Genomic DNA, 57,671 nt, shown 5'->3' on the forward strand with positions numbered 1-57,671 from the left:
GACGTCGTCGCGCACGCGATCGTGCGGCGGACCGCGGCGACGGGGTCGGACCACGTGTGGCTCGACGCGCGGCACCTGGGTGGTGACTTCTTCGCGCGGCGCTTCCCGACGATCCACGAGCGCCTCGCCGAGCACGGCATCGACCCCGCCACGGACCTGGTCCCGGTGGCACCGGCGCAGCACTACCACTCGGGCGGCGTCGTGACGGACCTCGACGGGCGGTCGTCGCTCACGGGCCTGTACGCGGTGGGCGAGGTCGCGTGCACGGGTGTGCACGGCGCCAACCGCCTGGCGTCGAACTCGCTGCTCGAGGGGCTCGTGTTCGCGCACCGCGCGGCGCGCGACGTCGCCGCGCGCGTCGAGGGCGGGTTCCTGCCGCGCGTCGACCCCGTCCCCCGCCCGGGGCCCGAGGCGCTGGTGGCCGCGGCGTCGCGCGCGCGCGTGCAGCGCGTGGCGACGGACGGGCCGGGCGTGCTGCGCTCCGGCGACGGGCTGCGCCGGGCGCTGACGTCGCTCGCGGCGATCCCGACCGACGCCCAGCAGCGGCGGGACGACGGCCGGCCGCTGGGTGTGCCGCAGCTCGCCGAGTGGGAGACGACCAACGTGCACCAGGTGGCCACGGTGCTCACGCTGGCGGCGCTGGTGCGCGAGGAGTCGCGCGGCGGGCACGCGCGGAGCGACTTCCCGCTCACGGAGGAGGAGTGGCGTGTGCGCGTCGGGGTGAAATCGGGAACGGACGGATCGGTCGAGATCGGGCCTCGCCCGGTCGGATAGTCCGGTGAGCACGTTCCCAAGGGTCGAAACTTTCTCCAGACGTCGGATGACTTGGCTGCATCTGAACGGGTGACCAGGTCTGCCGCTTTCCCTCGCTGCTCCGTAGGTTGAGCGGTCCGGCCCCGGAAGCGGGGGGTGCTGTGCTGCGCAAGGGAGCGACGATGCACGTCAAGAGGCGCCGAAAGGTGCACGAAAGTATCGGTGTGGCGGCCGCTGTCGTGGCCCTGGTCGCAGCCCCGATGGTCGGGACGACGCTGTCGTCGGCGACCGCGGCGGCGCCCGAGGTCGTGGTGTCCGCGAGCTTCGACGACGGCACGCTGGGTGACCTGTCGGTGAGCGGGGACGGTGTGGGGCCGGTCCTCGCTCATGTCGTCGAGGGCGACGGCAAGGCGCTGAGCGTCACGCAGCGCGGGGCCACGTGGCACACCGTGCAGTCGGGCACCGGGATCTTCGCCTCGGGCGTGGAGTACACGTTCAGCGCGCGGGTCAAGCTGCTCGCGCCGGACCCGGGCGCGGTCGGTCGCTTCACGATGTACGACGGTGCGTACACGCCCGTCGGCCCGCAGACGCTGACCGCCGGTGAGTGGACGACCATCGGCGGCACGTACACGCTGCCGGCCGGTGCGGACGCGAGCACGGTGAAGTTCGCCGTGGAGGCCGGCACCTGGGGCAGCTCGGAGGTCGCCGCGACGTTCCCCGACTTCCTCGTCGACGACGTCCTGGTCACCCGTCCGGCGACGGCGACCCCGCCGACGACGACCGTCGTGGTGTCGGCGGACTTCGACGACGGCACGCTGGGTGACCTGTCGGTGAGCGGGGACGGTGTGGGGCCGGTCCTCGCTCATGTCGTCGAGGGCGACGGCAAGGCGCTGAGCGTCACGCAGCGCGGGGCCACGTGGCACACCGTGCAGTCGGGCACCGGGATCTTCGCCTCGGGCGTGGAGTACACGTTCAGCGCGCGGGTCAAGCTGCTCGCGCCGGACCCGGGCGCGGTCGGTCGCTTCACGATGTACGACGGTGCGTACACGCCCGTCGGCCCGCAGACGCTGACCGCCGGTGAGTGGACGACCATCGGCGGCACGTACACGCTGCCGGCCGGTGCGGACGCGAGCACGGTGAAGTTCGCCGTGGAGGCCGGCACCTGGGGCAGCTCGGAGGTCGCCGCGACGTTCCCCGACTTCCTCGTCGACGACGTCCTGGTCACCCGCGCGACGGGTGCCGCCGACCCCGTGGACCCCGTGGACCCCGGGGCCCCCGTGACCGTCCTGGCGTCGGACTTCGAGTCCGCGCTGACGCCGTGGGTCGCCCGCAACGCCACCGTCACGCGCACGACGACGGACGCGCACACCGGCACGGGTGCGATGCTCGTCGCGGGTCGCACCGACGGCTGGCACGGCGCGCAGACACCGATCAACCCGATCTTCGCCACCGGTGGCACCTACACCGTCTCGGCGTGGGTCAGGCTGGCGCCGGGCGAGACGGCGACGACCATGAAGATGACGGTGGCCGAGACGCCCGTGACCGACACCTCCTACGTGGAGGCGGCACCGGCGGTCACCGTCACGGACGGCGCCTGGGTGCAGCTCACCGGCTCCTACACGCGCGGCCCCGGCGTCACCGGTGGTGACCTCTACTTCGAGGCCGCCGGCCTCACGACGAGCTTCCTCGTCGACGACGTCACCATCCTCGGTCCGCCGGTCGCCACCGGCCCCGGCGACGGCTGGGTCCCGGACCTCGAGGGCTTCGTCCCCGGCGGTGCGGTCGACCCGACGACCACGCCCGTCACCACGGCCCGCACGGTCGAGGGCGCGACGAACACCGCCGCGCTGACGTTCGACGACGGCCCCAACGGTGCCGACACGGCCGGGCTGCTGGACTTCCTGGCGGCGAACGACCTGGTCGCCACCTTCTGCGTCATCGGCCAGAACGTCACGGCATCCGGTGGTGCCGCGACGCTGCAGCGGATCGTGTCGGAGGGGCACACGCTGTGCAACCACGGCACGTCGTACGCGGACATGGGCGGCATGACCAAGGCGCAGGTCGAGGCCGACCTCAAGGCGAACCTCACGATCATCCGCAACGCGCTCGGTGACCCGAACGCCCCGGTGCCGTACTTCCGTGCCCCCAACGGCAGCTGGGGCCAGACGGCCGCCGTCGCCGTCGCGCTCGGCATGCAGCCGCTCGGCGTGACCAACACGATCTCCGACTGGGAGCCCCTGGACGAGGCGACGCTGACTACGAACCTGCGGGCAGCCATGCAGAACGGCCAGATCGTGCTCGTGCACGACGGCGGCGGCAACCGTGCCGCGTCCGTCGCCGCGACGCGGACGGTCGTCACCGAGAAGATCGCCGCCGGCTGGGCGTTCACGCTGCCCACGGGCGGTGCGGACGGCTCGTACGTCCCGTCCGGCAGCATCGACGCCGACTTCGAGGACAACACCCTGCAGGGGTGGACGGGCCGCGACGTCGGCAACGGCCCGCCCACGGTCGACGTCGTCGAGCCTGGTCACGCGTCGAGGTACGCGGCACGCATCTCGAACCGCGACGGCCACGGCGAGGGTCTGATCGCCGACGTCACGGGCATCTTCGAGGGCGGCGCCACGTACGACTTCTCGGCGTGGATCAAGTTCGAGGGCGCGCCCGGTGACGTCTCCCTGACGGCTGACGTGGACAACACGTACCCGAACCTGGTGCATCTGACGGGCATGGCGAACGACTGGGTGCAGGTCTCCGGGACGTTCGCGATGCCGCCGTACACGACCAGTGCGCGGCTGTACTTCGAGACCCACTACGCCGGCGGCAACACGTCGACCTTCCTGGTCGACGACATCACCTTCACCCAGCGGCCGGACCCGAAGATCCAGAAGGACCTGCCGGCGCTGTTCGACTCGGTCGACGTGCCGCTCGGTGTGGCCATCGACGCCCGGGAGACCCAGCGGTCGGCGGCGGAGCTGCTCAACCAGCACTTCGAGCAGGTCACGGCCGAGAACTCGATGAAGCCGGAGAACTGGTACAACGGCCGCACGTTCGCACCGAACGCGCAGACCAAGGCCATCATGGACTACGCCGTCGCCAACGACCTGCGGGTGTACGGGCACGTGCTCGTGTGGCACGCGCAGACGCCGGCCTGGTTCTTCCAGGACGACGCGGGCGCGGCCCTGCCGGTCAACGACGCGAGCGCGGTGATCGTCCGCCAGCGGATGGAGGACCACATCGAGAACGTGGCCCGCTGGATCGCCGAGGAGTACGGCGACTTCGGCTCGCCGACCAACCCGGTCGTCGGCTGGGACGTCGTCAACGAGGTCATCTCCGACCAGGACCCTGACGACGGCATGCGTGCCAGCGACTGGTACAAGTACCTCGGCGAGGAGTTCGTCGACAGCGCGTTCGAGTACGCCGACACGTACGTCAACGGCGTGTACCTCGCGCCCGGGGCGGACCGGATCCCGCTCTTCATCAACGACTACAACTCCGAGCTGAAGAGCAAGCAGGACCGGTACTACGCGCTGGTCGAGCGGCTCCTCGAGCGTGACGTCCCGATCGACGGCGTGGGCCACCAGTTCCACGTCTCGCTGTCGGTGCCGGTCTCGTTCCTCGAGGGTGCGCTGGAGCGGTTCTCCGGTCTGGGCCTGCTGCAGGCGGTCACGGAGTTCGACGTCACCACGGGCGCCCCGGCGACGGAGGCCCTGTTCATCGAGCAGGGCTACTACTACCGGGACGCGTTCGAGGCCTTCCACCGGTACGAGGACCAGATGTTCTCGATCACCGTGTGGGGCCTGTACGACACCCGGTCGTGGCGGAACTCCAGCGGTGGGCCGCTCGTCTTCGACGAGGGCATGCAGGCGAAGCCGGCCTACCACGGCATCGTCGGCGGCGACCTGCCGGCGCGGATCCGCACCGCCAGCTCGTTCGCCGGGGACGTGGCGCTCGACGCCGACGCCGCCGCCGACGTCGCGTGGCAGCAGCTCCCGCTGCACGACGTGGAGGGGGAGGTCGGTTTCCAGACCCGCTGGGCGCCGGACCACCTGACGGTGTACGCCGCCGTGCAGGACGCCTACGACACCCTCGAGGTGCAGGTCGGCGACGAGACCTACGCGTTCTCGCGCACCGGCTCCGGTGACGTCGACGGCGTCGTGTCCGACACCGCCGACGGGTGGGCCGCCGTGGTCCACGTGCCGGTGGCTGCCGAGCTGGGCGACGTCCTGCAGTTCGACGTCCGGGTCGTCGACGGCGACACGGTGGTCGGCTGGAACACGCCCGGTCACCTGGGCGAGCTCTCGCTGGTCGACCCGCTGTCCACGGTCGAGGTCGTCAGGACGGCGGCCGAGCCGACCGTCGACGGGGAGGTGGACACGCAGTGGCAGGACGCGGCCACGGTCTCCACGGGCAAGCAGGTCGACGGCGCGCCCGGTGCGACCGCCACCGTCCGGACCCTGTGGAAGGGCAGGACGCTGTTCGTCCTGGCCGACGTCGTGGACGCCACACCGGACACCTCCGCCACGGCGGCCCACGAGAAGGACTCGTTCGAGATCTTCCTCGACGCCGGGAACTTCAAGAACCCGACCTTCCGGTACGACGACCTGCACGTGCGGGTCGACGCGGCGGGCGGGGTCACCATCGGTCAGGGTGACCAGGGGTTCCACATGGCCCGGATCCAGGCCGAGGTCGTCACGACGGCCACCGGGTACCGCGTGGAGGCGGCCGTCGACATGCTCGACCAGTACGTCGGCCTCGGCACGTTCCACGGCCTGGACTTCCAGGTGAACGACGCGACCGACGGCGAGCGCACCTCGGTGCGCACGTGGGCGGACCCGACCGGTCTGGGCTTCCAGTCGCCGCAGCGCTGGGGCGTGGCACAGCTCGTGTCCGCTCTGACGCCGCCCGTCGACGGCGTCGAGCCGGAGCTGTCCCTGTCGACGCCGGACGTCAAGGCCGGCGGCGCTGTGGCGGTCACCCTGACCGGGTTCACGCCCGGTGACACCGTGACGATCGGTCTGGTGGGCCCTGCGGGTACCACCGCGCTGGGGTCGGTCCTCGTGGCCGGCGACGGCACGGCGTCGCTCACGGTGACGATCCCGGCCGGGACGGCGGCGGGCGCGTACCGCATCGCCGCCGCGGTCGACGGCGACGTCCTCGCGGAGGGCGCGCTGACCGTCCTCGCGGCGGACGCGGCAGCGGGCGCGGGTGGCACGGCGGCGACGCCGACGACCCGCGGCGGCAGCCTCGCCACCACGGGTGCCGGTCTGGGCCTCGGTCTGCTGGGCCTCCTGGTCCTGCTGACCGGCGCGGTCCTGCTGGTCGTCCGCCGACGCGGCCGCCTGGCCGCCGAGCTTGGTGGCACGCTGCGCCGCTGACGGACCCGACGGAGCCCCACCGGCAGGTATCCCCCTGCTCGCCGGTGGGGCTTCGTCGTGCCGGCCGCACCCTTCCGGGTGACACCACAGAAAGTTTCGGGTCCTGATGAGGTGGTCATCCGCAGATTGCGACCGCTTCCCCCTGGTCGGATGACCAACTGTGTGCGTACCGTGGGTCCGAATCGGACTTTCCGTGCGCAAGGGAGCGTCAATGAGTCGGACCCGGCACCACCGAGTGCTCGAAACTGTCGGATTCGGCGCGGTGGCAGCTGCCCTCGTCGCCGCCCCGCTCGTGGCGATCGGCCCCGCGGCCGCCGCCGCCGAGTCCGAGGTCGTCCTCGGTCTGGACTTCGACGACGAGACGACCGGCGACTGGACGCGCAGCGGCGAGCCCGTCCTCGGGTACGTCGACGCCGACGGGGGCAAGGCTCTCGAGGTCGCCGACCGCACGACGGACTACGACGGCATCTCCTCGCCCGAGGTCGCCTACGAGGCGGGTGTCGCCTACTCGTTCACGATGCGCGCCCGGCTGCCCGAGGGCACCGAGGGCACGGCAGGCATCCGCTTCGTCGTGGCCGAGGACTACACGTGGGTCGGCAGCACCACGATCAGCGACGACGCGTGGACGACCGTCTCCGGGACGTACACGCCCGCCGAGGACGTGACGCGTGCGGTCTACCTCGGTACGGGTGACCTGTCCGGCACCGAGGCCGGCACGCCGTACACCTACCTCGTCGACGACATCGAGATCACGCGCGAGGGCGAGGGCGCCGAGCCCGAGGTCGTCCTGGCCAGCGACTTCGAGGCGGACGTCGCGCCGTGGGTCGGCCGGGGCGCCGCCACGATCGCGCGCACGACGGACGACGCGCACGCCGGCGAGGCGAGCATGCTCGTGTCCGGCCGGACGGCCGACTGGCACGGCGCGGCGACGCCCATCGCGTCGCTGTTCGCCGCGGGGTCGACGTACGACATCTCGGCGTGGGTCAAGCTCGCGCCGGGCGAGGCGGCCACGACCGTCAAGGCGACCGTCGCCGAGACCCCCGAGGCGTACACGCAGGCCGCCCCCGCGGTCGACGTGACGGACCAGGAGTGGGTCGAGCTCACCGGCACGTACACGCGCGGCGCGGCCGTCACCGGCGGTGACCTGTACCTTGAGGCCGCCGGCGCGACGACGAGCTTCCTCGTCGACGACGTCGTCATCACCGGCCAGACCGTCACCGACGACTGGGAGCCGGACCTCGAGGGCTTCGTCCTCGGCGGCGCGGTCAACCCGACCAGCACGCCCGTGGGCGCTGCGCGCGGCACGGGGAACGTCGCCGCCCTGACGTTCGACGACGGCCCCAACGGCGACGACACCGCCGAGCTCCTCGACTTCCTCGCGGAGAACGACCTGCCGGCGACGTTCTGCGTCATCGGCTCGCAGATCACCGCGCCCGGCGGTGCCGACCTGCTGCGCCGGATCGTGTCCGAGGGCCACACGCTGTGCAACCACAGCAGCGGCTGGGCCGACATGGGCGGGTACACCAAGGCGCAGGTCGAGGCGGACCTCAAGGCCAACCTGCAGATCATCCGTGACGCGCTCGGTGACCCCGAGGCGAAGGTCCCGTACTTCCGCGCCCCCAACGGCTCGTGGGGCCAGACCATCCCCGTGGCGGTCGCGCTCGGCATGCAGCCGCTCGCGGTGTCCAACACCATCAACGACTGGGCCACGCAGGACGAGGCCGAGCTGACGGCCAACCTGCGTACCGCCATGCAGCCGGGCCGCATCGTGCTCGTGCACGACGGCGGGGGAGACCGGGCGGCCTCGATCGCGGCGACCAAGACGGTCGTGACCGAGCGCCTGGCCGACGGCTGGACGTTCACGCTGCCCCAGGGCGGCGCGGACGGTGCGGGCTCCGGTGTGGAGCTGTCCTTCGACTTCGAGGACGGCACGCTGCAGGGCTGGGCGCCGCGCGCCACCGAGGACGGCGCCGCGACGGTCGCCGTGGCCGAGGGCGGGCACGACTCGGCGCACGCCGCGCAGGTGTCCGACCGCGTCCACCAGGGCCAGGGCATCCAGTACGACGTCACCGGGCTGCTGGCCGCGGGCACGACGTACGAGTTCGAGGCGTGGCTCCGGTTCGACGGCACGCCGGGCGACATGACGCTCAGCGCCCGCACCGAGACCGGGGGCACGAGCACCTACGGCAACCTCCTGTCGATCACCGGCGTCACCGAGGAGTGGACCCGCGTCACCGGCAAGTTCTCGCTGCCGGCGTACGAGACGGCCGCCGAGGTCTACTTCGAGACCGCGTGGGACAGCGGCAACCCCGGCAACACGTCGACCTTCCTGGTCGACGACATCACGTTCCGCACGCCGCCGCCGGCGACCATCGAGGACATCACGCCCCTCAAGGAGACCGTCCCGTTCCCGATGGGTGTCGCGATCGACAGCCGTGAGACCCAGGGCGACCCGGGCACCCTCACGCAGCGGCACTTCAACCAGATCACGGCCGAGAACCACATGAAGCCCGAGGCCTGGTACGACGCCGAGGGCGCCTTCCGGATCCACCCCGAGGCGACGGTCCTGATGGACTCGGCCGCGGCGAACGACATGCGGGTCTACGGCCACGTGCTCGTGTGGCACAGCCAGACGCCCGCGTGGTTCTTCCAGGACGAGGCCGGTCAGCCGCTGACGGCGGACGACGCGGGCCAGGCGGTGCTGCGTGAGCGCCTGCGCACGCACATCTTCGACATCGCCGGGAACCTGGCGGGCACCTACGGTGCGTTCGGGTCGGACACCAACCCGCTCGTGGCGTGGGACGTCGTCAACGAGGTCGTGTCCGACGGGGCGGAGAACCCCGACGGGCTGCGCCGCTCCGAGTGGTTCCGGATCCTCGGCGAGGACTTCATCGACCTCGCGTTCCAGTACGCCGACGAGGCCTTCAACGAGGAGTACGCGGCGCCGGGCACCGACCGCCCGGTCGCGCTGTTCATCAACGACTACAACACCGAGCAGTCCGGCAAGCAGGACCGCTACTTCGCGCTGGTCGAGCGGCTGCTCGACCGCGGGGTGCCGGTCGACGGCGTGGGCCACCAGTTCCACGTCAGCCTGTCGCTGCCGGTCTCGGCGCTCGAGGCAGCGATCGAGCGGTTCGAGGCGCTCGACGTGGTCCAGGCCGTCACCGAGCTCGACGTCGCCACCGGCCTGCCGGTGACCGACGCCAAGCTCATCGACCAGGGCTACTTCTACCGCGACGCGTTCGACATCTTCCGGTCGCACGCCGACTCGCTGTTCTCGGTGACCGTGTGGGGCCTCAACGACGGCCGCAGCTGGGTCAACGACAACGGCGCACCGCTGCTGTTCAACGACGACCTGCAGGCCAAGCCCGCGTACTACGGTGCGGCCGGGCAGGACCTGCCGGACCGCATCCGCACGGCAACGGTGTTCGGCGGTCAGGTCGCGCTCGACGAGGACGCGACGTCCGCGGTCGAGTGGCAGCAGCTGCGGCTGCTGGACATCGGCGAGGCGGGCGCGTTCCAGCTCCGCTGGACCGCGGACACCCTCACGGTGCTCGCCGACGTCGACGGCGACGCCGACGCCCTCGAGGTGCAGGTGGGCGACACCACGTACACCTACGCCCGCGACGGCTCGGGGGATGTCGACGGTGTCGACGCCGACCGGACCGGCGGCTGGCGTGCCGTCGTGCACGTGCCGCTCGACGCCGCGGCGGTGGGGACCATCCTGTCGTTCGACGTGCGGGTGGTCGACGGCGACGACGTCACCGGGTGGGCGAACGCCGGCGCGACCGGCACGCTGAGCCTCGTCGAGGAGCTCTCCTTCCACGAGGCCCCGCAGGCCTCGACGGCGCCGGTGGTCGACGGCGACGTCGACGGCGTCTGGGCGGACGCGGAGCCCGTCACGACCTCCAAGCAGGTGTCGGGCACGGGCACGGCTGTCGCCGAGGTCCGGACGATGTGGTCGGACGACACGCTGTACGTGCTCGCCGAGGTCACCGACCCCGACATCGACGTGACGGGTTCCGACCCGTGGATCCAGGACTCGGTCGAGATCTACGTCGACGCCGGCAACTACAAGAACGGCGCGTACCGCCCGCAGGACATGCAGATCCGCGTCTCTGCGGACAACGTCGTCTCGTTCGGCACCGGTGACGAGGCCGCGCAGCGGGCGCGCGTGCAGACCGCGACGTCGCGCACCGACGAGGGCTACCTCGTCGAGCTCGCCGTCGACCTGCTCGACGAGGGCGGCCTCGACACCTTCCACGGCGTGGACTACCAGGTCAACGACGCCAGCGCCGGAGCGCGCCTCGGCATCACCAACTGGGCCGACCCGACCGGTGCCGGCTACCAGTCGAACGCCCGGTGGGGCGTCGTCCGGCTCGTCGCCGCGGAGCCCGCACCGGGCCCCGCGACGGGCGTGCCCGCCAAGCCGCTGCTGTCGCACGACAACTGGGACGGTGACGGCTCCTTCACGGTGACGTCGACGGTGTGGTGGGGGCAGAACGCCCACACGCTGACCCTCCTGGAGAACGGCGCACCGATCGCCACGCAGCGCGTCGTCGACGCGACGCCGAAGGCCCAGACCGCGACCTTCGAGGTCACGGGCAGGGCCAACGGCTCGTACTCCTACGAGGTCGTCGCGACCAACCAGCACGGCTCGACCACGAGCCGCGCCCTCGTCGTGCGGGTCGTCGCCGCGAACCCCGGGATCCCGGTGGTCGTGCACGACAACTGGGACGGCAACGGCAGCTACACGGTGTCGATGCACATGTGGTGGGGCACCAACGCCGACACGTACCGGCTCTACGAGAACGGTGTGCTGGTCGACACCCAGACGCTGACGCCGAACGGCCGCAACCCGCAGCACGCGGGGACGCGGGTCACGGGCCGCGCCAAGGGGATCTACAAGTACACCGTGGAGCTGTCCAACGCGGCGGGGACCACCCGCAGCATGCTCTCGATCCCCGTGGTCGTCTGGCGCTGACCCTCCCGACCCGGCCGGGGTGAGGGCACGACCTCACCCCGGCCCTCCCCGGAGCCCCTCCGGCTGTCCCCCCCGACAGCCGGCGGGGCTCCGTCATTTCGGGACGAACCACCGTGTCCCGTCACCCGAACGGACTATTCTCGAAAGTTGTCGATCTCGATTTTGCAACCATCCGCACAACGGTTCGGGCGCCCCCTGGTCTTTGCGCAGTTCGCCGCATACGGTGGCCCAGCGAATGAGACTTACTGCACGCAAGGGAGCGTCAATTGAGTCAGACCCGGCACCGCAAGGTGCTCGAAACTATCGGCGTCGGGGTGGCAGCCGCGGCTCTCGTCGCTGCGCCGCTCGTGACGATCGGCTCCGCTGCCGTCGCCGCGCCCACCGAGGTGCTGAGCAGCACCTTCGAGACGAGCGTCTCGCCGTGGGTGGGGCGCGGTGACGCGACCGCGGTACGCACGGAGGCGGACGCCCGCACGGGCGCCGGCAGCATGCTCGTCTCCGGCCGGACCTCGAACTGGCACGGCGCGGCGACGTCCATCGCCCCGATCTTCGTGAGCGGCGGGACGTACGAGCTGTCGGCCTGGGTGAAGCTGGCCCCGGGCGAGGCGGACACGACGATCAAGGCCACGGTGGCCGAGATGCCCGAGGCGTACCGGGGCGTCACTACCGACGTCGCGGTGACCGACGACGCGTGGGTCGAGCTCACGGGCACCTACACGCGGGCCGCGACCGTGACCGGCGGTGACCTGTACTTCGAGGCCGCCGGTGCCACGACGAGCTTCCTCGTCGACGACGTGGTCATCGTCGGCGAGGCGCCCGTGGTGACGCCCCCGACTGAGACCGTCGACAAGACGTTCGACTTCGAGGACGGCACCCTGCAGGGCTGGGCCCCGCGCGCGACGGCCGAGGGGCCCGCGACCGTCGAGGTCGTGGACTCGGGCGCCCACGGCGGCACCCACGCGGTCCGCGTCAGCGACCGCGTGAGCCAGGGCCAGGGCCTGCTGCTCGACGTCACCGACGTCCTCACAGCCCACCAGCAGTACGAGTACGAGGCGTGGGTCCGGTTCGACGACGAGCCGGGCGACATCGTGCTCAGCGTGCACACCGTGACCGACGGCGAGAGCACCTTCAGCAACATCGCCACGTCGACCGTGACGACCGACTGGACCCGGATCTCGGGCACCTTCACGATGCCGAGCTTCGGCACCGCGGCCGAGGTGTACTTCGAGACGCCGTACGCCAGCGGCGCTGCGGGCGACACGTCGACGTTCCTGGTCGACGACATCCGGATCACGAGCCCCGAGCTGGAGGTCCAGGACCTCACGCCGCTGCACGAGACCGTGCCCTTCCCGATGGGCGTCGCGATCGACGACCGCGAGACGGTCGGTTCGCCGGGCCAGCTCGCGGCGCGGCACTTCGACCAGATCACGGCCGAGAACCACATGAAGCCGTATGCCTGGTACGCCGCGGACCGCTCGTTCCGCATGGACCCGGTCGCCCGGACCCTCCTGGACACGGCCGTCGAGGAGGACCTGCGGGTCTACGGGCACGTGCTCGTGTGGCACGGCCAGAACCCGGGCCAGGTCGACGCCAACGACGACGGCATCCCGACCACCCCGGGCTGGATGTTCTACGGGGACGACGGCGAGCTGCTCACGTCGAGCGAGGAGGACCAGGCGACCCTGAGCGCGCGCATGCGCACGCACATCTTCTCGGTCGCCGAGGCGATCTCCGACGAGTACGGCCTGTTCGGCTCCGACACCAACCCGCTGGTCGCGTGGGACGTCGTCAACGAGGTCATCGCCGACGGCGGCGAGAACCCCGACGGCCTGCGTCGCTCGCAGTGGTTCAACGTCCTGGGCGAGAACTTCATCGACCTGGCGTTCCAGTACGCGGACGAGGCGTTCAACGAGGAGTACGCGGCCGAGGGCACGGACCGCCCGGTCACGCTGTTCATCAACGACTACAGCACCGAGGCCGTCGCCAAGCAGGACCGGTACTTCGCGCTCGTCGAGCGGCTGCTGTCGCGTGGCGTGCCGCTGGACGGGGTCGGCCACCAGTTCCACGTCAGCCTGACCACCCCGGTCGCCGCGCTCGAGGCCGCGCTCACGCGGTTCGAGGCGCTGCCGGTCACGCAGGCCGTCACCGAGCTCGACGTCGCCACGGGTACGCCCGTGACCGAGGCCAAGCTCGTCGAGCAGGGCTACTACTACCGCGACGCGTTCGACCTGTTCCGCGCCAAGGCAGACTCGCTGTTCTCGGTCACGGTGTGGGGTCTCTACGACTTCCGCAGCTGGGTCGTGAACAACGGCGCGCCGCTGCTGTTCGACGACAACCTCCGGGCGAAGCCCGCGTACTACGGCGCGGCCGGGCTCGACCTGCCGGGTCGGATCGCGTCCGCCGAGTCCTTCGGCGGCGAGGTCGCCGTCGACGAGGCAGCGGTGGACGCACCCGAGTGGGAGCAGCTGCCGTTCGAGCCGATCGGCGAGGAGGGTGTCGCCGGGGGTCTGCAGACCCGCTGGACGGCGGACGCGCTGACCGTGCTGGCCGAGGTCCCGGCGACCACGGACGCCCTGCGCGTCACGCTCGGCGAGGCGACGTACGACGTCCCGCGCAGCGGCGAGGGTGACCTGCCGAGCGTCTGGGCGGAGCACGGCGACGGCCTGCGGGTCGTGCTGCAGGCGCCGCTCGACGGCGCCGACGTCGGCGACGTGCTCGCGTTCAACCTGGGCGTCGTCCAGGGCGAGCAGGTCACGACCTGGTCCGGGGGCGCCGGCTCGCTGTCGCTCATCGAGCCGCTGTCGTACCTCGAGGTCCCGGCCGCGTCCGCGGGCGTCCCCGAGATCGACGGCACGGTCGACGACGCCTGGGAGGGCATCCCTGCCGTCACGACGTCCAAGCAGGTCAACGGTGCAGGGACGGCCACGGCCGCTGTCCGCACGGTCTGGGACGAGGACACGCTGTACGTGCTCGCCGAGGTCACCGACCCCGACGTCGACGTGACGGGTTCCGACCCGTGGATCCAGGACTCGGTGGAGGTCTACCTCGACGCCGGGAACGCCAAGAACGGCGCGTACCGCCCGCAGGACACGCAGATCCGCATCTCGGCGGACAACGCCGTGTCCTTCGGCACCGGTGACCTGGCCGAGCAGGAGGCTCGCGTGCAGACCGCGACGTCGCGCACCGACGAGGGCTACCTCGTCGAGCTCGCCGTCGACCTGCTCGGGTTCGGTGGCGCCAACACCGTCCACGGCGTCGACTTCCAGGTCAACGACGCCACTGGCGGTGGCCGCATCGGCATCACCAACTGGGCCGACCCGACGAGCCAGGGCTACCAGTCGACCGCCCGCTGGGGCGTCGCCAAGCTCATCGCCGGTGAGGTCGAGCCGGTCGAGCCGAGCATCACGCTGAGCCCCGGCCAGGTGCGCGCGGGTGAGCAGGTGCAGGTCACGCTCGCCGGCTTCGAGCCGGGCGCCGAGGTCGCGATCGCGCTCGGTGCGGGCGTCACCGCGACCGGTGCGCTCGGTGGTCCGGGTGCCGCGGTGGCCCCGGAGGGCACGACGCTCCTGGGCACCGTCGTGATCGGCGAGGGCGGCACTGCCGTCACCACCGTGACCGTGCCGGCCTCGACGGCGGCCGGCACCTACCTGGTGAGCGGTTCGGTCGGCGGCACCGTCCTGGCGGACGCCGTGCTCAGCGTCCTCGCGGCGGCACCGGGGGCCGGGTCCGGCACGGGTGCAGGCGCAGGCGCAGGCGCAGGTGCCGGGACGGCGGCCGGGGGCAACCTCGCCGTCACCGGTGCGGGCCTCGGCCTGGCCGGCCTGGCGCTCCTCGTCATCCTCGCCGGCGTCGCGCTGGTCGTGGCACGCCGCCGCGGGATGACCCTCGAGGGGGTGCGCGCGACCCTGCTGCGGCACTGACCCGCACCAGCGGGCCGGGGTGACACGTCACCCCGGCCCACACGGAGCCCCGCCGGCTGACCCCCCCCGACAGCCGGCGGGGCTCTGCCACGCCCCCGTCCGTCCGCGGTCGCCGCCCGGCACCGGGAGCCCCGAGGGAGAGTGCCGCTACCGTGTGGCCCGTGACCGATGCGCAGCTGCCCGCGGACGATACCGACACCGATCGGCGGCCCGACGGCCCCTTGCTCCCCGGCGACCTCGGCCCCGAGCCGCTCGCGATCACGCGCCTCGTCGCGGTCGCCCTCGACGAGGACCTGGGCCCCGCGCCCGGGCGTGACGTCACGACGCAGGCCACCGTCGCCGCCGACGCCCGCGGCCGCGCCGACGTCGTGGCGCGCGAGGCCGGTGCGATCGCCGGGCTCGTCGTCGTCCCCGAGGTGCTCGACCAGGTCGCCGACCGGCTCGACCTGCCGCGCGCCACGGTGACGTGGCACGTCCACGACGGTGCGGTCGTCGAGGCCGGCACGGTCCTGGCCACGCTGGACGGGCCCACGCAGGTGCTCCTCGTCGCCGAGCGCACGCTGCTCAACCTGGTCTCGCGCGCGTCGGGCGTCGCGACACACACGCACCGCTGGACGCAGGCCCTGAGCGGCACCGGGGCGCGCGTGCTCGACACGCGCAAGACGACGCCCGGGCTGCGCGCGCTCGAGAAGTACGCCGTGCGCTGCGGCGGCGGCACCAACAAGCGCATGGGCCTGTTCGACGTCGCGATGGTCAAGGACAACCACGTCGTCGCCGCCGGGTCGGTCGCCGCGGCCGTGCGGGCCGTCCGCGAGCGGTTCCCCGACGTCGCCGTGCAGGTCGAGGTCGACCGGCCCGAGCAGGCCGACGAGGCCCTCGACGCGGGGGCCGACTTCCTGCTGCTCGACAACATGGGGACCGCGACGCTCAGGGCGACGGTCGCGCTCGTCCGCGCGCGCGAGGGCAGCGGCGGGCACGTCGAGCTCGAGGCCACGGGCAACCTCACGCTGGACCGCGCACGCGAGGTCGCGCTGACGGGCGTCGACTACCTCTCCGTGGGGGCGCTGACGCACTCGTCGCCGATCCTCGACGTGGCGCTCGACCTCGACCCGCGATCCGTGACCGCACCCGTGGACGTCTCCGCCGACGTCCCGGCCGGTGCAGCGTCCGCCGCCCCGGCACCCGCCCGGGAGCCGGCTCCGCGCCCGTAGAATCGCCGGGTGACCGCACCCACCGAGCCCGCCACGACCGTGCAGGACCCTGACGCCACCCACCCCGCCGTGGACGACGTCCCCGAGCAGATCCGGGTCCGCAAGGCCAAGCGCGAGCGGCTCCTCGAGGCGGGCGTCGACGCCTACCCGGTCGCGGTCCCGCGCACCCACACCATCGCCGAGGTGCGCGCCGCGTACCCGGACCTCGAGCCGGGCGCCGAGACGGACGACGTCGTGGGCGTCGCCGGCCGCGTCGTGTTCCTGCGCAACACGGGCAAGCTCGCGTTCGCGACGCTGCAGGACGGGGCCGGGACCCGCCTGCAGGCGATGCTCAGCGAGAAGGAGATCGGCGCCGACGCCCTGACCGCGTTCAAGGCCGACGTCGACCTGGGCGACCACGTGTTCGTGCACGGGCGCGTCATCGCGTCGCGGCGCGGCGAGCTCAGCGTCATGGCCGACGAGTGGCGCATGGCGGCCAAGGCGATCCGGCCGCTGCCGAACCTGTACGAGGGCACGGAGATGTCCGAGGAGGCGCGGGTCCGGCAGCGTTATGTCGACCTGATCGTGCGTCCGGGTGCGCGTGAGATGGTGCGGCTGCGTTCGGCCGTCGTGCGGTCGCTGCGCGAGAACTTCTACCGGCGCGGATTCCTCGAGCTCGAGACCCCCATGCTGCAGGTCCGACCCGAGGGTGCGGCGGCGCGGCAGTTCGAGACGCACATGAACGCCTTCGACATCGACCTGTTCCTGCGGATCGCGCCCGAGCTGTTCCTCAAGCGGGCGGCCGTCGGCGGCGTCGAGAAGGTCTTCGAGATCAACCGGAACTTCCGCAACGAGGGCGTCGACTCGACGCATTCCCCGGAGTTCGCGATGCTCGAGGCGTACGAGGCCTACGGCGACTACGACACGATGGCGGCGCTCACGCAGGACCTCGTGCAGACCGCCGCCGTGGACGCGCTCGGCACGACCGTCGTGACGCTCGCGGACGGCACCGAGTACGACCTGGGCGGGCAGTGGACGTCGCTGACGATGTACGGGTCCCTGTCCGAGGCGCTCGGCGAGGAGATCACGCACGACACGTCCGACGAGCGCCTGCTGGCCCTGCTCGCTGCCGCGGAGATCGAGCTGGCGCCCTCGCAGCGCAACCACGGCAAGCTCGTCGAGGAGCTGTGGGAGCACCACGTGGGCTCGACGCTGTGGGCGCCGACGTTCGTGCGGGACTTCCCCGTCGAGACGTCGCCGCTGACCCGCGACCACCGCACCGAGCGCGGCCTCGTGGAGAAGTGGGACCTCTACGTGCGCGGCATGGAGCTGGCCACCGCGTACTCCGAGCTCGTCGACCCCGTCGTGCAGCGCGAGCGCTTCGAGGCGCAGGCCCTGCTCGCGGCCAAGGGTGACGACGAGGCCATGCGGATCGACGAGGACTTCCTCACCGCGATGGAGCACGCGATGCCGCCCTCGGGCGGGATGGGCATGGGCATCGACCGCCTGCTCATCGCCATGACCGGTCACGGCATCCGTGACACGATTGTCTTCCCGCTCGTGAAGCCGCAGGTCTGATGTTGTCATTGATGGAGGTCTCGTGAACGGGTGGGGTGCAGTTCTGGCGGCGTTGCTGCCGTCGGTCGGTGTCGGGCTGATCTTCTGGTACGGCATGCGGGCGATCATCAACGCTGACCGTTCGGAACGTCAGGCGCTCGCGCGCATGGACGCGGACGAGTTCCGGACGGACGTCAAGGAACCCTGAGAATTCGCCGCTCCGTTTGACGCGAACAATCGGGGGTGCGACAGTGGTGATGTCAGCATTTTCCCCATGTCCGGGAGCATTTCATGGCACAGAAGGTGCAGGTCCTGCTGGTCGACGACCTCGACGGCGGGACGGCGGACGAGACCGTGACCTTCGGTCTCGACGGCGTGACGTACGAGATCGACCTCACGTCCGACAATGCCGCCAAGCTGCGTGACGCGTTCGCGCAGTGGGTCGCCAACGCGCGCAAGGTGAGCGGCCGGTCCTCCGGTCGCTCGGCGGGCCGCTCCACGTCCTCGTCGTCGTCGTCGCGCGGTGCGCGCTCGAACGAGGCGCAGGAGATCCGCGAGTGGGCGAAGGCGAACGGGCACCAGGTCTCGGAGCGGGGTCGTATCTCCGCCGAGGTCAAGAAGGCCTACGACGCCGCTCACTGAGCGGGACGTCTCGCGTCACGTCGGGGAGGCGTGACGCACGCGAAGGGGCCGGCACCGCACAGGTGCCGGCCCCTTCGCCGTCCCCGCCCCCTCCCCGGCCCCCCAGGGTGGTCAGAGAGCGATCCAGTTCGCGGTCAGGCCGGGCGGTCGACCGTCAGCTCGCGGGCCGCGGCGTACTGCTCGCGGACGACCGGCGTCGGCTCACCCGTCATGACCTCGGCGCCGGACGACGCCGACCACGCCGGCGGGGCGTCCTGCCCGGACAGCACCCACGCGGCCTGCCGTGCGGCACCGTCGGCGACGTACTCGCCGGGCGTCGGCACCTGCACGTCGACACCCATGACCGACGGGATGATGCGGCGCACGGCCTCGGACTGCGCCCCGCCGCCGATGAGGAACACGCGCTCGACGGGCACGCCCACGGCGCGCATGGCGTCGATGCCGTCGGCGAGCGAGCAGAGCATGCCCTCGACCGCGGCGCGCGCGACGTGCGCGGGCGTCGTGTTCGCCAGGCGCATGCCGTGCAGGGCGCCGGTGGACATCGGCTTGTTCGGGGTGCGCTCACCCTCGAGGTAGGGGATGTGGACCAGGCCGTCGGCACCCGCCGGGGCGGCGAGCGCGAGCTCCGAGAGCCCCGGGTGGTCGACGCCGAGCATCCGGCACGCCGCGTCGAGCACGCGCGACGCGTTGAGCGTGACCGCGAGCGGCAGGTAGGAGCCGGTCGCGTCGGCGAACCCGGTGACGAGGCCGGTGCCGTCGGCGATCGGCGCGGACGCGATGGCCGAGACGACCCCCGAGGTCCCGAGCGACACCGCGACGTCACCCGGCAGCAGGCCCAGCGCGAGCGCGGCGGCGGCGTTGTCACCGGCGCCCGGGCCCAGCACCGGCTTCTTCGCGAACGCGGGCGCGACAGGGCCGGCCTCGTTCGCGGCGAGCACGCGCGGCAGGCGCGGCACGCTGCCCAGCGCACGCTCCAGCAGGTCCGTGCGGTAGTCCTCGGTGAACGGCGACCAGTAGCCCGTGCCCGACGCGTCGGACCGGTCGGTCACGAGCCCGTCGAACCCGACCTCGGCCATGCCGCCCGCGAGCTTCCACGTCAGCCAGTCGTGGGGGAGCGCCACGGCGGCCACGCGCGCGGCGTTCTCCGGCTCGGCGTCGCGCAGCCAGCGCAGCTTGGTCACGGTGAGCGAGGCGACGGGGACGGACCCGATCGCGTCGGCCCACGCCTGGGCACCGGCCACGGCGTCGCCGTCACCGAGCTCGGAGATGAGGTCGCGTGCGGCCTGCGCCGAGCGCGTGTCGTTCCACAGCAGCGCCTCGCGGATGACCTCGCCGTCGGCGTCGAGCACGACCATGCCGTGCTGCTGCCCGCCGACGCTGATCGCCTCGACGTCGTCGAGACCGCCCGCGTCGGCGATGGCCGCCTGCAGCGCGTCCCACCAGTGGTGCGGGTGCACCTCGGTGCCCTCCGGGTGCCGGGCGCGGCCCTGCCGCACCAGCTCACCGGTCCGTGCGTCCCGCACGACCACCTTGCACGACTGCGTGGACGAGTCCACACCTGCCACGAGCGTCATCGCGTGTGCTCCCTTGCGCCAGATGCCCGGCGCTGCCGGGCGTGAGGTGTCCGAGCGGTCGTCGGGCCGGCCCGCTCGGACGTCGGGTGCCGGGACGGGCGACGCCCGGGGAGCGCGAGGCTCCCCGGGCGTCAGGTGGTGCTCAGGTCAGCCGCGCGCGCCCATGGCGTGCTCGACCGCGAGCTGGTTGAGGCGCACGAAGCCGAAGCCGTGCTTGCCGGCCTCCTCGACGTCGAAGTCCTCGAACGCGGAGCGGTCCGCGAGGAAGTCCTCGAGCGACTCGCCCTCGTTCAGCGTGGGCTTCGCGAGCTCGAAGACGCCGGCTGCCTCCATGGCCTCCTGGACCTCGGGGTCGGCGCGGAACGCCTGCGCCCGCTCCTTGAGCAGGATGTACGTCGACATGTTGGCGGCGGCCGAGGCCCACACGCCGTCGAAGTCCTCGGTGCGCGAGGGCTTGTAGTCGAAGTGCACCGGGCCGTCGTACTTCGGGCCGCCGCTGGGGAAGCCGTTCTCGACGAGGTCGACCGTCGCGAACGCGGAGAACAGGTCGCCGTGGCCGAAGACCAGGTCCTGGTCGTACTTGATGCCGCGCTGGCCGTTGAGGTCGATGTGGAACAGCTTCTCGGCCCACAGCGCCTGCGCGAGGCCGGTCGTGTAGTTCAGGCCGGCCATCTGCTCGTGGCCCGTCTCCGGGTTGAGGCCGACGATGTCGCCGTGCTCGAGCTTGGCGATGAGGCCGAGCGCGTGCCCGATCGTCGGGAGCAGGATGTCGCCGCGGGGCTCGTTGGGCTTGGGCTCGATCGCGATGCGCAGGCCGTAGCCCTTGTCCTTGATGTACGCCGCGACGGTGTCGATGCCGTCGGCGTACGCCTGGTGCGCCGCGTAGAGGTCCTTCGCGCTGTCGTACTCGGCGCCCTCACGGCCGCCCCACATGACGAACGTGTCGGCGTCGAGCGAGGCCGCCAGGTCGACGTTGCGCAGGATCTTGCGCAGCGCGTAGCGGCGCACGCGACGGTCGTTCGACGTGAACGCGCCGTCCTTGAAGACGGGGTGCGTGAACGTGTTGGTGGTGACCATCTCGACCGTGATGCCGGTGTCGGTCAGCGCGCCGCGGAAGCGGTCGAGGATCTTCTCGCGCTCGGCGTCCGAGGAGCCGAACGGGACGACGTCGTCGTCGTGGAACGTCACGTGCGAGGCGCCGAGCTCGGCGAGCTTGTGCACGGACTCGACCGGGTCGAGCCACGGGCGCGTGGCGGCGCCGAACGGGTCCTGCGCGTTCCAGCCGACGGTCCAGAGACCGAAGGAAAACTTGTCTTCAGGGGTGGGCTTGCGAACCATGGAGGCCTCCACGTCGAGTGCGGACCGGGCGCGCGTCACCGAGCGACCGGATTTTGTTCTCGGGATGAATTTATCCCCGGGAGTCGATAGGGTCAAGCCATGCCGAGGGAGGACGACGAATCCGGCGCTCGCGCCGTCGCCGTCGCCGCCGCAACCCCGCAGGTGCCTGTGCCCGCCACCTCGGACGACGCTCCCCGGACGCGCGAGGGCCGCGCGGCCGAGCGGGTGCCGGACCGCGCCCGGGCCGCGCGGCAGGCCCAGATGCGCACCCACAACCTGTCCGTGACGCTCGCGCAGATCGTTGACGCGCTGTCGCCGCCCTCCCGCGCGCAGATCGCCTCGGCCACGGGCCTGGCGCGCGGCACGGTCACCGGCCTCGTCGACCTGCTCATCGAGGCCGGTCTCGTCCGTGAGCTCGACCCCGTCGTCGTCGCCCGTGCCGGACGCCCTGCCGTACCGCTCGCGCCCACGCCCGGTCGAGTGGCGGGCGTCGGCATGGAGGTCAACGTCGACTACCTCGGGCTGCGGGCCGTCGACCTCGCGGGCGGCGTGCTCGTCGAGACCGTCGAGCGCGCGGACCTGCGCGGCAGCGACCCCGACGCCGTGCTCGACCGGCTCGCGAACCTCGCCGCACCGGTCCTGGCGTCGCTCGCGGCCGACGGCGTCCGCGTCGCGGGCACCGCGCTCGCCCTGCCCGGGCTCGTCGACCGCATCACCGGGCCGCTGCGCTACGCGCCGAACCTCGGGTGGCGCGACGTCGACGTGGTCGGACGCCTGGCGGCGCACCCCGTGCTCGCGGACCTGCCGCCCCGCGTCGCCAACGAGGCGAACCTCGCCGCACGCGCCGAGGCCCACGCGCGCCGCGGGCGCGTCGCGCCGTCGTTCCTCTACGTGTCGGGCGAGGTCGGCGTCGGTGGTGCGCTCGTGCTCGACGGTGAGATCTTCCTCGGCCGGCACGGGTGGGGCGGCGAGATCGGGCACGTCGTCGTCGACGGCGGGCCGGACGGCACGCGCCCGGTGTCGCTCGAGCAGCGCGCGGGCCAGGACGCCATCGCCCGGGCCGCCGGCCTGGCCCCCGGTGCCCCGTTCGCGGACGTCGTCGCCGCGCTGGCTGCCGGTGACGCCCGCGCGCGGGACGCCGTCCGCGGTGCCGCACGCTGGCTGGGCCTCGCGGTCGCGACCGTCGCCAACGTCGTCGACGTCAGCGAGGTCGTGCTCGGCGGGACCTTCGGGCTCGTCTTCGACGAGGTCCAGGACGTCGTGCGCGACGCGCTGGCCGACCGCGTCATCTTCGCCGACTGGTCGGCTCCGTCGGTGTGCCGCTCGGCAGCGGGGGACTACCCGGCGATGACCGGCGGCGCGCTCGCGGTCCTGCGCACGGTCGTCTCCGACCCGACCCCCTGGTTCGCGACGACCTCCTGAGACGAGGCGGGGCGGGGCGGGTCTGCGTAGGGTCCTGACGTGAGCGCGAGGACACCCCTGTGGATCGGCACCTTCCCGCACGCCGGCATCGGGACCGCGGCCGGCCTCGGCGAGGGGGTGTGGCGCGTCGACCTCGACGAGACGACGGGCGCGCTGGGCGAGCCGCGGCTGGTCGTCGAGACCCCGGCGCCGACGTTCGTCGCGACGCACCCCGGCGGCCGGTGGCTGTACGCGGTGGGGGAGAGCGACCCCGGGTCGGTGACGGCCTTCGAGGTCGACGACGACGGCGGCCTGACCGCGCGCGCCACCGTCGCGTCCGGCGGCGTGGCGCCCTGCCACCTGCTCGTCGTCGACGACACGCTGTACGTCGCCAACTACGTCGACGGCGTCCTGGGCGTCGTGCCGCTGACGCCCGACGGTGCGTTCACCCCCGAGGTCGCCGCGTCCGGACGTCCCGCGCAGACCTTCCACCATGCCGGGACGGGGCCGGAGACGGACCGGCAGGAGGGCCCGCACGCGCACTTCGTCGCTCTGACGCCGGACCGCCGGCACGTCCTGGTCGCGGACCTCGGCACCGACGAGCTGCGGCGGTACGCCCGCGGCGACGACGGTCTGCTCACCCCGGACGGCGTCGCCGCGACGCTCGGCCCGGGCACCGGTCCCCGGCACGTCGTCTTCGCGGGCGACGGCGCGAACCTCTACGTCGTCGGCGAGCTCGACGCGAGCGTCCACGTGCTGCTGTGGGACGCCGCCACCGCCACGGGCACCGCGGTGCAGCAGGTGCCGGCCGTCCCCGCGGAGGAGGCCGCCGACGGCGTGCGCCGCTCGCCCTCGCACGTCCTGCTCGACGGGGACCGGCTCCTCCTGGGCGTGCGTGCCCTGGGGCTGCAGGGTCCGGACGTCCTCAGCGTGTTCGACGTGCACGCCGACGGCTCGCTCGCGGAGCCCCGCACGCAGCCGCTCGGCGGCCCGACGCCCCGTCACCTCGAGGTCGTCCACGGCTGGACCGTCCTCGCCCTGCAGGACGCGCACGCGGTCGTCGTCCACGACCCGCACGGTGCCCAGGTGTCGCGGGTCGGCCTGCGCTCGCCGGCCTGCGTGGTGCCGGTCGCGCCCCGCTGAGGTGGCCCCCGCGCCACGCGGTGGCGTCGCGCGCGGCGGTCGCCGTGCCGTCGCACGCACGCATCGGCGTGTCCCTGCGCGTCATGGCCGACACCGAGCGTGCACGCGGTCGCGTCCCCGTCGCGCGCGGCTGAGCGGCCGTCGCGGCCACCGGGCGCCTGCGGCGTGGCGCTGCGGCGCGGGTGACAATGGTCCGGTGACCACCGACCGAGCGCCGCGCGTCGCCATGCTCTCGGTGCACACCTCCCCCCTCGACCAGCCCGGGACGGGCGACGCGGGCGGCATGAACGTGTACGTCCTGGAGCTCGCGCACGCGCTCGCGGCCCGCGGCGCGCGCGTCGAGGTGTTCACGCGCGCGACGCGGTCCGACTCCCCCGAGACGGTCGTGCTCGACGGCACCGACGCGCAGGGCCGCGCGCTCACGGCCGACGACGCGCGCGAGGTCCTCGTCGCCGACGACGTGCCGCCCGGCGTCACGCCGCCCGTGCTCGTGCACCACGTGCCGGCCGGTCCGTTCGAGGCCCTCGACAAGAACGACCTGCCGGGCGTCCTGTGCGGCATGGCCGCCGGTGTCCTGCGGTCGGAGGCCGCGCGCCGCCCCGGGTGGTACGACGTGGTGCACTCGCACTACTGGCTGTCGGGGCAGGTCGGGGCGATCGCGGCGCAGCGGTGGGAGGTGCCGCTGGTGCACACGGCCCACACGCTCGCGAAGGTGAAGAACGCGAGCCTGGGCCCCGGTGACACGCCGGAGCCGAGCGTGCGCGTCGTGGGGGAGGAGCAGGTCGTCGCCGACGCCGACGCGCTGGTCGCGTCGACGGTCGTGGAGGCGCGCGAGCTGGTCGAGCTCTACGGGGCCGACCCCGCGCGGGTGCACGTCGTGGAGCCCGGCGTGGACCTCGACCGGTTCCGTCCCGGTCCGCGCGGTGCCCGCGACGAGGCCCGCCGCCGGCTCGGCCTGCCGACGGACCGGCCCGTCGTGCTGTTCGCGGGGCGCGTCCAGCCGCTCAAGGCCCCGGACGTCCTGGTGCGCGCCGTCGGGGCGCTGCGAGCGAGCGGGCGGCCCGTGCCGCTGCTCGTGGTGCTCGGGGGCCCGTCCGGCCGCCTGACCGCGGTGCGTGAGCTGCGCGCGCTGGCCGTCACGCTCGGGGTCGACGACGACGTGGTCGTCCGTCCACCCGCGCCACGCGACGAGCTCGTCGCGTGGTACCGGGCGGCCGACCTCGTGGCGATGCCGTCGCGCTCGGAGTCGTTCGGGCTCGTGGCCGTCGAGGCGCAGGCCAGCGGCACACCCGTGCTCGCGGCGGACGTCGGGGGCCTGCGCACGGTCGTCGACGACGACGTCTCCGGCCGGCTCGTCCCGGGCCACGACCCGCGGGACTGGGCCGACGCGATCGCCGACGCCCTCGCGGACGACGAGCGCCGCGCCCGCTGGGCCGTCGGCGCCCGTCAGGTGGCCGAGCGCTACGCCTGGCCGACCGCCGCCGACCAGGTCCTCAAGGTCTACGGCGTCGCCGCCGAACCCACCCGCTGACGCCCCACCCCGCCCCCCGCCCACCCCTCACCACCTGGGACCGGGGGACGGACGTCCCTGCGGCACCTGCCGCCCTGCGGCAGGATGAGGGGCATGACCTACACCCTCGTGCTGCTCCGCCACGGCGAGAGCGAGTGGAACGCCAAGAACCTGTTCACCGGCTGGGTGGACGTGCCCCTCTCCGAGAAGGGCGTCGAGGAGGCCAAGCGTGGCGGCACGCTGCTGACCGACGCGGGCGTGCTCCCGGACGTCGTGCACACGTCGCTGCTGCGCCGCGCGATCACGACCGCCAACCTCGCGCTCGACGTCGCGGACCGCCACTGGATCCCCGTCAAGCGGTCGTGGCGCCTCAACGAGCGTCACTACGGCGCGCTGCAGGGCAAGAACAAGAAGGAGACGCTCGCGGAGTACGGCGAGGAGCAGTTCATGCTCTGGCGCCGCTCGTACGACGTCCCGCCGCCGGAGATCGAGCTCGGCTCCGAGTACTCGCAGGACGCCGACCCCCGCTACGCGGGCGAGCCGATCCCGCGCACCGAGGCGCTCGCGCAGGTCCTCGACCGCGCGCTGCCGTACTGGGAGGCCGAGATCGTGCCGGACCTCCAGGCGCGCAAGGTCGTCCTCGTCGCCGCGCACGGCAACTCGATCCGCTCGATCGTCAAGTACCTCGACGACGTGGACGAGCAGACCATCGCGGGCATCAACATCCCCACGGGCATCCCGCTGCTGTACGAGCTGGACGAGGAGACGCTGAAGCCGGTCACCGCCGGTGGCACCTACCTCGACCCCGAGGCCGCCAGGGCCGCCATCGCGGCGGTCGCCAACCAGGGTCGCTGACCCGGGACTCGACCCGACCACGACGAAGAGAGGCGCCCGCTCCCTCCCCGGGACGGGCGCCTCTCGCGTGCACGGGACCGCGACGGGCCCCGCGTTCAGGGTGTCAGCGCACGCGCATCGCGGCCGGGTCGAGCGCGTCGGCCACGTCGCCCGTCACCAGGTAGACCATGCGCCGTGCCACGGACACGCCGTGGTCGCCGAACCGCTCGTAGTACCGCCCGAGCAGCGTGACGTCGACCGTCTCCTGCGTCGTGCGGTCCCACGGGCCCGAGAGCATCGCCGTGAACGTGCCGGCGTGCAGCTCGTCGAGCAGGTCGTCGTCCTGCTGGATCGACTCGGCGAGCGCCATGTCCCGCGTGCCGAGCAGCGTGGTGACGCGCCGTGCGACGCGCACGGCGGCGTCCTGCATCTGCGTGAACGTCTCCTCCATGCCCGTCGGGACGGCCAGGACGGGGTAGCGGGCGCGCGTCACCTGGGCGACGTGCCGCGCGAGGTCGCCCATGCGCTCGAGCGACGCGCTCATGCGCAGCGCCGAGACGACGACCCGCAGGTCGGTCGCCACGGGCTGCTGCTGGGCCAGCAGGCGCACGCACCGCTCGTCCAGGTCCTGCTCGAGCGCGTCGATCGCCAGGTCGTCGGCGATCACGGACTCCGCGAGCTGGAGGTCCCCGGTCAGCAGGGCGGTGCCGGCGCTGCTGATGGCCTGCTCGACCCGGCCGCTCATGGCGACCAGGTCGTGACCGAGCTGGGTGAGCTCGGCCTCGAAGATGTCCCGCATGTGCTCCCTCTCCTCGGACGTTGCGACGGCCACCGTCGCACGCGCCGGTGAACGACCGCCCCCCGGCAGGTGAACACGCGGCGGCCGTTCGGCGTCCGCAGCCGACGTCGGTGCGGGGCCTCCGGGGCCCCGGCCTAGTGTGGACGCCGTGGACTGGATCCTGGACGCGGCGCCCCTGGTCGCCGGACTCATCGGCGTGCTCGTCGGTGCGGTCGCGATCGGGGCGTTCCGCTGGAGCGAGCGAGAGCAGCACACCGTGCCGCCGCAGCCCGAGCCGGAGCTCGACGACGGCCTGGTGCGCACGCTCGCGGTGCTGCGCTCGGCCGCCGTCGTCCTCGACGCGCAGGACCGCGTGGTGCGCGCGAGCCCACCCGCGCACGCGCTGGGCGTGGTCCGCGACGGTCGGCTGGTCCACGCGTCGATGCGCGACATGGTCGCCGACGTCCGCCGCGACGGGGTCATCCGCGACGAGGAGCTCGACGTCCCGCGCGGGCCCGTCGGCCCGTCGCGCCTGCTGCTGCAGGTCCGCGTCGCGCAGGTGACGCCCGACCACCTGCTGCTGCTCGCCGAGGACCTCACGCAGGCGCGGCGCCTCGAGGCGGTCCGCCGCGACTTCGTCGTCAACGTGTCGCACGAGCTCAAGACGCCCGTCGGCGCGCTGTCGCTGCTGGCCGAGACGGTGCAGGACGCCGCCGACGACCCGGAGGCGGTGCGCCGCTTCAGCGCACGGATGCGCTCGGAGGCGGCACGCCTCTCGGCGCTCGTGCACGAGATCATCGAGCTGTCCCGGCTGCAGGTCGCGGGGGCGCTCGAGGACGCCGAGGAGGTCGTGGTCGACGACGTGGTGCAGGAGGCCGTCGACCGGGCGCGCACCGCCGCCGACGCCAAGTCCGTGCGCATCGTGTCGGGCGGGGACCCGGGCGTCGTCGTCATCGGGGACCGCAACCTGCTGGTCACGGCCGTGCGCAACCTGCTCGACAACGCGGTCGCGTACTCGCCCGCGGGGACGCGGGTCAACGTCGGCGTGCGCCGGCGGGGCGACCTCGTGGAGGTCGCGGTGGTCGACGAGGGCGTCGGGATCGACGCCGCGGACCAGGAGCGCGTCTTCGAGCGGTTCTACCGCGTGGACCCCGCGCGCTCGCGGGACACCGGCGGCACAGGGCTGGGCCTGTCGATCGTCAAGCACGTCGCCGCCGACCACGGTGGCGACGTGTCGGTGTGGTCGCAGCCGGGTCGCGGGTCCACGTTCACCCTGCGGCTGCCCGTCGCGACGCCCGCGGCAGCGCCCGCCGCACCGGACGCACCGACCACGCCCGCCGCGTCCGCGGACGCGCGCACGTCCACCTCACCGTCCCGGCCCGGTCCGGCCACGACCCCCACCAGGAGCAGCACGTGACCCGCATCCTTCTCGTCGAGGACGAGGAGTCCTACCGCGACCCGCTGTCCTACCAGCTCACCCGCGAGGGCTACGAGGTCGTCACGGCGGCGACCGGTCCGCAGGCGCTGGAGCAGTTCGCCGAGCACGGTGCGGACCTCGTGCTCCTCGACCTCATGCTGCCCGGCCTGCCCGGCACGGAGGTGTGCCGGCGGCTGCGCCTGGAGTCCGACGTCCCGGTCATCATGCTGACCGCGAAGGACGACGAGATCGACAAGGTCGTGGGCCTCGAGCTCGGCGCCGACGACTACGTGACCAAGCCGTACTCGTCGCGCGAGCTCCTGGCGCGCATCCGGGCGGTGCTGCGGCGCCGCGACGCCGGCGCACGCGCGGTCGGCGAGGACGACGGCGACACCGTCCTGGAGGTCGACGGCGTCCGGATGGACGTCGACCGGCACACCGTGCACGTGCACGGCGAGGTGGTGCCGTTCCCGCTCAAGGAGTTCGAGCTGCTCGAGATGCTGCTGCGCAACCCCGACCGGGTGCTGACGCGCGGGCAGCTCATCGACCGCGTGTGGGGCTCGGACTACGTGGGCGACACCAAGACGCTGGACGTCCACGTCAAGCGCATCCGGGCGAAGATCGAGCGCGACCCGTCCGTGCCGACGCTGCTGACGACCGTGCGCGGGCTCGGGTACAAGCTCTCGGGCGCCCCGGAGTAGCGCGCGAGACGGTCGACGAGCGTTCACCCGGGGTTCACCCGGAGCCGTCGGAGCGGTCACCTGCCCCACCTAGCGTCGGCGTCGGCCGCGCACCGACCGGTGCGCGCAGACGTTGACAGGACGGGACACAGTGAAGCTCACTCCCCACAGCCGTTTCGGTGCCGTCGCCCTCACCGGTGCGCTGGCGCTGACGCTCGCCGCGTGCAGCTCGGGCTCCTCGGCCGAGTCGGGCGCGACGGGTGCAGGTGACGGCTCCGCCGAGCTGAGCGGCTCGCTCGCCGGTGCCGGTGCGTCCTCCCAGGAGAAGGCCGTCGCCGGCTGGATCGCCGGGTTCAACGACACGTACCCCGACGTGGCGGTCAGCTACGACGCGGTCGGCTCGGGTGGCGGGCGCGAGCAGTTCCTCGCGGGTGCCGTGCAGCTCGCCGGGTCCGACGCCGCGCTGGAGGACGACGAGCTCGAGGCCGCGGCCGAGCGCTGCGAGGGTGGCGAGGCGCTCGAGCTGCCCCTGTACATCAGCCCCATCGCGGTCGTCTACAACCTCCCCGACGTCGACGCAGATCACCTGCAGCTCTCGGCGGCCACGATCGCGAAGATCTTCAACCGCGAGATCACGACGTGGGACGACCCGGCGATCGCGGCCGAGAACCCCGACGTGACGCTGCCGTCGACCGGCATCATCCCCGTGAACCGCTCCGACGAGTCGGGGACCACGGAGAACTTCACCGAGTACCTCGAGGCCGCCTCCGACGGCGCGTGGCCGCACGAGGCGTCGGGCGACTGGCCGCTGTCCGGCGGGCAGTCGGGCCAGGGCACGCAGGGCGTCATCGACACGGTCTCGGGCGCGGAGGGCGCGATCGGCTACGCCGACGCGTCGCGCGTGGGTGACCTGGGCACGGTCGCGCTGAAGGTCGGCGAGGAGTACGTGCCGTTCTCGGCGGAGGCGGCCGCGAAGGTCGTCGACGCGTCCCCGCGCGCCGAGGGTGCGACGGACAAGCGCCTGGTCGTCGAGCTGGACCGCACCACGACCGAGGCCGGCGCCTACCCGCTGGTCCTCGTCTCGTACTCGATCGCGTGCTCCACGTACGCCGACGCGGCGGACGCGGCCAACGTCAAGGCGTACCTCACCTACGTGGCGAGCGCCGCGGGCCAGGACCGCGCCGCCGACCCGGGCGTCGCGGGCTCGGCACCCATCTCGGACGACCTGCGCACCGAGGTCCAGGCGGCGATCGACTCGATCGCGGCGGCCTGACGACCTCACGACCGCATCACGCCGGGCCGTCCCGGGACGGGCACGACGCCCACCCCGGGACGGCTCGCGCGGCGCCCCCACCCTCCCCGACCGACGGAGCAGCAGTGGCTGTCACCACCACCCCACCCCCGCGAGGCGCCGCCCCGCGTCCCTCGTCCGACGCCGGCGACGCCGCCGCCGCCGCGCGCGCGGCCTCCACCGGGCGGCTGGCGGGCCGCGTGTTCGGTGCCCTGTCGACCGGCGCGGGCGTGCTCATCCTCGTGACGCTCGCCGCGGTCGCGGTCTTCCTCGTGCTGCGCGCCTGGCCGGCGCTGACCGCGTCGCGCGAGGAGCTCGAGGCCATCTCGTGGTTCAACGGCGGCTCGGTCGCGCAGTACGTCGGACCGCTGGTCTTCGGGACGCTCCTCGCGTCCGTCCTGGCGCTGCTGCTCGCGGTGCCCGTGTCGATCGGCATCGCGCTGTTCATCTCGCACTACGCGCCGCGCCGTCTCGCGCAGGGCCTGGGCTACCTCATCGACCTGCTCGCGGCCATCCCGTCGGTCGTCTACGGCCTGTGGGGCGCGCTGTGGCTGATCGGGCGGCTGGACCCGGTCTTCGCGTGGCTGTCGTCGAACCTGGGGTTCGTGCCGCTGTTCGCGGACTACCAGGCGCCGGCCAAGAACATCATGTCGGCGTCGGTGGTGCTGGCGGTGATGATCCTGCCGATCATCACCGCCGTCTCGCGCGAGGTCTTCCTGCAGACCCCGCGCCTGCACGAGGAGGCGTCGCTCGCGCTCGGCGCGACCCGCTGGGAGATGGTCCGCCAGGCCGTCCTGCCGTTCGGCCGCTCGGGCGTCATCAGCGCCTCGATGCTCGGTCTGGGGCGCGCGCTGGGCGAGACGATGGCCGTGCTCATGGTCATCTCGCCCGGGTTCCTCTTCTCGTTCTTCCTGCTCAAGCCGGGTCAGCAGCAGACCATCGCCGCGAACATCGCCTCGAAGTTCCCCGAGGCGAGCGGCCTGAGCGTCAGCGCGCTGATCGCCACGGGCCTGGCGCTGTTCGTCATCACGTTCGTGGTCAACTTCGCCGCGCGCTGGGTCATCGCACGCCGCGCCGAGTTCTCGGGGGCCAACTGATGAGCGCCGACGCCACCACCGCTCCCGCGACGACCGCGGGCCTGCTGACCGACGACGCGTACCGTCGCCTGCCGTCGTGGAGCCCGTGGGCCTTCGCGGCCGGCGCGCTGGCCACGGCGCTGCTGGTGCTGCTCGCCCTCGGGGCGGTCTCGACGGCGGGCGTCGTCGTCCTCGGTGCGGTGCTCTTCGTGCTGTCGTCGAGCATCACCTCGCGCGTCGTGGAGGGGCCGCGGCGCGCCGCCGACCGTCTCGCGACGACCCTCGTGACCGGCGCCTTCCTGCTGGCGCTCGTGCCGCTGGTCTCCCTCGTCATGCTCGTCGTCACGCGCGGCGCGTCGTCGTTCGGGTGGGCGTTCCTGACGACCGACATGGTCGGCGTCTTCGGGGAGATGACGTCCGGCGGCATCGCGCACGCGCTCGTCGGGACGCTCCTGGTCACGCTGGCCGCTGCGGTCATCTCGGTGCCCGTCGGCCTGCTGACGGCGATCTACCTGGTCGAGTACGGCCGCGGGCCGCTCGCGCGGGGCATCACGCTGCTCGTCGACGTCATGACGGGCATCCCCTCGATCGTCGCCGGCCTGTTCGCGTTCGCGCTGTTCACGCTGGTCATGGGCCCGGCGTACCGCGCCGGGATCATGGGGGCGGTCGCACTGGCCCTGCTCATGACGCCCGTCGTCATCCGCTCGGTCGAGGAGATGCTGCGGCTCGTGCCGAACGAGCTCCGTGAGGCGTCGTACGCGCTGGGCGTGCCGAAGTGGCTGACGATCGTCAAGGTCGTGCTCCGCACCTCCGCAGCGGGCATCGTCACGGGCGTCATGCTCGCGGTCGCGCGCGTCATCGGCGAGACGGCGCCGCTCCTGCTCACGGTCGGGCTCGTCACCCAGACCAACACCGACCTGTTCGACGGGCGCATGGCCACGCTGCCCGTGTTCGCGTACCGCCAGTACGAGCAGGGCGGGACGGGGATCGACCGCGCGTGGGCCGCGGCCCTCACGCTCATCCTGCTCGTCATGCTCCTCAACCTCGTGGCCCGGCTCGTCAGCCGCTGGTTCGCCCCGAAGGGCGCCCGCTGACGCGGGCCGCACCGACCCCAGGAAGGACCCCCATGTCCAATCGGATCGACGTCTCGGACCTCGACGTCTACTACGGCGACTTCCTCGCCGTGCAGGGCGTGAACATGACCATCGAGGCGCGGCAGGTGACCGCGCTCATCGGACCGTCGGGCTGCGGGAAGTCCACGTTCCTGCGCACCCTGAACCGCATGCACGAGGTCATCCCGGGTGCGCGCGTGCAGGGCAAGGCCCTCATGGACGGTCAGGACCTGTACGGCGCGGACGTCGACCCCGTCACGGTGCGACGCCTCGTCGGCATGGTGTTCCAGCGACCCAACCCGTTCCCGACGATGTCGATCGCGGACAACGTGCTCGCGGGCGTGCGGCTCAACAACCGGCGCATGTCGAAGGGCGACCAGCAGGAGCTCGTCGAGCAGTCGCTGCGCGGGGCGAACCTGTGGAACGAGGTCAAGGACCGCCTCGCGCGCCCCGGCTCGAGCCTGTCGGGCGGTCAGCAGCAGCGGCTGTGCATCGCGCGCGCGATCGCCGTGAAGCCGCAGGTGCTGCTCATGGACGAGCCGTGCTCGGCGCTCGACCCGATCTCGACGCTCGCGATCGAGGACCTCATCGCCGAGCTGAAGTCGCAGTACACGATCGTGATCGTCACGCACAACATGCAGCAGGCCGCGCGGGTCTCCGACCGCACCGCGTTCTTCAACATCGCGGGCACGGGCAAGCCGGGACGGCTCATCGAGATGGACGACACCTCGACGATGTTCTCCTCGCCGCGCGAGCAGGCCACGGAGGACTACATCTCGGGCCGCTTCGGCTGACGGCGCCGTCGACGGACGCGGCCACGACGCACGCGACGCACGCGGCCACGACGCGCGAGGGGCCGACCACCGGGGGGGTGGTCGGCCCCTCGTGACGTGCGGGGTCGGACGGGCGGGGTGCTACTCGCCCTGCTCCTGCTCCTGCTGCTGCGGCTCGGACGCATCACGCGTGGCGTCGTCGGTCGGCGTCGCGGTGGCGGTCGCCCCCCCCGAGATCGACTCGAGCAGGGCCGCGTACTGCGGCTGGGCGGCGTCGAGGACGGGGACCGCGAACTCGACCGTGCCGCCGGTCGACGTGGTGACCTTGAGCTGCGTGAGCCCGCCCGGCCGCGTGTCGACGGCGGCCACGGGGACGTCCTGCGTCGTGTAGCGCGGGGGGGCGTCGCTGACGCCCAGCAGCACCGTCTGGCGGGCGCCGACCTGCACGCTCACCGGCTCCGCGTCGCCGACGGTGAGGGTCACGTCCTCGTCGTCGGACGAGCCGTTGGCCAGCGCACCGGTGAGGACGCCCGGCGCGCCCTCCTCGGCGGAGACGACGACCATGTTGAGGACGCGGACCTCGCCCACCGACGCGCCGGCACCGTCCGAGGCCGCGTAGTCCCAGGTCGTCGTGATCGGGTTGGTGGCCGAGCAGCCCGTCAGCGTCAGGGCGGCGGCGGCCACCAGACCGGCGGCGGCGGTCCGGACGGAACGGGGACGGAGGCGGGTCACGAGGGCTCCTGCTGGTCTCGCGCGCGCAAGGCGGCGGGTGCGGGTGGGGCGCTGCCTCTGCACCCGGTCCGACGGCGCGGACCCGACGCAGGGGGAGTCGCAGGTCAGCCTACCGTCGAGGGACCGAAGGGGACCTCCGTCCCTGGCGGGACGCGACCACCGCACTCCGCGGGGGACCCGGTCGGCACGTCGGCTCGTCGCCGACCGGCCGCTGACCAGCGCGGACGCGCCCGGACGACCGGATTCCGCGGGAGGGGGGCGTGATACCATACACGTCTGCGAAAGGGGACACCGACAGATGACTTTCACTGTTGGGGAGACCGTCGTCTACCCGCACCACGGTGCAGCCAAGATCGAAGAGATCAAGAGCCGGACCATCCGGGGCGAGGAGAAGCTCTACCTCAAGCTCAAGGTCGCCCACGGTGACCTGACGATCGAGGTGCCGGCGGAGAACGTCGATCTGGTCGGTGTCCGGGACGTCGTCGGCCAGGAGGGCCTCGACCGCGTGTTCGAGGTGCTCCGCGCCCCGTACACCGAGGAGCCGACCAACTGGTCGCGACGTTACAAGGCCAACCTCGAGAAGCTGCAGTCCGGCGACGTCATCAAGGTGGCGGAGGTCGTCCGCGACCTGTCGCGCCGTGACGCGGACCGCGGCCTGTCGGCCGGGGAGAAGCGCATGCTCGCCAAGGCCCGTCAGATCCTCGTCTCGGAGCTCGCGCTCGCCGAGAAGACCGAGGAGGACAAGGCCGAGGCCATCCTCGACGAGGTCCTCGCCTCCTGATCCGCACGCACGACGGCCCGGGTGCAGACGCCCGGGCCGTCTGCTGTGTCGGGGGAGCGCCGGGAGCTGCCACGGTGCACGATGCACACATGACGATCGCCGCTGTCCTCACCGCCGCCGGGAGCGGGTCGCGCCTCGGGCTCGAGCTGCCGAAGGCGGTCGTCCCGGTCGCGGGCGAGTCGCTCGTGGTCCACGCCGCGCGCGCCCTGCTGGCCGCGCGCGCGGCGGACGGGTCGGCCGTCGGCCAGCTCGTCGTCACCGCGCCCGCCGCGCACCTCGACGAGGTCGCCGTGCTGCTCGCCGACGTCGTCGAGGCCGCGGACGTCCGCCTCGACGTCGTCGGCGGGGGACGCACCCGACAGGAGTCCGTCGCGGCAGGCCTCGCGGAGCTGGCCGACGACGTCGACGTCGTCCTCGTGCACGACGCCGCCCGTCCGTTCGCCCCGGTCGAGCTGGTCGCGCGGGTCGTCGACGCGGTGCGCGCGGGCCACCCCGCGGTGGTGCCGGGGCTGCCGGTCGTCGACACCGTGAAGCGTGTGGGCACCGGGGACGGCACGGGACGGCCCGTGCTCGAGACCGTGCCGCGGTCCGACCTGGTCGCGGTCCAGACCCCGCAGGGCTTCGACCGCGAGGTCCTCGAGCGTGCGCACGCGGTCGGCTCGGGCCTGGGCGCGCACGAGGCGACAGCCGCGTCGGACGACGCGGCGCTCGTCGAGGCCGACGGCGTGCCCGTCTGGGTGGTCCCCGGCGACGAGCGCGCCGCCAAGGTGACGACGGCCCGCGACCTGCTGGTCGCACGGGCCCTGACGGCGGGAGCCCTCGCGTGAACGTCCGGACCGGGATCGGCATCGACGTGCACTCCTACGACCCCGACCCGGCCCCCGACGCCGTCCTGCACCTCGCCGGCCTGGAGTGGCCGGGCGAGCGCCCGCTCGCGGGCCACTCCGACGCGGACGTCGCGGCGCACGCCGCCGCCGACGCCCTGCTCTCCGCGGCGGGGCTGGGCGACCTGGGTCTGCAGTTCGGCACCGACGACCCGCGGTGGGCGGGTGCGTCGGGCGCGGCGCTGCTCGCCGAGGCCGCGCGGCGCGTGCGCGCCGCAGGGTTCACGATCGGCAACGTCGCGGTGCAGGTCGTCGGCAACCGTCCCAAGCTGGGTCCGCGTCGGATCGAGGCGCAGGCGGTCCTGTCGATGGCGTGCGGCGCGACGGTGACGGTCGGTGCGACCACGACGGACGGCCTCGGCCTGACGGGCCGCGGCGAGGGTGTCGCGGCCATCGCGACGGCACTGATCACCCTCGACGAGGTCTGAGCCCCCGACCCCGCCGGCGAGTGACCGGTCAGGCGGGCTCCGCTGGCGCGGTCGCCGCCGGCGCGGTCGCCGCCGGGTCCGCGGTGCGCCGCTCGGCGGCGGACGACGGCGGCGGCGCCAGGGTGCGGCGACCCGTGCTGCCCAGCAGGACGCCGCCGACCACGAGCGTGCCCAGCGCGAGCTCGGCGGGCCGGGTCGGCTCGTGCAGGAACAGCCACGAGGAGCCGATCCCGAAGACCGGGACCAGCATCGAGAACGGCGCGACCACGCTCGAGGAGTGGCGGGCCATGAGCCACGTCCACAGGCCCGTCCCCACGACGGTCGCGACGAGCACCGTGAACGCGAGACCGCCGAGCGCGGCCAGGCCGGTGGGCGTCGTCAGGCCGTGGAACGACGCGGCGATCGTCGCCGGCCCCTCCACCAGCAGCGACAGCGCCAGCATCGGCAGGGGCGGGACCACCGTCATCCACATCATGAGCCGGAAGGGCGAGTCGGCCTGCGCCTGGCGGTTGCACAGGTTGCCGAACGCCCACCCGAGCCCGCCGCAGAGCGTGAGGACGACGGGCACGAGCGCCGCACCGCCGTCGAGCCCGGCACGGTGGACGGCGATCCCGCCGAGCCCCACGACGGCGATCGCGACGCCGAGGCCCTGCCGCACCGTGAGGCGCTCGCGCAGCAGCACGGCGGCGAGCAGCACGGTGAACGGCGCGGAGGACTGCAGCACGAGCGACGCCAGGCCCGTCGGCATGCCGGTGTCCATCGCCAGGTAGAGGAAGACGAACTGCAGCACGCCGAACCCCGCCCCGTAGCCGAGCAGCCACCGCCACGCGACGCGCGGGCGGGGGACGAGCAGCAGCGTGGGGACGGCGATGACCGCGAAGCGCAGCGCGACCAGCAGGAACGGGGGGAACTGCTGCAGCGACAGGTGGATCGCGGGGAAGTTCAGGCCCCACGTGACGGCGACCAGCACGGCGAGCAGGACGTGACGGGGTGGCACCCGGCGAGTCTGTCTCCCGCGACGCTCGGGTACCAGTCCTTTGCCGCGAGCCGGCGGCGATCCGGGTCCACGGGCACCGTGTCACGATGTGGGCACGCGACCACCCGGGCGGGTGAACTGTCGGAACGGATACCGAAAGTCACGCGCCGCAGGCGTCCTGGAACGTCGCTATCCGGACGAATCGCCGGTACCGTCCGTCCCCGTGACTGTGCCATCCACCGACAGCGAGCGCGTCCCCGTGCGCGCAGCGCCCGCCCCGGAGCGCGTTGCGCCGAGGGCGGAGCGCCCCGCGCCGGGGACGGGGGCGCAGGGCCTGCCGCGGCGCGCGGCGAGCCTGCCCGTCCGCCAGCGCAACCGGGTGGCGCTGGAGACGCTGGAGGCCACGTTCGCCGGCCTGCAGCAGGTGGACGAGGACGCGCGTCCGGCCGCACCGCTCGCCCCGCCGGCGGACCTGTGGCCGCCCGCGACGGGGAGCCACCCGCTCGTCACGGGCGGCCAGCCGCGCGTCAGCGGGTGACGAGCACCAGCTTCCCGCCCGTGTGACCGTCGCGGCTGCGCACGTGCGCGGCGGCCGCCTGCTCGAGCGGGTACGTGCCCGTGACCAGCACCTCGACGGACCCGTCGGCGGCCAGGGTCGTCAGCTGGCTGCGTGCGGCCTCACGGACGTCGTGACCGGGGTCCGCGCCCGCCCCGTGACCCAGGGCGAGCACGCCGAGCCCCGCCGCGCGTTCGAGGGCGACGAGCGTGGCGACCCGCCGTCGGTCGCGCACCAGTGCGACCGACGTGTCCAGCGACTCCCGCGTGCCCACGGCGTCGATCGCGACGGTCACGCGCCCCAGCGCCGGCTCGAGGTCACGGACGCGGTCCAGCAGCCCTGGTCCGTACGTCACCGGCTCGGCGCCGAAGCGCCGCAGGCAGTCGTGCGAGGCGGGCGAGGCCGTCGCGATCACCCGTGCGCCGCGCAGCACCGCGAGCTGCACCACCATGCGTCCGACACCCCCCGACGCCCCGTGCACCAGGACGACGTCCTCGTCGTCCACGCCCGTGGCGTCCACGGCGTGCACGGCGGTGACGCCCGCGGCGAGCAGACCGGCGGCACGGACGACGTCGAGCCCGTCAGGGCGCCGCACGACGACGCGCTGGGGTGCCGTCACCACGTCGGCGTACCCGCCCGTGACGGGCCACGCGACCACCTCGTCACCCGGGGAGTACCAGCGCACGCCCGTCCCGACGGCCTGCACGACGCCCGCGACCTCGAGCCCCAGCCGCACGGGCGGGCGCCCGCCCGAGCCCGGGGCGTACGACTTCCAGTCCCAGGGGTTGACGCCCGCGGCGTGCACGCGGACCTGCACCTCGCCGGGTCCGGGCGGCGTCACCTCGGCCTCGACGAGTCGTAGCACCTCCGGCCCGCCGAGCGCGGTCGCCACGACCGCCCGTCCCATGTCCGCCATCGGGCCAGCCTGACGGCGGAAGGTGCCGGAGACCAGGGCGGACGGGTCCCTCGTTCGCCTGAACCGCGGGCGGCGTCAGCCCGCGGGGCCGAGCACGTGGTCGACGTACGCGTTGCGGAAGGTGCCGGTGGGGTCGACGCGCGCGCGGACGCGGTTCGCGCGGGGCAGGTGCGGGTACAGCTCGGCCAGGCGCTCGTGGTCGAGCCCGTGCAGCTTGCCCCAGTGCGGGCGGCCGTCGACCTGCGCGACGATGCGCTCCACGGCGTCGAAGTACCGGCGGTGCGGCATGCGGTGGTACTGGTGGACGGCGACGTACCCGGTCGCCCGGTCGTGGGCGGTGGACAGCCACAGGTCGTCGGCGGCGGCGAAGCGCACCTCGCCGGGGAACGGCACGGGCTCGCCGGTGCTGCGCAGCCACGCGCCGACCTCGCGCACGACGTCGGCCACGTGCTCGCGCGGCACCGCGTACTCCATCTCCCGGAACCGGACCCGGCGCGGCGAGACGAACACGTCCGAGGACGACCCGGTGTAGGTGCGGGCCGTGAGCGCGCGGCAGGCGAGGGCGTTGATCCGCGGCACGACGCCCGGCCGGGCGGCCGCGAGCCGGTTGAGCGCCGCGAAGACGCCGTTGGACAGGACCTCGTCGTCCACGAGGTGCCGCAGCGGCGACAGGGGGCGCTCCGTGTCGTCGGCGACGCGGTTGTTGCGCTTGATCAGCGCGCCGTCGGCGTGCGGGAACCAGAAGAACTCGAAGTGGTCGTTCTCGTCGACGAACGTGTCGAGATCGTCGAGCACGTCCTGCAGCGCCATCGGCTCCTCGCGCGCCAGCAGGCGGAAGGCCGGCACCACGTCGAGCGTGACGGCCGCGAGAACCCCCGCGGTCCCCAGCCCCAGCCGCGCGAGCTCGAACAGGTCGGGGTCCTGCGTCGGCGAGACCTCCACGACGTCACCGGCCGCCGTGACGAGGCGGCAGGCGGTGACCTGGGTCGCGAGCCCGCCGAGCCGCGCTCCCGTGCCGTGCGTGCCGGTGCTGATCGCTCCCGCGATCGACTGCGCGTCGATGTCGCCGAGGTTCCGCAGCGCGAGGCCGCGCGCGGCGAGCCCCGCGTTGAGCGCGCGGAGCCGCATGCCCGCACCGACCGTCACCCGTGCGGACCCGTCCGTCCGGGTGACGACCCGCTCGAACCCCGCCAGGGCGTCGAGGTGCACCTGCACGCCGTCGGTCACGGCGGCTCCGGTGAACGAGTGGCCCGCGCCGACGGCGCGCAGCCGCGTCCCTGCCGCCGTCGCGGCGCTCACCTCGCGGACGAGCTCACCCAGGTCACGTGGACGTGCGACCCTGCGCGGGTGGGCGCTCTGCGTCCGTGCCCAGTTGTGCCATGTGCCTGCTCCGGACCCGCCGGGGCGACGCCCTCCCATCCTGGCAGGATCGGCTGGGCGCGTGTCCAAGTCAAGTGCGCGAAATCCTTGACTATCGTCATGACAAGCGATGAGATGACCCTGGAGACGCATCGACCGCACCCGGGGGGGTGTGCCGGCGATGCGTCCGGAGGAGGAAGCAATGAACCGTCTGCCGGTCGCAGAGCGTCGCGAACAGCTGATCGAGGCAGCACTCACCGTCGCCAGTCGTGAAGGGATCGACGGTGCCACCGTGCGAGCCGTGGCCGCCGAGGCAGGCGTGTCGTTGGGGGTGGTCCACTACTGCTTCCGTGACAAGGACGAGCTCCTGCGCGCGATGGCCCACACGATCACCGAGCGCAACCTGGGTCGCGGCGTGGCCGCGATGCCGGAGTCGGCGCCCGCGCGCGACCTCGTCATGGCGGTCCTGGACGAGCTGTGGTCGAACATCCGCGCCACGCGTGGGCCGCAGCTCCTGACGTACGAGCTCACGACCACCTCGTTGCGGCACCCCGAGCTCCAGCAGGTCGGGGTCGACCAGTACGTCGTCAGCTGGGCGGCCGCCGAGCGCTTCCTCGAGGAGGTCGAGCGCGCCGCGGGCATCGTCTGGCGCGTGCCCCGCCACCTGGTGGCACGCTCGATCATCGCGACGATCGACGGGTTCTGCCTCGCGTGGCTCGTCGACGGCGACGACGACGCGGCCTACCAGGGCCTGCGCCTGTTCGCCGAGCACCTGTCCTCGCTCGCGGTGCCCGTCGACGAGGCCGCGATGCTGGGCGGGACCGCCGACGACGACGACGAGCCGCGTGCCGAGGTGCACCCGTTCGCCGCACCGTCCGTCCCGTCCGGGGTGTCCGCCCTGGCATGACGAGCCCGCGCGCATGACCGTCCCGACGGCGGCCCGCCGCACCGCTGCGGACGGGTCGCCTCGGGTGGACGTGCGCACCCTCGGCCAGCGGCTCGACGCGGCCACGGCCGGCCTGCCCGCGCCGCTGGTCGTCGTGGACCTCGACGCGCTCGACGCGAACGCGGACGACGTCGTGCGGCGCGCCGCCGGCACGCCGGTCCGCGTCGCGAGCAAGTCCGTGCGCGTGCGGCACGTCCTCGAGCGGGTGCTCGCGCGCCCCGGGTTCGCGGGAGTCATGGCGTACGCGGCCGCGGAGGCGCACTGGCTCGTGGGCCACGGCGTGCAGGACGTCCTGCTCGGCTACCCGACCGTCGACACCGTGGCGGTCGACGCCGTGGCCGCCGACCCCGACGCGGCGCGCGCCGTGACGTTCATGGTCGACGACACCGCCCAGGCGGACCTGCTCGCCGCCGCCGCGCACCGTCACGGGCGGCGGCTGCGGGTCTGCCTCGACGTCGACGCGTCGCTGCGTGTCGGGCGGGGGCCGCTCACCGTGCACCTCGGCGTGCGCCGGTCACCCGTGCGCACGCCGCGCGACGCCGCGGTCCTCGCGGCCGCCGTCGAGCAGCGCGGCTCGCTCGAGGTGCGCGGCGTGATGTTCTACGAGGCGCAGGTCGCCGGGCTGCCCGACACCTCGGCCGCGGTGCGGCTCGTCAAGGCCGCCTCGGTCCGCGAGCTCGCGCGCCGGCGCGCCGACGTCGTCGACGCCGTGGCCGCGGCGCTCGGCCGCCCGCTCGACCTCGTGAACTCCGGGGGGACCGGGTCGCTCGAGGTCAGTGCAGCGGCTCCCGCGGTCACCGAGGTCACGGCGGGCTCGGGGCTGTTCGTCCCGACGCTGTTCGACGGGTACCTCGCCTTCGAGCCGCGCCCCGCGGCGTACTTCGGCCTCGACGTCGTCAGGGTGCCGGGTGAGGGGTGGGCGACGGTCTTCGGGGGCGGCTACGTCGCGTCGGGGCCGGCGACGCCGAGCCGCCTGCCCCGGCCCGTGTGGCCGACCGGGCTGCGCCTGGGCGCGCGCGAGGGCGCGGGCGAGGTGCAGACGCCCCTGCGGGTCCCCGCGCGCGCGGACCTGCGCATCGGGGACCGCGTGTGGTTCCGGCACGCCAAGGCCGGTGAGGTCATGGAGCGGTTCGCCCGGGTGCACCTCGTCCGCGGTGACCGGGTCGAGACGACCGTGCCGACGTACCGCGGGGAGGGTGTCTGCGCCGGTTGAGCGCGGCGCCACCGCCCGACCGGTCGGGCGTGCGTCCCGTGCGCCGGTAGCCTGGTCCGGTGAGCCTGCGGCTGTTCGACAGCGGCACCCAGTCGGTGCGCGACTTCGTCCCTCTCGTCGAGGGCGAGGTCGGCATCTACCTGTGCGGTGCCACCGTGCAGTCGCCGCCGCACGTGGGGCACGTGCGCTCCGCCGTCGCGTTCGACGTGCTGGTCCGCTGGCTGCGCCGCAACGGCGTGCGCGTCACCATGATCCGCAACGTCACCGACATCGACGACAAGATCCTCGCGAAGGCCGCCGCGGCGGGCACCGAGTGGTGGGCGTGGGCGCTGAGCAACGAGCGCGCGTTCGCGTCCGCCTACGCCGCGCTCGGCGTGATCCCGCCCGACTACGAGCCGCGCGCCACGGGCCACGTGCCCGCGATGCTCGACCTCATGGACCGCCTCGTCGAGCGCGGGCACGCGTACGCGGCGGGGCCGGGGGACGTGTACTTCGACGTCCGGTCGTGGGCGCAGTACGGCAGCCTGACCAACCAGCGCGTCGACGACATGACGGACGTCCCCGAGGACGCGGGCTCCGGCAAGCGCGACCCCCACGACTTCGCGCTCTGGAAGGCCCCCAAGCCCGGCGAGCCGACCACCGCCTCGTGGGACACCGCGTACGGGCGCGGACGCCCCGGGTGGCACCTCGAGTGCTCCGCGATGGCGCACCGCTACCTCGGCGAGGCGTTCGACATCCACGGCGGCGGGCTCGACCTGCGCTTCCCGCACCACGAGAACGAGCAGGCGCAGTCGCGCGCCGCCGGGTACGGGTTCGCCCGGTACTGGCTGCACAACGGCTGGGTCACGCAGAGCGGCGCCAAGATGAGCAAGTCGCTCGGCAACGGCCTGCTCGTCACCACGGTGCTCGAGAAGGCCCCCGCGGCGGTCGTCCGCTACGCGCTGACGGCCGTGCAGTACCGCTCGATGCTCGAGTGGACCGACGACACCCTGGCCGAGGCCGAGGCGACGTGGGACCGGCTCGCCGGCTTCGTGCAGCGCGCCACCGAGCGGGTCGGCTGCGCGTCCGAGGCCGAGGTCGCCGAGGTCGCCCTGCCGGCGGCGTTCGCCTCCGCGCTCGACGACGACCTCAACGTCCCGGCCGCGCTCGCAGTCGTCCACGAGACCCTGCGGGCGGGCAACACCGCCCTCGCAGCAGGCGACGACGACGCCGCGCGGCGGGCGATGGTGACGTTGCGTGGCATGCTCGACGTGCTGGGGCTCGATCCCGGTTCACCGCAGTGGAGCACCGCCGGGGGCGACAGCCGTACCGCGGACGCCCTCGACGCGCTGGTCCGTGCCGAGCTCGACGCACGCGCCGCCGCGCGTGCCGCCCGTGACTGGGCCACCGCCGACGCGATCCGCGACCGGCTCACTGCTGCAGGCGTCGTCGTGGAGGACTCCTCGACGGGCGCGCGCTGGGCGCTCGCTGCGCCCGCGACCGACAACTCGGAGGAATGATGGCCGGCAACTCCCAGCGCCGTGGGGCGACCCGCACCCCTGGATCGAAGAAGGGCGCCCGCGTCGGGACCGGTGGTCACAGCCGGCGCGCGCTCGAGGGCAAGGGCCCGACGCCCAAGGCGGAGGACCGCCCGTACCACGTCGCCCACAAGCGCAAGCTCGCCGCCGAGCAGGCGGCCGCCGCCCCCGGGGGCTCGGGTCGCCCGTCGCCGCGGGCCGCCCGCGGTGCGCAGGGCAAGCGCGGGGGCAAGACGAGCTCGACGCACGAGATCGTGTCGGGCCGCAACTCGGTCCTCGAGGCGCTGCGCGCCGGCATCCCCGTCGCGACCGTGTACCTCGCGGCGCGCCTGGAGGCGGACGACCGCACCCGCGAGATCATCTCCATCGCCGCCGACTCCGGCTACCCCCTGCTCGAGGTGGGCCGCGCCGAGATCGACCGGCTCACCGACGGCGCCGTGCACCAGGGCGTCGCGATCCAGGTCCCGCCGTACGAGTACCTCGACCCGGACGACCTGCTGGACACCGCCGAGTCGTCGGCGACGGCCCCGCTCGTCGTCGCGCTCGACGGCATCACCGACCCGCGCAACCTCGGGGCCGTGCTGCGCTCCGCGGGTGCGTTCGGTGCGCACGGCGTCCTCGTGCCGGAGCGGCGCGCGGCCGGCGTGACCGCCGCGGCGTGGAAGGTCTCGGCCGGCGCCGCCGCGCGCGTGCCGGTGGCGCGCGCCACCAACCTCACGCGTGCGCTGCAGGACTACCGCCGGGCCGGCGTGTTCGTCGTCGGGCTCGACGCGGGCGGCGACGTGCCGCTCAGCGGTCTGCCGTTCGCCGCCGACCCGCTGGTCCTCGTCGTCGGCTCGGAGGGCAAGGGCCTGTCGCGCCTCGTGCGTGAGCAGTGCGACGCGATCGTGTCGATCCCCATCGCGTCCGCCGTCGAGTCGCTCAACGCCGGCGTCGCGGCCGGGATCGCCCTGTACGAGGTCGCCCGGCAGCGCGCCTGAGCCGCGCCGTCGGCGTCAGCCGATGATCTGGTCCGGGTCGAACGCGTCGTCGTCCGACCCGGACGGACCGGGCTCGCCGTCGCGGAGGTCCTCCGCGCGGGTCCCCAGCACCGCCTGCTCGTCGGGCCGCGTCGGCAGGATCGTCGCGACGTAGCTCCGCGCGACCTCCGGCATGGGGACGTCCCGGTGCTGCTGCTGCGAGAGGTACCAGCGGTGGTCGAGCAGCTCGTGGTAGATCTGCGCGGGCTCGAGCTTGCCGCGCAGCTCGCGCGGGACGCTGCGGACCGCGGGCTCGAAGATGTCGGTCACCCAGTCGTGCGCGACGAACGCCTCGTCGTCGGCCTGCCGGTCGGTCGCGGCGCGGAACTCGTCGAGGTCGTTGAGCAGGCGGCGGGCCTGGTTCTCCTGCACGTCGAGCCCCGTGAGGCGCATGAGCCGGCGGGAGTGGTGGCCGGCGTCGACGACCTTCGGCTGGATCCGCACGGACGTGCCGTCGAGGTCCGTGGTGATCGCGAGCTCGCCGACGTCGAACCCGAGGTCGTTGAGGCGGTCGATCCGGGCCTGCACGCGCCAACGCTCCCCGAAGCCGAACGACTCGGTCTCGGTCAGCGCCCGCCACAGCTCCTCGTACCGCACCACGAGCGCCTCGCCGATGCCGACGACGTCCTCGTCCTCGTCGAGGAACTCGCCGGCCTGCAGGTCCATGAGCTCGCCGATGATGTTGACGCGGGCGACCTCGAGGTCGTACCCGCGCTGCCCGGGGGTCAGCACGTCGTGCAGGTCACCCGTCTCGGCGTCGACCAGGTAGGCGGCGAACGTCTCGGCGTCGCGGCGGAACAGCGTGTTGGACAGCGACACGTCGCCCCAGTAGAAGCCCGCGAGGTGCAGGCGCACGAGCAGGACGGCCAGCGCGTCGATGAGACGCGTGGCCGTGTCGGGCCGCAGCGACTGGCTGAACAGCGCACGGTAGGGCAGCGAGAACTGCAGGTGCTGCGTGATGAGCACCGCCTCGAGCGGCTCCCCGTCGGGGGCACGGCGTCCCGTGATGACGCCGACGGGCTCGACGCTCGGGACGTCGAGCTTGCGCAGCTGGCGCAGCAGCTCGTACTCCCGGTAGGCGACGCTCTCGCCGATCTCCTTGATGGCGACGACCCGCCCCGACATCCGGGCGAACCGCACGATGTGCCGGGAGATGCCGCGCGGCAGGGCCGCGAGGGTCTCGGTCGGCCAGTCCTCGAGCGGGATGTGCCAGGGCAGGTCCAGCAGCGCGGGGTCCGGGTTCGCCGCCGTGATCTGCAGACTCTGTGCCGTGACGCTCATGCTCCGATCCTCTCAGGTCCGGCCGGCACCGTCCGCGCGCCACCCGTCGACGAGACGCACGAGGCGGGCCCGGCGATGCCGGACCCGCCTCGTGCGTGTGGTGCTGGTGTCAGGAGATGCGCTCGCCCGAGCCCGCGTGGAACAGGTGCTGCTCCGTCGGGCGGATGCGGACGTAGATCGTCGCGCCCTTCGGCGGGACCTGGCGGGGGTCGACGCGCACGATGATCTGCGCGTCGCCGGCGCCGGAGTGCACCGCCGCGGCCTGGCCGAAGTCGTTGGTCAGCGCGCCGTACACGTACGCGTCGGAGCCGAGCTCCTCGACGATGTTGACGATGACCGGGAACGAGTCCGGCGTGCCCTGCGGCACGACGTCCAGCGACTCGGGACGGAAGCCGACGGTGATGTGGCCCTTGTCGTCGTCGGTGAGGCCCGTGATGGCCTCGCGCGGGAGCACCAGGCGCGACGAGCCGACCGACGCGGAGCCCTCGAGGACCGGGAACGTGCCGATGTTCATGGCCGGCGAGCCGATGAAGCCGGCGACGAAGACGTTGGCCGGGGTGTCGTACATGTCACGCGGCGTGCCGACCTGCTGCAGGATGCCGTCCTTGAGGACCGCGATGCGGTCGCCCATGGTCAGGGCCTCGGTCTGGTCGTGCGTGACGTAGACCGTCGTGACGCCGAGGCGGCGCTGCAGCGACGCGATCTGCGTACGCGTCTGGACGCGGAGCTTGGCGTCGAGGTTCGACAGCGGCTCGTCCATGAGGAACACCTGCGGCTGACGCACGATGGCGCGGCCCATGGCGACGCGCTGACGCTGACCGCCGGAGAGGGCCTTCGGCTTGCGGTCCAGGTACTGCTGCAGGTCGAGGATCTTGGCAGCCTCCTCGACGCGCTGGCGGATCTCCGCCTTCGGGGTGCCGGCGATCTTGAGCGCGAAGCCCATGTTGTCGGCGACCGTCATGTGCGGGTACAGCGCGTAGTTCTGGAACACCATCGCGATGTCCCGGTCCTTGGGCTGCACGTCGGTGACGTCGCGGTCACCGATGAGGATGCGCCCGGCGTTGACGTCCTCGAGACCCGCGAGCATGCGCAGGGAGGTCGACTTGCCGCAGCCGGAGGGGCCGACGAGGACGAGGAACTCGCCGTCCTCGACGTGGAGGTTGAGGGCGTCCACCGCGGGACGCTCGGTGCCCGGGTAGATCCGGGTCGCGTGGTCGAAGCTGACCGTAGCCATGGTTGTACTTTCCCTTCACCGGCAGGTACGTGCCGGACGATCCGTCGTGAAGAGTGTCAACGCAGGTCCGCGGGGGCCGCGGGACTGCTGAGCCCATGTGTCTCCGCTGACACGGATCGAGGGGGGTCCGTCGGACCTCCCCCGGCCGCCGTCAGTATGGCACAGGTCACGCCACGGCCGGGGGCGTGCGACGTTCAGCCGAGAGCGTCGTGCAGCAGCGCCAGGGCGGCCACGCCGGCCTCCGGGTCGGCCACGCGGTAGCGCGCGACGGTCTGCCCCGGGCCGACCTTCAGCGTCACGTCCTGCTCGTCGAGCGCGGCGAACGCGTGCTCGTCCGTGACGTCGTCGCCGGCGTACAGCACCACCGGCGCGCCCAGCTCGTGGCGCAGCGCCTGCAGGGCCGTGCCCTTGTCCGCCGCCAGGACCGTGAGCTCGACGACGTCCTTGCCGTGGAGCGTCCCGACGCCGAGCTCGGTGCCCAGCGCGAGCGCCTCCGCCTCGGCGGGTGCCGCGTCGTCCGGCTCCGCGAGGCGCGTGTGCACCACGACCGCCGTCGGCTTGGTCTCGACCCACACGCCGTCGCGACCGCGCGCCACGGCGGCGGCACGCGCCCCCAGCGACGCCAGCAGGTCCGCCTGCGCGTGCGTCAGCTCGACGACGTCGCGGTCCAGGCCGAACTGCGTGACCCGGGCGCGCTCGGCGCCGTGGCTCCCGACGAGGTAGGTGCCGGCCGGCACCTGCGCGAGCGCGTGCAGGTCGGCCATGGCGCGGCCCGACACGAGCGCGAGCTCGACACCGTCCCGCGCCGCGAGCGCCGCGAGCACCTCGACGCCGGCGGGCAGGATGCGCGACGCCGCCGGGTCGTCCTGCAGCGGCGCGAGCGTGCCGTCGAAGTCGAGCGCGACGAGCAGGGGCCGCGCGGCGGGGTCGCCGCCGAGCGCGACGAGCCGGTCGCGCAGGTCGGCGGGCACGTGGGTGCCGGGCGCGTGCGCGTCAGCCACGGTCGCCCCTCACGGGGACGGCCGTCAGGGCCGAGAGGAACTGGTCCGACCACGCGGCCACGTCGTGCGTCAGCACGCGGCGCCGCAGCCGCCGCATGCGCTTGCGCGCCTCCTTGGGGTCGAGGTGCGCGGCGTACGTGATCGCGTCCTTCATGCCGTCGATGTCGTGCGGGTTGACCAGCACCGACCCGACCAGCTCGTCGGCGGCGCCCGTGAACTCGCTGAGCACGAGGCAGCCGCGCTCGTCCGAGCGGGCGGCCACGTACTCCTTGGCGACGAGGTTCATGCCGTCGCGCAGCGCCGTGACGAGCATGACGTCGGCGGCCAGGTACAGCGCCGCCATCTCCTCCATGGGGAACGACTGGTGCAGGTACTGCACGGGTGCGTGCCCGACCTGCCCGTGGTCCCCGTTGATGCGGCCGACGAGCAGCTCGACGTCGTCGCGCAGCTGCTGGTAGGCGCCGACGTTCTCGCGGCTCGGGCTGGCGACCTGCACGAGCGTGGTCTCGGTCGCCGAGAGCCGGCCGTCCTCCAGCAGCTCTCCGTACGCCTTGATGCGGTGCCGGATGCCCTTGGTGTAGTCGAGCCGGTCGACGCCCAGCAGCAGGTACTGCGGGTCGCCCAGCTCACGGCGGATCTCCCGCGCGCGCTCCTGGACGGCGTCGGTGCGGGCCAGGTGGTCGAACGCGTGCGAGTCGATCGAGATCGGGAACGCCTGCGCGCGCACGTGCCGCTGCGTCGGGGTGTCCTCGTCGACCGTGATCATCTGGCCGCGCGTCGTCAGGTCGGTCAGCCGCCGCACGATCCGCACGAAGTTCGCGGCGTCCCCGCCGCGCTGGAACCCGATGAGGTCCGCACCGAGCAGGCCCTCGACGACCTGCTTGCGCCACGGCAGCTGCGCGAAGATCTCCAGCGGCGGGAACGGGATGTGGTGGAAGTACCCGATGCGCAGGTCCGGCCGCAGCGCCCGCAGGAACGCCGGCACGAGCTGCAGCTGGTAGTCGTGGATCCAGACCGTCGCGCCGTGCGCCGCGTTGGCGGCGGCCGCCTGCGCGAACCGCTCGTTGACGCGGCGGTACGCGTCCCACCACTGCCGGTGGAACTGCGGGGGAGCGATGACGTCGTGGTAGAGCGGCCACAGGGTGTCGTTCGAGAAGCCCTCGTAGTACCGCTCGACGTCCGTCTCGGTGAGCATGACCGGCACGAGCTCGGTGCCGTCGACCTCGAACGGCTCGAGCTCGAGGCCCGGGGCACCGCCCCACCCGACCCAGGCGCCCTTGGTGTTGGACATGACCGGAGCCAGCGCTGTCACGAGGCCACCGGGCGACCGTGTCCAGGTCGGTTCGCCCTCCTCGTCCAGCGTGACGTCGACCGGGAGGCGGTTCGCGACGACGACCAGGTCCTGGCCGTCGCGCGGCGCGTCGATGGGCACCAGATCAGCTCCTTGCGGGTCTCGACCTCCGACCCTAGTCGTCCCAGGGGTGACACGCTCGGGCGCTGACGCCTCCCTGCCGCCCCGTGACCGGCTAGGTTTCCCGTCATGGAGCGGAGCGGTCTGACGCCGGGGTCCCAGATCGGGGGCTACACCATCGTGGCCCCGCTCGGCTCGGGCGGCATGGGGACGGTGTACCGCGCCGTGGACGGCGGCGGTGACGCGGTCGCGCTCAAGCTGCTGCACCCGCACGTCGCGTCGGACGCGGTCGTGCGGACGCGGCTCATGCGCGAGGTCGCCGCTCTGCAGCGCCTGCGTCACCGTGCGGTCGCGGCCGTCCTGGACGCCGAGGCCGACTCCACCGAGGCGTTCCTCGTCACCGAGCTCGTCGCGGGGGACACGCTCACCGAGCACGTGCGCGAGCACGGCCCGCTCGACGCCGACGAGCTCGTCTCGCTCGCCGAGGGCCTGCGCTCGGCGCTCGCCGCCGTGCACGCGGCGGGCGTGGTGCACCGCGACCTCAAGCCGTCCAACGTCCTGCTGACGGCCGACGGGCCCGTTCTCATCGACTTCGGCCTCGCGCAGGGCGTCGACGACGACGCCAACCTCACCACCGCGGGCTTCGTGCTCGGCACGCCGGGCTACCTCGCTCCCGAGCTGCTCGACGGCGGCGAGCCGGGCCGGGCGACCGACCTGTGGGGCTGGGCGGCGCTCCTGGCGTTCGCCGCGACGGGGCGCGACCCGTTCGGCACGCGTCCCGTCGAGGCCGTGCTGGCGCGGGCCCGCGCCGGTGAGGTGGACCTCGAGGGCGTCGGACCGCTCACGCGTGCCGCGATCGCGGGAGCACTGCGCCCGGAGCCCGCGGACCGCAGCGACCCCGAGGACGTCGTCGCGGCCCTGCGGACGGTGGCGGAGCAGGGCGAGCTGCCGCCGGGCGCCGTGCCGACGCTCGCCCTGGGGACGGGTGCCACGTCCGGCGCAGCCGTGGCCGCGGCGGGGGCGGCCGGAGCGGCGGGCGCCGCGGCGCTCGGAGCGGGTCTCACGGCGCCGGCGGGTGACGGGGACGACGGGGACGACGGGGACGACGGGGACCCGGACGACGACGAGGACGACGAGGCGGTGCCGGACGCCGACGAGGACCTGCTCGACGAGGCCGAAGGCGAGGCGCTCGACGAGGACGAGGACCTGCTCGACGACGACGAGGACCTGCTCGACGACGACGAGGACCTGCTCGACGACGACGAGGACCCGGTCGACGATGACGACCCGCTCGACGGCGACCACGGCGACGGTCCCGACGAGGACGACCTCGCGACCGAGCTGGTCGCCCAGCGCGAGCCGTCGCCGCAGGACGGGCTGCGGACCGTGGCCGTCGGGACGTCGGCAGGCGCCGCCGCCGCCGTCGTCGCGCCGCCCTCCCCTCCCGTGCGCGACGGCCTCACGGTCGCGGTCCCGGTCCGGGGTGCCGCCGCGCCGACCGTCGAACCCGCGTCGCACCAGTGGGCCGACGACACCCTTGACGACGGTGACGACACCCACGACCCCCGCCACGACGGCGGCGACTGGCTCGAGGAGGACCCCGAGCAGACGGAGGGTGACGAGGGCGAGGGACCCTGGTACGAGCGCCCGCCGGCGCGCCGGCGCTGGGGCTCGCTGCTCGCCCTCGGGCTGGTCGTCGTGCTCGCCGGGATGCTCTACCCGGTCCTGACCCTGGCGACCGTCCTCGTGCTCGTCGTGGTGGTGCGGACCGTCGGTGGCACCGTCGAGGCGATGCACGGGCGGCGCGAGCGTCGGGGGGTACGCCGCGGGGACGGGCTCGTCGCGGTCCTCTCGACACCCTGGTACCTGCTGCGCGCCGTCCTCGGCGTGCTGCCGTCGCTGCTCGTCGGCGGGGCGGTCGTGCTCATCGTCGGCGGGCTGGGCTGGTGGTTGCTGGGCTCGGGACGCTGGGAGATCGGCGGGTCGCCGCCGGGGCAGGAGCCCCAGGGGCAGACGGCGATGCTCGTCGTGGCCGTGCTCGTGGCGATCGCCGTCGCGTTCCTGTGGTGGGGGCCGCTGTCGCGCATGACGCGCACGGGCGCACGCCGCACGCTCGCGGGCGTCGCACCGGGCCCGGTGGGGGCGCTGGTCGTGGTCGTCGTCGCGCTCGTCCTCGGGGTGGTGCTCGCCAACCAGGTGCTCGACGTGCAGCCGATCAGCTGGTCGCCGCTGCCGACGCCGACCCTGCCGCGTCCCTGACCCCACCCCGGGCGCCCGGCGTGGGGGCGGGTGACCCCGCGGTCGTCGGGCCCTACCCTGGTGCCGTGCGTGCGACCTGGACGACGTGGGCGGTGGCCCCGGTGGCTCGGCGCGCCCGCTCGCGGTCCGGGCCCCACCTGGTGCGCACCCACCTGCTCGGTGCCCTCGGCACGGCGCTCGCCGTCCTGTCCGTCGTCCTGGGGGTGCAGGGGCGCGTGCTGCTGCACCAGTGCGTCGTGGCCGACGGCCCGCTGGCGGGCCTCGGCGTGCGGATGGCGCTGCTGCGCTCGGCGTCCGAGTGCCCCGACGGGGCCCTCGGGCTCGGCGCGGCGTCCACCGGCGCCGTCCTGCTGCTGAGCGTCGCGCTGCCCGTCGTCGCGACCCACGTGCTGCTGACGGCGTGCGGCCTGGGCCTCGGGGTCGTGACACGGCGAGGCGTGGTGGCCGTCGCCGCGCTCCTCGCGTCCCACCTGGTCCCGCCCCTCGTCGTGGCGGGCACCCCGGTGCCCACCGCCCGCCCGCTGCTGCTCGCGGGTGGTCCCGTCGTGCGTGTGCGGCGCGACCGCGGGCACGACCCCGCGCGGCCGCGCCGCGGACCCCCGGCGCGCTGACGCGCACCCCGACGCCCAGCACGTCGCCCCCGCACGTCCCCAGCACGCCACCGCCGGTCGGACCGGCACCCGAGACCAGGAGCACCCATGCCCACCAACGACCCCCGACCCACCAAGACGCAGCGGCGCGACGACGCGCGCGCGAAGGCGCTCCAGATGCGCCAGGAGCAGGAGCGCAAGGCGAAGCGCACCCGGCTGATCGCGATCGGCGGCCTCCTCGCGGCGGTCCTCGTCCTGGGCGCCGTCGTCTTCGCGATCGTCCGCCAGGGACAGGCCAACGCGGAGGCCTACGGCGACGTGGTCTTCGCCGGCGGCACCGAGAACACGCTCGTCCCGGCGTTCGACGACATCGACACCCCGGACGCCGCTGACGAGACCGGCGGCATCCCGATCAGCGCCGCGGGCGTCGGCGAGGCCGGTGGCGACGACGACGTCGTCGTCGAGGTCTACTTCGACTTCATGTGCCCGTGGTGCGGGAAGTTCGACGCCGCGAACTCGGGCGAGCTCGACGCGCTGGGCGAGCAGGAGGGCGTGACGGTCGTCTACAAGAACATCGCGTTCCTCGACGGCAACTCCCAGGGCACGTTCTACTCGACGCGCGCCGCGAACGCGGCGGCCGCCGTCGCGGCACAGGACCCGGAGCACTACACGGCGTTCGTCACCGCGCTGTACGCCAACCAGCCGGAGGAGGGCACCTCGGGCCTCAAGGACGCGCGGATCGCCGAGATCGCGACCGAGGTCGGCGTCCCGCAGACGGTCGTCGACACCTTCACCGAGACGGTCGACGGCACGTACGAGGTCGCGACGTCCGAGGACGAGAAGGAGTCCCGCGACGGCACGTGGCGCCGCTACGCGCCGTTCGTCGCCGCGACGACCCAGCAGGCCGCGGCCGACCTGGGCGGGCTGAGCACGCCGACCGTCCTCATCGACGGCGAGAAGTGGGAGGGCGACCTCTACACCACCGGCCCCCTCACGCAGGCGGTCCTCGACGCGGTCGCCGCCAAGGGCTGAGCCGCACGCGCCACGGGCGTCCGTCCCCCACGAGGGGCGGGCGCCCGTGGCGCCCCGGCCGGTACCCTGGCCGCCTCGCCTCCTTAGCTCAGCTGGCCAGAGCAGCTGTCTTGTAAACAGCAGGTCGTCGGTTCGAATCCGACAGGGGGCTCCACCTAGAGGCCGAGCGCCTCGCGCAGGTAGGCGATGTCGTCGGCCTGCGTCTCGGCTGGCGTCTCGACGACGACGTCGCAGCCGGCCTCGCGCACGACGTGGGCGATGAGCTCGCGCGGGATCGTGCCGTCGGCGAAGCCGGCGTGCCGGTCGCGGCTGGACCCGTGCGGGTCGCGCGACGAGTTGGCGTGCACCAGGTCGACGCGTCCGGTGATGGCGGTCAGACGTTTCACGATCGTCTCGAGGTCCTCGCCCGCGGCCCACGCGTGGCACGTGTCGAGGCAGACGCCCACGTCGTACCCGCCGATCGCGTCCCACAGCTGCGCCCAGCGGTCGAGCGTGCGGGCGCACGCGTTCTCGCCGCCCGCGGTGTTCTCGACGAGCACGCGGACGGGGAACGTCGCGCGCTCGAACGTCTTGCGCCAGTTCTCGATGCCGACCGCGACGTCGTCGCCGTCGCCGACGTGGCCGCCGTGCACGACCAGCCCGCGCGCGCCCAGGTCGGCTGCGGCGGCGGCGTGCTGGGCGATCATGTTGCGGCTCGGGATGCGGATGCGGTTGTTGGTCGACGCCACGTTCACCAGGTACGGCGCGTGCGCGTAGATCCCCAGCTCCGCGGCGATCAGGTCGTCGGCGTCCGGGCGGCGCACGGGCTTCTTCCAGCCCTGCGGGTCGGCCAGGAACACCTGCACGGCCTGCGCCCCCACCCGCTGCGCCTCGACCAGGGGCTCGGCACCGCGCACGTGCGCACCGATCAGCACCACGACGTCCTCCTCGTCCTCCCTGTGCGTGCGCGCGGGCCGCGCGCGGCGTTCACAGGGACGGCCCAGTCTCCTCCAGCAGTCGCAGCGCGGCGCTCACGCGGGGGTTGCGCGCCGGCTCGGCGTCGATGCCGAGCGTCGCGTAGACCGCGTACACGTGGTTCTGGACGGACTTCTCGGTGATCTCCAGCCGGTCGGCGATGCCGGAGTTGGACAACCCCTGCGCGAGCAGCTGCAGCACCTCGTACTGCCGGTGGGTGAGGCGGGACACAGCCGATCCGGCGCGCGGCGAGACCCGCTGGAGCAGCGCCGGGTCCAGCACGGTCTCACCGGCGGCGGCGGCGCGGACCGCGTGCACCAGGGCCTTCTCGCTCGTCCCGCTGTTCTTCGACAGGTAGCACCAGCCGTGCGCGACGTCGCGGGGCAGGTCGAGCAGCAGGTTCATCGCGTCGTGCGCCGACAGGAGCAGGACGCCCAGGTCCGGCTGCGCGCGCCGCAGCGTCACGCCCAGCGCGATGCCGTTGCCGTCGGGCAGGTCGATGTCGAGGACGACGACGTCGGCGACCCCCGGCGTGAGGACGGCGCGAGCCTCGGCGACGGTGCCGAGGGCGGCCACGAGCTCGAGGTCCGGCAGCTCGGCGAGGGTCCGTTCGAGCATGGAGCGGAACAGCGGCTGGTCCTCGACGAGGGCGACGCGCAGGCGGCGGGACGTGGTGGGAGTCATCACGGCCAGTATGGTCACGCCGAGGGCGCTCCACCCGGGACCTGTACCGGGACCTGCACCGGCGTTGCCCGGCGGGACGCGCGGGACAGGGACGGGGACGGGGACACAGTGGTCGACCGTGACGTGACGTCTGCGGCCGTGCGCCGCCACGACCTCGTGGCGGACCGGCTCATCCTGCTGCGCGGCACGGGGCTCGTCGCCGTCGGGTACGCGGTCGGTGCGTCCGTGCAGAGCGCGTGGATCTACTCGACGCTCGTGCCGGAGTGGGCGCAGGTCGACCTCTGGCGGCGTCTGACGGCGAACGGGGTGGGCGTGCTCGCCCTCGTCGTGGGGCTGGGGGTGCTGGGTGCCCACCGCGCGCAGGGTGCCCTCGCGCTCACGACCCGGATGCTGGCAGCTGCGCTGCTCATGGGCGTGCTGCGCGTCGCGGTGCAGGTGGCCCTGGGCGTGCACCCGCCGGACGACACCCAGTCCCTGCTGGCCGAGGCCGTGGTCGGAGCCTTCATCGCGTTCGTGTCGGCCGGCATCGGGGTCTGGGCCCTGTTCTCCCGTCGACGCATGCGGGTCGCCACCCGGGCGGCCGAGCGGCAGGCCGTCAGCGTCGAGCTGGCGCTGCGGGAGCTCGAGATGGAGGAGGTCCGCGTGCGACGGCAGGTCGCCGAAGGGCTGCACGGGACGGTCCAGCAGCGGCTGCTGCTCGTCGACGCACGCCTGGCGAAGGTCCAGGAGCGGGTCGCCGACGCGGCCCCGGACGTCGCCCAGGACATCGTCTGGGCGCGCGCCGAGCTCGCGGAGTCCCGTGAGCGGGACGTGCGCCAGATGAGCCGGCTGCTCTACCCGGAACGGCTGGAGATGGGCCTCGTGCCCGCCGTCCGGGCGCTGCTGGGGCGGCTGCCGACGTCGATCGCGACCCGTCTGCAGGTGGGCGACGAGCTGCGGAGTCTGGACGACCCGTCGCAGGTGGGTCTGACGGTCGCCGAGCGGCTCCTGGCGGTGCGCGTGGTCGAGGAGGCGGTCTCCAACGCGCTGAAGAACGGCCCGCCGGCGCTCGTGGAGGTCCGGCTCGACCTCGTGGGCGACGAGCTGCAGATCGTGGTCTCGAACGACGGGAACCCGTACGTGCCGCCGGCTGCGCCGGACCCCGAGTCCGGGACGGCGCGCCTCGACCGGCGGCTGCGGCTCGTGGGAGGTGGGCTGCGGGTCGTGGGCCGCCTCCCGACGGGCGCTCGGCTCGTGGCGACCATGCGGCTGGGGGTCGCGCCCGACGAGCCGACGCGCTGACACCTCGTCCGTGCCGGGGCGTGCTGTGCGCAACTGGGCCGGGTGAAGGACTCGGGCATTCACCCCAACCGCGCGGGAAGCGCGGGCGCTCGCCGGGCGGGGCCGGAGCGGACGTGTGCATCCTCCGAGGAGCGTCCTGGACGAGTGTTCAGACGGTCGTCCGACTCTCGCGGTCCCACGTCGGGCGACTCCGCTGCGCCACAGAGGGCAGCTGCAGGGACCGCAGCAGGCCGACGCCGTGACGGCGTCGGCGAGGGCTGATCCGGCCCGCCCCGTACCCACCAGCACCGGTCCACCACCGTGCCGCTGCCCGCAAGGAGCCACCATGAGCGAGTTCACCCCCACCCCCGCGCCCGAGCAGACCGAGAAGCGCCGCCGTGGCGGGGCGTTCCTGCGCGTCGGCCTGGCCGGCGTCGCGGTGCTGGGCATCGGAGCGGCCGCCACGAGCGCCGCGTGGACCGACCAGGCGTGGTTCGCCGGCAGCGCGAGCGCCGTGACGGTCGAGCTGCAGGGCAGCCTCGACGGCGAGACGTGGATCGACGCCGACACCTCCGACGCCGGCGTGGCCGTGGAGATCCCCTCGGAGACGTTCGACGGCATGAACGAGGGGGACTCGACCGAGCTCACCCTGCACCTGCGGAACGACGGCAGCGTGCCGCTGACGCTCGGCGACGGCACGGTGGCCGTGACCGGCACCATGTTCAGCGGTCCCGCGGCCGCCTCCGCGACCGTGAGCGCTCCGACCGGGCTCAAGCTCGAGCCCGAGGGTGAGACGACGGTGACCCTGGAGGTCACGACCCCGGACGAGTGGCCCGTCGAGTACCAGGGCAGCACGGGCGATCTCACCGTCGTCTTCACCGCCCAGTCCTGACCGACGCCGGGACGGGCGAGGAGCACACCGTGATCCAGCGCACCACAGGCGCGTCGCAGCAGGGCGAGGAGCCCCGCCGCCGCGCGGGGGTGTTCCTGCGCTTCGGTCTGGCCGGCATCGCGGTGCTCGGCATCGGCGCGGCCGCCACGAGCGCCGCGTGGACCGACCAGGCGTGGTTCGCCGGCAACGCCACCAGCGTGACGGTGGATCTGCAGGGCAGCACCGACGGCAGGACGTGGGCCGATGCGGACACCTCGGCCGCGGGCGTGGTCGTCCAGGTCCCCGCGGCCGCCTTCGACGACCTCAACCAGGGTGCGGACGTCACCGTCACGCTGCACCTCAGGAACGCCGGCACGGTGCCGCTGACGCTCGGCGCCGCCGACGTCGTGACGGACCGG

Annotated in this window: 45 protein-coding genes and 1 tRNA gene (2 of these 46 only partly in view); 33 read left to right on the forward strand and 13 right to left on the reverse strand. The window is 73.5% G+C overall.

What is annotated here, in order from left to right; genetic code table 11:
• The 8 genes from KKR89_RS03180 to KKR89_RS03215 form a co-directional block, all read left to right on the forward strand.
• Positions 1-774, forward strand: partial view of an L-aspartate oxidase gene (locus KKR89_RS03180; RefSeq protein ID WP_208197233.1) — the 3' end only. The gene continues 945 nt to the left of window position 1, outside the view; the window shows 774 of its 1,719 coding nt (coding positions 946-1,719); its start codon lies off the left edge, out of view; it ends in the stop codon at positions 772-774.
• A gap of 203 nt (positions 775-977) precedes the next feature.
• Positions 978-6,128: an endo-1,4-beta-xylanase gene (locus tag KKR89_RS03185; RefSeq protein WP_214765668.1), complete on the forward strand. Its 5,151-nt coding sequence runs from the start codon at positions 978-980 to the stop codon at positions 6,126-6,128.
• 262 nt (positions 6,129-6,390) lie between these two features.
• Positions 6,391-11,112 carry an endo-1,4-beta-xylanase gene (locus KKR89_RS03190; protein ID WP_208197830.1) on the forward strand — a complete coding sequence of 1,574 codons (4,722 nt, stop codon included), beginning with the start codon at positions 6,391-6,393 and terminating at the stop codon, positions 11,110-11,112.
• A gap of 266 nt (positions 11,113-11,378) precedes the next feature.
• Entirely contained in the window at positions 11,379-15,032 is a 3,654-nt protein-coding gene (locus tag KKR89_RS03195; RefSeq protein ID WP_208197831.1) for an endo-1,4-beta-xylanase, read from the forward strand.
• 161 nt (positions 15,033-15,193) lie between these two features.
• Complete coding sequence (gene nadC, locus KKR89_RS03200) at positions 15,194-16,243, forward strand: carboxylating nicotinate-nucleotide diphosphorylase (RefSeq protein WP_372438593.1); 1,050 nt, start codon at positions 15,194-15,196, stop codon at positions 16,241-16,243.
• 69 nt (positions 16,244-16,312) lie between these two features.
• The gene (lysS, locus tag KKR89_RS03205; protein ID WP_208198166.1) at positions 16,313-17,800 is read left to right on the forward strand and encodes a lysine--tRNA ligase; all 1,488 of its coding nucleotides are present in this window, start codon (positions 16,313-16,315) and stop codon (positions 17,798-17,800) included.
• A 22-nt stretch (positions 17,801-17,822) separates the two neighbouring features.
• On the forward strand, positions 17,823-17,987 hold the full coding sequence (locus KKR89_RS03210; protein ID WP_208197832.1) for a hypothetical protein: 165 nt from the start codon (positions 17,823-17,825) through the stop codon (positions 17,985-17,987).
• A gap of 83 nt (positions 17,988-18,070) precedes the next feature.
• Positions 18,071-18,421, forward strand: a complete 351-nt coding sequence (locus tag KKR89_RS03215; protein WP_208197833.1) for a histone-like nucleoid-structuring protein Lsr2 — start codon at positions 18,071-18,073, stop codon at positions 18,419-18,421.
• A 134-nt stretch (positions 18,422-18,555) separates the two neighbouring features.
• Here the strand turns inward: KKR89_RS03215 and xylB are convergent, their stop codons facing one another.
• Both xylB and xylA read right to left on the reverse strand, forming a co-directional pair.
• On the reverse strand, positions 18,556-19,995 hold the full coding sequence (xylB, locus tag KKR89_RS03220) for a xylulokinase (RefSeq protein ID WP_208197834.1): 1,440 nt from the start codon (positions 19,993-19,995) through the stop codon (positions 18,556-18,558).
• Between the two features lie 147 nt (positions 19,996-20,142).
• On the reverse strand, positions 20,143-21,333 hold the full coding sequence (xylA, locus tag KKR89_RS03225) for a xylose isomerase (protein WP_208197835.1): 1,191 nt from the start codon (positions 21,331-21,333) through the stop codon (positions 20,143-20,145).
• Positions 21,334-21,432: 99 nt separating this feature from the next.
• On the opposite strand from xylA, the gene KKR89_RS03230 reads away from it, so the two are divergent.
• The 4 genes from KKR89_RS03230 (at position 21,433) to KKR89_RS03245 (ending at position 26,242) form a co-directional block, all read left to right on the forward strand.
• A complete protein-coding gene (locus KKR89_RS03230; RefSeq protein ID WP_243883430.1) occupies positions 21,433-22,755 on the forward strand; it encodes an ROK family transcriptional regulator in 1,323 nt (440 codons plus the stop codon).
• A 39-nt stretch (positions 22,756-22,794) separates the two neighbouring features.
• Positions 22,795-23,877 carry a lactonase family protein gene (locus tag KKR89_RS03235; RefSeq protein ID WP_208197836.1) on the forward strand — a complete coding sequence of 361 codons (1,083 nt, stop codon included), beginning with the start codon at positions 22,795-22,797 and terminating at the stop codon, positions 23,875-23,877.
• A 196-nt stretch (positions 23,878-24,073) separates the two neighbouring features.
• Entirely contained in the window at positions 24,074-25,408 is a 1,335-nt protein-coding gene (locus tag KKR89_RS03240) for a glycosyltransferase (RefSeq protein ID WP_208197837.1), read from the forward strand.
• A 93-nt stretch (positions 25,409-25,501) separates the two neighbouring features.
• A complete protein-coding gene (locus tag KKR89_RS03245) occupies positions 25,502-26,242 on the forward strand; it encodes a phosphoglyceromutase (protein WP_208197838.1) in 741 nt (246 codons plus the stop codon).
• A gap of 103 nt (positions 26,243-26,345) precedes the next feature.
• On the opposite strand, the gene phoU is transcribed toward KKR89_RS03245, so the two are convergent.
• Entirely contained in the window at positions 26,346-27,020 is a 675-nt protein-coding gene (phoU, locus tag KKR89_RS03250; RefSeq protein ID WP_208197839.1) for a phosphate signaling complex protein PhoU, read from the reverse strand.
• Between the two features lie 148 nt (positions 27,021-27,168).
• Here phoU and KKR89_RS03255 point away from each other — a divergent pair, with 148 nt between their 5' ends.
• The 6 genes from KKR89_RS03255 to pstB all read left to right on the forward strand — a co-directional run bounded on the left by KKR89_RS03255 (position 27,169) and on the right by pstB (position 33,369).
• Positions 27,169-28,416 carry a sensor histidine kinase gene (locus KKR89_RS03255; protein ID WP_372438594.1) on the forward strand — a complete coding sequence of 416 codons (1,248 nt, stop codon included), beginning with the start codon at positions 27,169-27,171 and terminating at the stop codon, positions 28,414-28,416.
• On the forward strand, positions 28,413-29,117 hold the full coding sequence (locus KKR89_RS03260) for a response regulator transcription factor (RefSeq protein ID WP_208197841.1): 705 nt from the start codon (positions 28,413-28,415) through the stop codon (positions 29,115-29,117). The genes KKR89_RS03255 and KKR89_RS03260 overlap by 4 nt, the downstream gene beginning before the upstream one ends.
• A 130-nt stretch (positions 29,118-29,247) precedes the next feature.
• Positions 29,248-30,369 carry a phosphate ABC transporter substrate-binding protein PstS gene (gene pstS / locus KKR89_RS03265; RefSeq protein ID WP_208197842.1) on the forward strand — a complete coding sequence of 374 codons (1,122 nt, stop codon included), beginning with the start codon at positions 29,248-29,250 and terminating at the stop codon, positions 30,367-30,369.
• A gap of 104 nt (positions 30,370-30,473) precedes the next feature.
• Positions 30,474-31,484 carry a phosphate ABC transporter permease subunit PstC gene (pstC, locus tag KKR89_RS03270; protein WP_208197843.1) on the forward strand — a complete coding sequence of 337 codons (1,011 nt, stop codon included), beginning with the start codon at positions 30,474-30,476 and terminating at the stop codon, positions 31,482-31,484.
• Positions 31,484-32,557, forward strand: coding sequence for a phosphate ABC transporter permease PstA (gene pstA, locus KKR89_RS03275; protein WP_208197844.1), 1,074 nt, complete (start codon positions 31,484-31,486; stop codon positions 32,555-32,557). Before pstC ends, pstA begins: the two co-directional genes overlap by 1 nt.
• A gap of 32 nt (positions 32,558-32,589) precedes the next feature.
• The gene (pstB, locus tag KKR89_RS03280; protein WP_208197845.1) at positions 32,590-33,369 is read left to right on the forward strand and encodes a phosphate ABC transporter ATP-binding protein PstB; all 780 of its coding nucleotides are present in this window, start codon (positions 32,590-32,592) and stop codon (positions 33,367-33,369) included.
• 120 nt (positions 33,370-33,489) lie between these two features.
• On the opposite strand, the gene KKR89_RS03285 is transcribed toward pstB, so the two are convergent.
• A complete protein-coding gene (locus KKR89_RS03285; protein ID WP_208197846.1) occupies positions 33,490-34,080 on the reverse strand; it encodes a hypothetical protein in 591 nt (196 codons plus the stop codon).
• 298 nt (positions 34,081-34,378) lie between these two features.
• Between KKR89_RS03285 and KKR89_RS03290 the strand changes: the two genes are divergently transcribed.
• The 3 genes from KKR89_RS03290 to ispF all read left to right on the forward strand — a co-directional run bounded on the left by KKR89_RS03290 (position 34,379) and on the right by ispF (position 36,173).
• Positions 34,379-34,861, forward strand: coding sequence for a CarD family transcriptional regulator (locus tag KKR89_RS03290; protein WP_191780330.1), 483 nt, complete (start codon positions 34,379-34,381; stop codon positions 34,859-34,861).
• A gap of 89 nt (positions 34,862-34,950) precedes the next feature.
• Positions 34,951-35,688, forward strand: a complete 738-nt coding sequence (gene ispD / locus KKR89_RS03295; protein WP_208197847.1) for a 2-C-methyl-D-erythritol 4-phosphate cytidylyltransferase — start codon at positions 34,951-34,953, stop codon at positions 35,686-35,688.
• Positions 35,685-36,173 carry a 2-C-methyl-D-erythritol 2,4-cyclodiphosphate synthase gene (ispF, locus tag KKR89_RS03300; protein WP_208197848.1) on the forward strand — a complete coding sequence of 163 codons (489 nt, stop codon included), beginning with the start codon at positions 35,685-35,687 and terminating at the stop codon, positions 36,171-36,173. Before ispD ends, ispF begins: the two co-directional genes overlap by 4 nt.
• A 28-nt stretch (positions 36,174-36,201) precedes the next feature.
• On the opposite strand, the gene KKR89_RS03305 is transcribed toward ispF, so the two are convergent.
• A complete protein-coding gene (locus tag KKR89_RS03305) occupies positions 36,202-37,170 on the reverse strand; it encodes an EamA family transporter (protein WP_208197849.1) in 969 nt (322 codons plus the stop codon).
• A gap of 202 nt (positions 37,171-37,372) precedes the next feature.
• Here KKR89_RS03305 and KKR89_RS03310 point away from each other — a divergent pair, with 202 nt between their 5' ends.
• Positions 37,373-37,687, forward strand: coding sequence for a hypothetical protein (locus KKR89_RS03310; protein ID WP_208197850.1), 315 nt, complete (start codon positions 37,373-37,375; stop codon positions 37,685-37,687).
• On the opposite strand, the gene KKR89_RS03315 is transcribed toward KKR89_RS03310, so the two are convergent.
• Positions 37,677-38,621, reverse strand: a complete 945-nt coding sequence (locus KKR89_RS03315) for an NADP-dependent oxidoreductase (RefSeq protein ID WP_208197851.1) — start codon at positions 38,619-38,621, stop codon at positions 37,677-37,679. The two genes, KKR89_RS03310 and KKR89_RS03315, sit on opposite strands and share 11 nt — an antisense overlap.
• Before the next feature lie 75 nt (positions 38,622-38,696).
• Positions 38,697-40,040, reverse strand: coding sequence for a D-arabinono-1,4-lactone oxidase (locus KKR89_RS03320; RefSeq protein ID WP_208197852.1), 1,344 nt, complete (start codon positions 40,038-40,040; stop codon positions 38,697-38,699).
• 142 nt (positions 40,041-40,182) lie between these two features.
• On the opposite strand from KKR89_RS03320, the gene KKR89_RS03325 reads away from it, so the two are divergent.
• From KKR89_RS03325 to rlmB, 4 genes are read left to right on the forward strand one after another with little or no spacing between them, the layout of a single operon-like run.
• Entirely contained in the window at positions 40,183-40,887 is a 705-nt protein-coding gene (locus KKR89_RS03325) for a TetR/AcrR family transcriptional regulator (RefSeq protein ID WP_208197853.1), read from the forward strand.
• 13 nt (positions 40,888-40,900) lie between these two features.
• On the forward strand, positions 40,901-42,139 hold the full coding sequence (locus tag KKR89_RS03330) for an alanine racemase (RefSeq protein WP_208197854.1): 1,239 nt from the start codon (positions 40,901-40,903) through the stop codon (positions 42,137-42,139).
• 59 nt (positions 42,140-42,198) lie between these two features.
• Entirely contained in the window at positions 42,199-43,638 is a 1,440-nt protein-coding gene (gene cysS / locus KKR89_RS03335; RefSeq protein ID WP_208197855.1) for a cysteine--tRNA ligase, read from the forward strand.
• Positions 43,638-44,636: a 23S rRNA (guanosine(2251)-2'-O)-methyltransferase RlmB gene (gene rlmB / locus KKR89_RS03340; RefSeq protein WP_208197856.1), complete on the forward strand. Its 999-nt coding sequence runs from the start codon at positions 43,638-43,640 to the stop codon at positions 44,634-44,636. The genes cysS and rlmB overlap by 1 nt, the downstream gene beginning before the upstream one ends.
• 15 nt (positions 44,637-44,651) lie before the next feature.
• Here rlmB and KKR89_RS03345 read toward each other — a convergent pair whose 3' ends face one another.
• From KKR89_RS03345 to KKR89_RS03360, 4 genes are all read right to left on the reverse strand, one after another.
• Positions 44,652-45,956 carry a DUF4032 domain-containing protein gene (locus KKR89_RS03345; protein WP_208197857.1) on the reverse strand — a complete coding sequence of 435 codons (1,305 nt, stop codon included), beginning with the start codon at positions 45,954-45,956 and terminating at the stop codon, positions 44,652-44,654.
• Positions 45,957-46,065: 109 nt separating this feature from the next.
• Positions 46,066-47,190: an ABC transporter ATP-binding protein gene (locus KKR89_RS03350; protein ID WP_208197858.1), complete on the reverse strand. Its 1,125-nt coding sequence runs from the start codon at positions 47,188-47,190 to the stop codon at positions 46,066-46,068.
• 194 nt (positions 47,191-47,384) lie between these two features.
• Positions 47,385-48,191: a trehalose-phosphatase gene (gene otsB / locus KKR89_RS03355; protein WP_251140997.1), complete on the reverse strand. Its 807-nt coding sequence runs from the start codon at positions 48,189-48,191 to the stop codon at positions 47,385-47,387.
• Complete coding sequence (locus KKR89_RS03360; RefSeq protein WP_208197859.1) at positions 48,184-49,623, reverse strand: alpha,alpha-trehalose-phosphate synthase (UDP-forming); 1,440 nt, start codon at positions 49,621-49,623, stop codon at positions 48,184-48,186. Before KKR89_RS03360 ends, otsB begins: the two co-directional genes overlap by 8 nt.
• Positions 49,624-49,731: 108 nt before the next feature.
• Between KKR89_RS03360 and KKR89_RS18150 the strand changes: the two genes are divergently transcribed.
• From KKR89_RS18150 to KKR89_RS03380, 4 genes are all read left to right on the forward strand, one after another.
• Positions 49,732-51,861 carry a serine/threonine-protein kinase gene (locus KKR89_RS18150; protein WP_243883432.1) on the forward strand — a complete coding sequence of 710 codons (2,130 nt, stop codon included), beginning with the start codon at positions 49,732-49,734 and terminating at the stop codon, positions 51,859-51,861.
• Positions 51,862-51,926: 65 nt separating this feature from the next.
• Positions 51,927-52,472: a hypothetical protein gene (locus KKR89_RS03370; protein ID WP_208197860.1), complete on the forward strand. Its 546-nt coding sequence runs from the start codon at positions 51,927-51,929 to the stop codon at positions 52,470-52,472.
• An 87-nt stretch (positions 52,473-52,559) separates the two neighbouring features.
• Positions 52,560-53,483, forward strand: coding sequence for a DsbA family protein (locus KKR89_RS03375; protein WP_208197861.1), 924 nt, complete (start codon positions 52,560-52,562; stop codon positions 53,481-53,483).
• A 77-nt stretch (positions 53,484-53,560) separates the two neighbouring features.
• Positions 53,561-53,637: transfer RNA gene (locus KKR89_RS03380), tRNA-Thr, on the forward strand.
• 1 nt (position 53,638) lies between these two features.
• On the opposite strand, the gene KKR89_RS03385 is transcribed toward KKR89_RS03380, so the two are convergent.
• Positions 53,639-54,400, reverse strand: coding sequence for a deoxyribonuclease IV (locus tag KKR89_RS03385; protein WP_208197862.1), 762 nt, complete (start codon positions 54,398-54,400; stop codon positions 53,639-53,641).
• Between the two features lie 49 nt (positions 54,401-54,449).
• Positions 54,450-55,121: a response regulator gene (locus KKR89_RS03390; protein WP_208197863.1), complete on the reverse strand. Its 672-nt coding sequence runs from the start codon at positions 55,119-55,121 to the stop codon at positions 54,450-54,452.
• 123 nt (positions 55,122-55,244) lie between these two features.
• On the opposite strand from KKR89_RS03390, the gene KKR89_RS03395 reads away from it, so the two are divergent.
• From KKR89_RS03395 to KKR89_RS03405, 3 genes are all read left to right on the forward strand, one after another.
• Positions 55,245-56,402: a sensor histidine kinase gene (locus tag KKR89_RS03395; protein ID WP_251140998.1), complete on the forward strand. Its 1,158-nt coding sequence runs from the start codon at positions 55,245-55,247 to the stop codon at positions 56,400-56,402.
• Between the two features lie 325 nt (positions 56,403-56,727).
• A complete protein-coding gene (locus KKR89_RS03400) occupies positions 56,728-57,273 on the forward strand; it encodes a hypothetical protein (RefSeq protein WP_208197864.1) in 546 nt (181 codons plus the stop codon).
• Positions 57,274-57,302: 29 nt separating this feature from the next.
• Positions 57,303-57,671: the 5' portion of a hypothetical protein gene (locus KKR89_RS03405; RefSeq protein ID WP_208197865.1), read on the forward strand. It continues 186 nt past the right edge of the window; the window shows 369 of its 555 coding nt (coding positions 1-369); it begins with the start codon at positions 57,303-57,305; its stop codon lies beyond the right edge, outside the window.

Origin of the sequence: Cellulomonas dongxiuzhuiae, from assembly GCF_018623035.1 — a bacterium.
In the GTDB taxonomy this organism is placed as follows: Bacteria; Actinomycetota; Actinomycetes; order Actinomycetales; family Cellulomonadaceae; genus Cellulomonas; species Cellulomonas dongxiuzhuiae.

What these genes read in the sequence shown, in the direction of transcription:
- KKR89_RS03290 (WP_191780330.1), top strand. Translation starts at nt 34,379, where the DNA reads ATGACTTTCACTGTTGGGGAGACCGTCGTCTACCCGCACCACGGTGCA.
- pstB (WP_208197845.1), top strand. Translation starts at nt 32,590, where the DNA reads ATGTCCAATCGGATCGACGTCTCGGACCTCGACGTCTACTACGGCGAC.
- KKR89_RS03325 (WP_208197853.1), top strand. Translation starts at nt 40,183, where the DNA reads ATGAACCGTCTGCCGGTCGCAGAGCGTCGCGAACAGCTGATCGAGGCA.
- KKR89_RS03215 (WP_208197833.1), top strand. Translation starts at nt 18,071, where the DNA reads ATGGCACAGAAGGTGCAGGTCCTGCTGGTCGACGACCTCGACGGCGGG.
- KKR89_RS18150 (WP_243883432.1), top strand. Translation starts at nt 49,732, where the DNA reads ATGGAGCGGAGCGGTCTGACGCCGGGGTCCCAGATCGGGGGCTACACC.
- KKR89_RS03400 (WP_208197864.1), top strand. Translation starts at nt 56,728, where the DNA reads ATGAGCGAGTTCACCCCCACCCCCGCGCCCGAGCAGACCGAGAAGCGC.
- xylB (WP_208197834.1), bottom strand. Translation starts at nt 19,995, where the DNA reads ATGACGCTCGTGGCAGGTGTGGACTCGTCCACGCAGTCGTGCAAGGTG.
- KKR89_RS03230 (WP_243883430.1), top strand. Translation starts at nt 21,433, where the DNA reads ATGCCGAGGGAGGACGACGAATCCGGCGCTCGCGCCGTCGCCGTCGCC.
- KKR89_RS03350 (WP_208197858.1), bottom strand. Translation starts at nt 47,190, where the DNA reads ATGGCTACGGTCAGCTTCGACCACGCGACCCGGATCTACCCGGGCACC.
- ispD (WP_208197847.1), top strand. Translation starts at nt 34,951, where the DNA reads ATGACGATCGCCGCTGTCCTCACCGCCGCCGGGAGCGGGTCGCGCCTC.
- xylA (WP_208197835.1), bottom strand. Translation starts at nt 21,333, where the DNA reads ATGGTTCGCAAGCCCACCCCTGAAGACAAGTTTTCCTTCGGTCTCTGG.
- KKR89_RS03320 (WP_208197852.1), bottom strand. Translation starts at nt 40,040, where the DNA reads ATGGGAGGGCGTCGCCCCGGCGGGTCCGGAGCAGGCACATGGCACAAC.
- KKR89_RS03245 (WP_208197838.1), top strand. Translation starts at nt 25,502, where the DNA reads ATGACCTACACCCTCGTGCTGCTCCGCCACGGCGAGAGCGAGTGGAAC.
- KKR89_RS03345 (WP_208197857.1), bottom strand. Translation starts at nt 45,956, where the DNA reads ATGAGCGTCACGGCACAGAGTCTGCAGATCACGGCGGCGAACCCGGAC.
- KKR89_RS03390 (WP_208197863.1), bottom strand. Translation starts at nt 55,121, where the DNA reads ATGACTCCCACCACGTCCCGCCGCCTGCGCGTCGCCCTCGTCGAGGAC.
- pstA (WP_208197844.1), top strand. Translation starts at nt 31,484, where the DNA reads ATGAGCGCCGACGCCACCACCGCTCCCGCGACGACCGCGGGCCTGCTG.
- phoU (WP_208197839.1), bottom strand. Translation starts at nt 27,020, where the DNA reads ATGCGGGACATCTTCGAGGCCGAGCTCACCCAGCTCGGTCACGACCTG.
- KKR89_RS03330 (WP_208197854.1), top strand. Translation starts at nt 40,901, where the DNA reads ATGACCGTCCCGACGGCGGCCCGCCGCACCGCTGCGGACGGGTCGCCT.
- rlmB (WP_208197856.1), top strand. Translation starts at nt 43,638, where the DNA reads ATGGCCGGCAACTCCCAGCGCCGTGGGGCGACCCGCACCCCTGGATCG.
- KKR89_RS03315 (WP_208197851.1), bottom strand. Translation starts at nt 38,621, where the DNA reads ATGGCGGACATGGGACGGGCGGTCGTGGCGACCGCGCTCGGCGGGCCG.
- KKR89_RS03375 (WP_208197861.1), top strand. Translation starts at nt 52,560, where the DNA reads ATGCCCACCAACGACCCCCGACCCACCAAGACGCAGCGGCGCGACGAC.